56 protein-coding genes (2 of these 56 only partly in view) are annotated in these 56530 nt (G+C 66.1%); 34 read left to right on the top strand and 22 right to left on the bottom strand.

Annotation, left to right across the window (positions count from 1 at the left end; translation table 11 throughout):
* A protein-coding gene (locus G6N43_RS29960; protein WP_083152779.1) for a hypothetical protein crosses the window boundary here: on the bottom strand, positions 1 to 543 show its 5' portion. It extends 465 nt beyond the left edge of the window; only the first 543 of its 1008 coding nucleotides appear in the window; it begins with the start codon at positions 541 to 543; its stop codon lies off the left edge, out of view.
* Positions 544 to 642: 99 nt separating this feature from the next.
* Between G6N43_RS29960 and G6N43_RS29955 the strand changes: the two genes are divergently transcribed.
* Positions 643 to 1275 carry a TetR/AcrR family transcriptional regulator gene (locus G6N43_RS29955; protein ID WP_083152780.1) on the top strand — a complete coding sequence of 211 codons (633 nt, stop codon included), beginning with the start codon at positions 643 to 645 and terminating at the stop codon, positions 1273 to 1275.
* A 3-nt stretch (positions 1276 to 1278) separates the two neighbouring features.
* Here G6N43_RS29955 and G6N43_RS29950 read toward each other — a convergent pair whose 3' ends face one another.
* Positions 1279 to 1950, bottom strand: coding sequence for a GAP family protein (locus G6N43_RS29950; RefSeq protein ID WP_083152781.1), 672 nt, complete (start codon positions 1948 to 1950; stop codon positions 1279 to 1281).
* 69 nt (positions 1951 to 2019) lie between these two features.
* Between G6N43_RS29950 and G6N43_RS29945 the strand changes: the two genes are divergently transcribed.
* On the top strand, positions 2020 to 2511 hold the full coding sequence (locus tag G6N43_RS29945; protein ID WP_083152782.1) for a nuclear transport factor 2 family protein: 492 nt from the start codon (positions 2020 to 2022) through the stop codon (positions 2509 to 2511).
* A 111-nt stretch (positions 2512 to 2622) separates the two neighbouring features.
* Complete coding sequence (locus tag G6N43_RS29940) at positions 2623 to 5796, top strand: multicopper oxidase family protein (RefSeq protein ID WP_083152814.1); 3174 nt, start codon at positions 2623 to 2625, stop codon at positions 5794 to 5796.
* On the opposite strand, the gene G6N43_RS29935 is transcribed toward G6N43_RS29940, so the two are convergent.
* The 4 genes from G6N43_RS29935 to G6N43_RS29920 all read right to left on the bottom strand — a co-directional run bounded on the left by G6N43_RS29935 (position 5793) and on the right by G6N43_RS29920 (position 10812).
* Complete coding sequence (locus G6N43_RS29935; RefSeq protein WP_083152783.1) at positions 5793 to 6767, bottom strand: antibiotic biosynthesis monooxygenase; 975 nt, start codon at positions 6765 to 6767, stop codon at positions 5793 to 5795. The genes G6N43_RS29940 and G6N43_RS29935 overlap by 4 nt on opposite strands.
* A gap of 10 nt (positions 6768 to 6777) precedes the next feature.
* On the bottom strand, positions 6778 to 9495 hold the full coding sequence (locus G6N43_RS29930) for a molybdopterin-dependent oxidoreductase (RefSeq protein WP_083152784.1): 2718 nt from the start codon (positions 9493 to 9495) through the stop codon (positions 6778 to 6780).
* The gene (locus tag G6N43_RS29925) at positions 9492 to 10319 is read right to left on the bottom strand and encodes an FAD binding domain-containing protein (protein WP_083152785.1); all 828 of its coding nucleotides are present in this window, start codon (positions 10317 to 10319) and stop codon (positions 9492 to 9494) included. The genes G6N43_RS29930 and G6N43_RS29925 overlap by 4 nt, the downstream gene beginning before the upstream one ends.
* Before the next feature lie 91 nt (positions 10320 to 10410).
* Positions 10411 to 10812, bottom strand: coding sequence for an Rv0361 family membrane protein (locus tag G6N43_RS29920; RefSeq protein WP_083152786.1), 402 nt, complete (start codon positions 10810 to 10812; stop codon positions 10411 to 10413).
* A 171-nt stretch (positions 10813 to 10983) separates the two neighbouring features.
* On the opposite strand from G6N43_RS29920, the gene clpB reads away from it, so the two are divergent.
* The 8 genes from clpB to nhaA all read left to right on the top strand — a co-directional run bounded on the left by clpB (position 10984) and on the right by nhaA (position 21177).
* Positions 10984 to 13530, top strand: coding sequence for an ATP-dependent chaperone ClpB (gene clpB, locus G6N43_RS29915; protein ID WP_083152787.1), 2547 nt, complete (start codon positions 10984 to 10986; stop codon positions 13528 to 13530).
* A gap of 69 nt (positions 13531 to 13599) precedes the next feature.
* Positions 13600 to 14937 carry an alpha/beta hydrolase domain-containing protein gene (locus G6N43_RS29910; protein ID WP_083152788.1) on the top strand — a complete coding sequence of 446 codons (1338 nt, stop codon included), beginning with the start codon at positions 13600 to 13602 and terminating at the stop codon, positions 14935 to 14937.
* Between the two features lie 118 nt (positions 14938 to 15055).
* A complete protein-coding gene (gene ttfA, locus G6N43_RS29905; RefSeq protein WP_083152789.1) occupies positions 15056 to 15877 on the top strand; it encodes a trehalose monomycolate transport factor TtfA in 822 nt (273 codons plus the stop codon).
* 14 nt (positions 15878 to 15891) lie between these two features.
* Positions 15892 to 16668: an SDR family NAD(P)-dependent oxidoreductase gene (locus tag G6N43_RS29900; protein ID WP_083152790.1), complete on the top strand. Its 777-nt coding sequence runs from the start codon at positions 15892 to 15894 to the stop codon at positions 16666 to 16668.
* A gap of 12 nt (positions 16669 to 16680) precedes the next feature.
* Positions 16681 to 17580, top strand: coding sequence for a hypothetical protein (locus G6N43_RS29895; RefSeq protein ID WP_083152791.1), 900 nt, complete (start codon positions 16681 to 16683; stop codon positions 17578 to 17580).
* A complete protein-coding gene (locus G6N43_RS29890) occupies positions 17573 to 18214 on the top strand; it encodes a TrmH family RNA methyltransferase (RefSeq protein WP_083152792.1) in 642 nt (213 codons plus the stop codon). The genes G6N43_RS29895 and G6N43_RS29890 overlap by 8 nt, the downstream gene beginning before the upstream one ends.
* 15 nt (positions 18215 to 18229) lie before the next feature.
* Positions 18230 to 19330: a glycoside hydrolase family 76 protein gene (locus G6N43_RS29885; RefSeq protein WP_163658274.1), complete on the top strand. Its 1101-nt coding sequence runs from the start codon at positions 18230 to 18232 to the stop codon at positions 19328 to 19330.
* A 65-nt stretch (positions 19331 to 19395) separates the two neighbouring features.
* The gene (gene nhaA / locus G6N43_RS29880; protein WP_234810360.1) at positions 19396 to 21177 is read left to right on the top strand and encodes a Na+/H+ antiporter NhaA; all 1782 of its coding nucleotides are present in this window, start codon (positions 19396 to 19398) and stop codon (positions 21175 to 21177) included.
* Between the two features lie 73 nt (positions 21178 to 21250).
* Here nhaA and G6N43_RS29875 read toward each other — a convergent pair whose 3' ends face one another.
* A complete protein-coding gene (locus tag G6N43_RS29875) occupies positions 21251 to 21907 on the bottom strand; it encodes a VTT domain-containing protein (protein WP_083157881.1) in 657 nt (218 codons plus the stop codon).
* A gap of 142 nt (positions 21908 to 22049) precedes the next feature.
* Between G6N43_RS29875 and G6N43_RS29870 the strand changes: the two genes are divergently transcribed.
* Both G6N43_RS29870 and fbaA read left to right on the top strand, forming a co-directional pair.
* Positions 22050 to 23063 carry an alcohol dehydrogenase catalytic domain-containing protein gene (locus G6N43_RS29870; protein ID WP_163658272.1) on the top strand — a complete coding sequence of 338 codons (1014 nt, stop codon included), beginning with the start codon at positions 22050 to 22052 and terminating at the stop codon, positions 23061 to 23063.
* Between the two features lie 58 nt (positions 23064 to 23121).
* Positions 23122 to 24159 (top strand): class II fructose-bisphosphate aldolase, encoded by a 1038-nt coding sequence (gene fbaA, locus G6N43_RS29865; RefSeq protein WP_083156870.1) that lies wholly within the window; start codon positions 23122 to 23124, stop codon positions 24157 to 24159.
* Here fbaA and G6N43_RS29860 read toward each other — a convergent pair.
* A complete protein-coding gene (locus tag G6N43_RS29860; RefSeq protein ID WP_083156869.1) occupies positions 24156 to 24959 on the bottom strand; it encodes an Rv0361 family membrane protein in 804 nt (267 codons plus the stop codon). The two genes, fbaA and G6N43_RS29860, sit on opposite strands and share 4 nt — an antisense overlap.
* Before the next feature lie 92 nt (positions 24960 to 25051).
* Between G6N43_RS29860 and G6N43_RS29855 the strand changes: the two genes are divergently transcribed.
* Complete coding sequence (locus G6N43_RS29855) at positions 25052 to 25468, top strand: DUF3151 domain-containing protein (RefSeq protein ID WP_083156880.1); 417 nt, start codon at positions 25052 to 25054, stop codon at positions 25466 to 25468.
* Positions 25469 to 25547: 79 nt separating this feature from the next.
* Here G6N43_RS29855 and G6N43_RS29850 read toward each other — a convergent pair whose 3' ends face one another.
* Genes G6N43_RS29850 through G6N43_RS29840 form a run of 3 tightly spaced genes read right to left on the bottom strand, consistent with a single transcriptional unit; the run spans position 25548 to position 27842 of the window.
* Positions 25548 to 26441, bottom strand: coding sequence for a cation diffusion facilitator family transporter (locus tag G6N43_RS29850; protein WP_083156868.1), 894 nt, complete (start codon positions 26439 to 26441; stop codon positions 25548 to 25550).
* A gap of 45 nt (positions 26442 to 26486) precedes the next feature.
* Positions 26487 to 27272: a site-2 protease family protein gene (locus tag G6N43_RS29845; protein WP_083156867.1), complete on the bottom strand. Its 786-nt coding sequence runs from the start codon at positions 27270 to 27272 to the stop codon at positions 26487 to 26489.
* Positions 27273 to 27299: 27 nt separating this feature from the next.
* Complete coding sequence (locus G6N43_RS29840) at positions 27300 to 27842, bottom strand: peptidase M50 (protein ID WP_407664931.1); 543 nt, start codon at positions 27840 to 27842, stop codon at positions 27300 to 27302.
* Positions 27843 to 27968: 126 nt separating this feature from the next.
* On the opposite strand from G6N43_RS29840, the gene G6N43_RS29835 reads away from it, so the two are divergent.
* Genes G6N43_RS29835 through G6N43_RS29825 form a run of 3 tightly spaced genes read left to right on the top strand, consistent with a single transcriptional unit; the run spans position 27969 to position 30562 of the window.
* Entirely contained in the window at positions 27969 to 29267 is a 1299-nt protein-coding gene (locus G6N43_RS29835; protein WP_083156865.1) for an adenylosuccinate synthase, read from the top strand.
* On the top strand, positions 29264 to 29899 hold the full coding sequence (locus G6N43_RS29830; RefSeq protein ID WP_083156864.1) for a PaaI family thioesterase: 636 nt from the start codon (positions 29264 to 29266) through the stop codon (positions 29897 to 29899). The genes G6N43_RS29835 and G6N43_RS29830 overlap by 4 nt, the downstream gene beginning before the upstream one ends.
* A gap of 18 nt (positions 29900 to 29917) precedes the next feature.
* Positions 29918 to 30562, top strand: coding sequence for a hypothetical protein (locus tag G6N43_RS29825; protein WP_083156863.1), 645 nt, complete (start codon positions 29918 to 29920; stop codon positions 30560 to 30562).
* Here G6N43_RS29825 and G6N43_RS29820 read toward each other — a convergent pair.
* The 3 genes from G6N43_RS29820 to G6N43_RS29810 are packed head-to-tail and all read right to left on the bottom strand — an operon-like array spanning position 30559 to position 33975.
* Positions 30559 to 30750 carry a ferredoxin gene (locus G6N43_RS29820; protein ID WP_083156862.1) on the bottom strand — a complete coding sequence of 64 codons (192 nt, stop codon included), beginning with the start codon at positions 30748 to 30750 and terminating at the stop codon, positions 30559 to 30561. The two genes, G6N43_RS29825 and G6N43_RS29820, sit on opposite strands and share 4 nt — an antisense overlap.
* Positions 30751 to 31968, bottom strand: coding sequence for a cytochrome P450 (locus G6N43_RS29815; protein WP_083156861.1), 1218 nt, complete (start codon positions 31966 to 31968; stop codon positions 30751 to 30753).
* 9 nt (positions 31969 to 31977) lie between these two features.
* Positions 31978 to 33975: an MMPL family transporter gene (locus G6N43_RS29810; RefSeq protein ID WP_083156860.1), complete on the bottom strand. Its 1998-nt coding sequence runs from the start codon at positions 33973 to 33975 to the stop codon at positions 31978 to 31980.
* Between the two features lie 93 nt (positions 33976 to 34068).
* Between G6N43_RS29810 and G6N43_RS29805 the strand changes: the two genes are divergently transcribed.
* Complete coding sequence (locus G6N43_RS29805; RefSeq protein WP_083156879.1) at positions 34069 to 34518, top strand: MarR family winged helix-turn-helix transcriptional regulator; 450 nt, start codon at positions 34069 to 34071, stop codon at positions 34516 to 34518.
* Here the strand turns inward: G6N43_RS29805 and G6N43_RS29800 are convergent.
* Positions 34505 to 36091 carry a Na+/H+ antiporter gene (locus G6N43_RS29800; RefSeq protein ID WP_083156859.1) on the bottom strand — a complete coding sequence of 529 codons (1587 nt, stop codon included), beginning with the start codon at positions 36089 to 36091 and terminating at the stop codon, positions 34505 to 34507. The two genes, G6N43_RS29805 and G6N43_RS29800, sit on opposite strands and share 14 nt — an antisense overlap.
* A gap of 42 nt (positions 36092 to 36133) precedes the next feature.
* Here G6N43_RS29800 and G6N43_RS29795 point away from each other — a divergent pair, with 42 nt between their 5' ends.
* From G6N43_RS29795 to G6N43_RS29770, 6 genes are read left to right on the top strand one after another with little or no spacing between them, the layout of a single operon-like run.
* Positions 36134 to 36457 (top strand): UBP-type zinc finger domain-containing protein, encoded by a 324-nt coding sequence (locus G6N43_RS29795; protein WP_083156878.1) that lies wholly within the window; start codon positions 36134 to 36136, stop codon positions 36455 to 36457.
* A gap of 22 nt (positions 36458 to 36479) precedes the next feature.
* Complete coding sequence (gene purT, locus G6N43_RS29790) at positions 36480 to 37700, top strand: formate-dependent phosphoribosylglycinamide formyltransferase (RefSeq protein ID WP_083156877.1); 1221 nt, start codon at positions 36480 to 36482, stop codon at positions 37698 to 37700.
* Between the two features lie 3 nt (positions 37701 to 37703).
* Positions 37704 to 38147 (top strand): Rv0361 family membrane protein, encoded by a 444-nt coding sequence (locus tag G6N43_RS29785; RefSeq protein ID WP_083156858.1) that lies wholly within the window; start codon positions 37704 to 37706, stop codon positions 38145 to 38147.
* Between the two features lie 19 nt (positions 38148 to 38166).
* A complete protein-coding gene (locus G6N43_RS29780) occupies positions 38167 to 38580 on the top strand; it encodes a rhodanese-like domain-containing protein (protein WP_083156857.1) in 414 nt (137 codons plus the stop codon).
* On the top strand, positions 38577 to 39794 hold the full coding sequence (locus G6N43_RS29775) for an O-succinylhomoserine sulfhydrylase (RefSeq protein WP_083156856.1): 1218 nt from the start codon (positions 38577 to 38579) through the stop codon (positions 39792 to 39794). The genes G6N43_RS29780 and G6N43_RS29775 overlap by 4 nt, the downstream gene beginning before the upstream one ends.
* Positions 39795 to 40208 carry a hypothetical protein gene (locus G6N43_RS29770; RefSeq protein ID WP_083156855.1) on the top strand — a complete coding sequence of 138 codons (414 nt, stop codon included), beginning with the start codon at positions 39795 to 39797 and terminating at the stop codon, positions 40206 to 40208.
* Here the strand turns inward: G6N43_RS29770 and G6N43_RS29765 are convergent.
* On the bottom strand, positions 40205 to 41068 hold the full coding sequence (locus G6N43_RS29765) for an SDR family oxidoreductase (RefSeq protein ID WP_083156854.1): 864 nt from the start codon (positions 41066 to 41068) through the stop codon (positions 40205 to 40207). The two genes, G6N43_RS29770 and G6N43_RS29765, sit on opposite strands and share 4 nt — an antisense overlap.
* An 87-nt stretch (positions 41069 to 41155) precedes the next feature.
* Between G6N43_RS29765 and G6N43_RS29760 the strand changes: the two genes are divergently transcribed.
* On the top strand, positions 41156 to 42607 hold the full coding sequence (locus G6N43_RS29760) for an HNH endonuclease signature motif containing protein (protein WP_083156853.1): 1452 nt from the start codon (positions 41156 to 41158) through the stop codon (positions 42605 to 42607).
* Here G6N43_RS29760 and G6N43_RS29755 read toward each other — a convergent pair.
* The gene (locus G6N43_RS29755; RefSeq protein ID WP_083156852.1) at positions 42604 to 43452 is read right to left on the bottom strand and encodes an SDR family NAD(P)-dependent oxidoreductase; all 849 of its coding nucleotides are present in this window, start codon (positions 43450 to 43452) and stop codon (positions 42604 to 42606) included. The genes G6N43_RS29760 and G6N43_RS29755 overlap by 4 nt on opposite strands.
* A gap of 109 nt (positions 43453 to 43561) precedes the next feature.
* Here G6N43_RS29755 and G6N43_RS29750 point away from each other — a divergent pair, with 109 nt between their 5' ends.
* From G6N43_RS29750 to G6N43_RS29730, 5 genes are read left to right on the top strand one after another with little or no spacing between them, the layout of a single operon-like run.
* Positions 43562 to 44059 carry a GNAT family N-acetyltransferase gene (locus G6N43_RS29750; RefSeq protein ID WP_083156851.1) on the top strand — a complete coding sequence of 166 codons (498 nt, stop codon included), beginning with the start codon at positions 43562 to 43564 and terminating at the stop codon, positions 44057 to 44059.
* A complete protein-coding gene (locus G6N43_RS29745; protein ID WP_083156850.1) occupies positions 44056 to 45144 on the top strand; it encodes an LLM class flavin-dependent oxidoreductase in 1089 nt (362 codons plus the stop codon). Before G6N43_RS29750 ends, G6N43_RS29745 begins: the two co-directional genes overlap by 4 nt.
* Positions 45141 to 46256, top strand: a complete 1116-nt coding sequence (locus G6N43_RS29740) for an LLM class flavin-dependent oxidoreductase (RefSeq protein WP_083156849.1) — start codon at positions 45141 to 45143, stop codon at positions 46254 to 46256. The genes G6N43_RS29745 and G6N43_RS29740 overlap by 4 nt, the downstream gene beginning before the upstream one ends.
* Positions 46253 to 47599, top strand: a complete 1347-nt coding sequence (locus G6N43_RS29735) for an NtaA/DmoA family FMN-dependent monooxygenase (RefSeq protein ID WP_083156848.1) — start codon at positions 46253 to 46255, stop codon at positions 47597 to 47599. Before G6N43_RS29740 ends, G6N43_RS29735 begins: the two co-directional genes overlap by 4 nt.
* Before the next feature lie 22 nt (positions 47600 to 47621).
* Complete coding sequence (locus G6N43_RS29730; protein WP_110810528.1) at positions 47622 to 47918, top strand: hypothetical protein; 297 nt, start codon at positions 47622 to 47624, stop codon at positions 47916 to 47918.
* On the opposite strand, the gene G6N43_RS29725 is transcribed toward G6N43_RS29730, so the two are convergent.
* Positions 47900 to 48646: an MBL fold metallo-hydrolase gene (locus G6N43_RS29725; RefSeq protein ID WP_083156847.1), complete on the bottom strand. Its 747-nt coding sequence runs from the start codon at positions 48644 to 48646 to the stop codon at positions 47900 to 47902. The two genes, G6N43_RS29730 and G6N43_RS29725, sit on opposite strands and share 19 nt — an antisense overlap.
* 46 nt (positions 48647 to 48692) lie before the next feature.
* On the opposite strand from G6N43_RS29725, the gene fgd reads away from it, so the two are divergent.
* Positions 48693 to 49703 (top strand): glucose-6-phosphate dehydrogenase (coenzyme-F420), encoded by a 1011-nt coding sequence (gene fgd, locus G6N43_RS29720; RefSeq protein ID WP_083156846.1) that lies wholly within the window; start codon positions 48693 to 48695, stop codon positions 49701 to 49703.
* A 29-nt stretch (positions 49704 to 49732) separates the two neighbouring features.
* Here the strand turns inward: fgd and G6N43_RS29715 are convergent, their stop codons facing one another.
* Positions 49733 to 50698, bottom strand: a complete 966-nt coding sequence (locus G6N43_RS29715) for a glycoside hydrolase family 6 protein (RefSeq protein WP_163658270.1) — start codon at positions 50696 to 50698, stop codon at positions 49733 to 49735.
* Between the two features lie 62 nt (positions 50699 to 50760).
* A complete protein-coding gene (locus tag G6N43_RS29710; RefSeq protein ID WP_083156844.1) occupies positions 50761 to 52029 on the bottom strand; it encodes a hypothetical protein in 1269 nt (422 codons plus the stop codon).
* A 94-nt stretch (positions 52030 to 52123) separates the two neighbouring features.
* On the opposite strand from G6N43_RS29710, the gene G6N43_RS29705 reads away from it, so the two are divergent.
* The 3 genes from G6N43_RS29705 to G6N43_RS29695 are packed head-to-tail and all read left to right on the top strand — an operon-like array spanning position 52124 to position 55334.
* A complete protein-coding gene (locus G6N43_RS29705; RefSeq protein ID WP_163658268.1) occupies positions 52124 to 53587 on the top strand; it encodes a lipopolysaccharide biosynthesis protein in 1464 nt (487 codons plus the stop codon).
* 31 nt (positions 53588 to 53618) lie between these two features.
* A complete protein-coding gene (locus G6N43_RS29700) occupies positions 53619 to 54533 on the top strand; it encodes a glycosyltransferase family 2 protein (protein WP_083156842.1) in 915 nt (304 codons plus the stop codon).
* An 18-nt stretch (positions 54534 to 54551) separates the two neighbouring features.
* The gene (locus tag G6N43_RS29695; RefSeq protein WP_083156841.1) at positions 54552 to 55334 is read left to right on the top strand and encodes a class I SAM-dependent methyltransferase; all 783 of its coding nucleotides are present in this window, start codon (positions 54552 to 54554) and stop codon (positions 55332 to 55334) included.
* Between the two features lie 63 nt (positions 55335 to 55397).
* On the opposite strand, the gene G6N43_RS29690 is transcribed toward G6N43_RS29695, so the two are convergent.
* Positions 55398 to 56222 (bottom strand): glycosyltransferase family 2 protein, encoded by an 825-nt coding sequence (locus tag G6N43_RS29690; RefSeq protein WP_244960525.1) that lies wholly within the window; start codon positions 56220 to 56222, stop codon positions 55398 to 55400.
* 99 nt (positions 56223 to 56321) lie between these two features.
* On the bottom strand, positions 56322 to 56530 hold the final stretch of the coding sequence (locus tag G6N43_RS29685; protein ID WP_083156839.1) for a tyrosine-protein kinase domain-containing protein. It continues 1147 nt past the right edge of the window; only the last 209 of its 1356 coding nucleotides appear in the window; its start codon lies beyond the right edge, outside the window — the gene reads right to left on this strand; the stop codon is at positions 56322 to 56324.

Here is a 56530-nt window from a genome sequence, read left to right as displayed (position 1 = left end):
GGCGAACACCAGCACGATCGCGGGCAACAGTCCCGCCAGCGTGATCGGCAGCGCGGACGCGGCCAGCCCGGCACCGCGCGGGTCATGTGCGGTCGGTGGGGCGAGGTCCTCGATGTCGAGCGGCGTGCCTGTCCGCTGGGCGATACCGTTTCCGATCTGTGTGAGCATTTGGGCCACCATCGGGCTTGCGCCGGTGGCGATCAGCAGCCGGGGCCCATTGGGGCCAAATGCAATTCCGCCGTAGACCTCTCTGTTGCGAATCGCATCGCGCAGCGCGGGCTCGGCGGGGTAATAGGTGAATGCGAACGCGCCCGGTGCCTGCTTCTCCATGGTCTCGGCGACCTGACCGCTGGCCGACTGTGGACCCGCGGCACCGATCGGTACGGAGTGCGGTCCACTGCGCGTCGCGGGCAGCGCGAACGCGATCGCGACCAGGGCGAGCACGACGGTCAGGATGGCGACGATCCCGGTCGCCTTTAGCGCCGCGGGGGGTTCGTGCACGGGTGCTGAGTGCGTGTGCCGGGGCACGGTGTCCGTGACCATTTGTGGCCTCTTTTCATTCATCGTTGAATTAATCGGCAGTCCGAGCGTAACTCTGCGCTCACTGGTTTTCAACAGTCATTGAAATGCTACGGTCGATAGGTGCCGTCACCAGCGAAGACATCGAAGCGCCGGGGTCGCCGCCAGGGCGACCCGGTATCGCGGGACGCCGTCCTGGCCGCGGCGAAGGCCCGGTTCGCCACGGAGGGCTACGAGAGGACAACGCTGCGTGCGATCGCCGACGACGCGCATGTCGATCCGGCGATGGTGCTGTATCTCTTTGGGTCGAAGGCCAATCTGTTTCGTGAGGCACTGCGCCTGATCGTCGATCCGACCACCCTGGTCGCCGCCATCGCGGGCGGTCCCGACGATGAGCCCGATATCGGCAACCGCATGGTGCGGACGTACCTGCGGATCTGGGACTCGCCCGACACCGGGCACAGCATGGTGGCGATGCTGCAGTCGGCCACCTCCAACGCCGACGCCCACGAGGCCTTCCGCACCTTCATGCAGGACTACGTGTTGACCGCGGTGTCGGGCGTGCTGGGCGGCGGGGAACAGGCCAAGTTGCGGGCGATGCTCGCCGCAAGCCAGCTCGTCGGGGTTGCGATATTGCGCTTCGTGATGAAGATCCCGCCGCTGGCGGTCCTGTCCGACGACGAGCTGGTGCGGTTGATCGCGCCGACGGTGACGCGCTACCTGACCGCAGACGCCGGGGAACTCGGTCTGCCCTGACGGCTAGACGCCGTGAATTCCCTTGTACAACACCATAAGACCGATCACTATCAATATTGCGGCGACGAGCACGGCGTGCTGGCGATCCATCCAGTCCTTCAGCCGCGCCAGCGGTTCGTCGAGCCGGTCACCGGACACGGCGTAGGCCAGGATCGGCAGCGCGACCGTCGAACCGGCGGCCAGGACGTACCACAGCCCGGCGATCCAGATCTGGGAGGAACTGAGCCCGCCGGTGCCGATCGCCAAACCCGCTGCGGCACATATGAACAGCACTTTGGGATTGACGATGGTCAGCGCGAACCCCGCGACCCCGCCGCGCGCGGGACTGAGTTTCGACAGGCTCTGCATCCACTTGGGGGCATGTGTGGACTTGCTGCGGTTCAGCCACCGGTAGATGCCGAAGACGATGAGCGCGGCGCCGACGACGATGCGCAGCCACGATGCCCAGCCCGGCGGCTTGTCCCGCAGACCGCCGCCAAGACTCGACACCTGGACGAAGATCAGCGTCACCACCGCCAATCCGACGAACCAGCCGGCCAGGAATGCCAGCCCCGTTGGCCGTGGCCGCGGCGTGTGCAGTACGAGAACCGCGGGAATGATCGACAGTGGAGAGAGCGCGACCACCATTGCCAGCGGTATGAGCTCGATCAGCACCGATCCCCAATCAGCCGACAATTCTCCCCCTTTCGACACATCATTCGACAAGCAACCTAGCAATCATCGCCAACCGAGAGGACCGATCGTATGAACCGCTGGACACCCACGGCGGGCCTCGCGCTTGCGTTCGTCCTCTCGGCCGCCGCGATTGACGCGCCCGCACATGCGGTTGCAGACACGTGCGCCGACGCGGCGACGAGTGCTGCGCTGCCGCTCGACATCGGGCCGTGTGCGGACGTCCTCGCCCAGGAGAGGCGCTGGCTTGCGGCGATCACCGCCGGTGATGTCCCGATCGTCGAGGCGATCCTGGGGCCGACGTTCAAGCACGTCAACGCGGAGGGCCTGCTGCTCACCCGCGCCGACGAGATCGCGAGCATGGAGCCGTTGCCGTTCACGATGAACCCGTCCGATCAGATCGTCGACATCGCGGGCAACACCGCGGTGATCCACGGCGTCAACACGCTGATTCAGCCGGGACCCGACGGTGACAGCGTGTTGGGCGTCGAGCGCTTCACCGATGTGTTCGAGTTGCAGAACGGGCAATGGATCGCGTTGTCCGCTCAGGAGACGGCGACCTGATCGAGGGCGAAATTCCTTTGCTGTGAATGTCAGCGTCCGCGCTTCGCCTACTGTAAGCTCCCCATCACTTTATGCCGCTTTGTTGCCACTCTAGTGGAGATCGGAGAGGCCATGCGGCTTCCTCAGTCACGCGCATTCATCGTTCTGCTCGTCGTCTTGTCCATGACGGCCGCCTTGACGAGTGCCTGCGCGCGCGACAAGGAAGCGCCTGCACCGCAGGCGGGCGTCAACGCGGGTCCCGACGGGAAGCCCGCCCCGTTCAAAGAACCGGTGCGGCTCTCCAGCAAGGACGGGGTGCTCGAGGTGCGACTCTCGGCGCATCAGGGCGTCGTCAACCTCGACACCGTCAAGGAGCCGGTGACCAACTTCCTCGTCTACGGCTATGACCTCATCAAGGGGACGGCGTCGGACGGATCGACCAAGGGTGACAATCTCTATCCCGCACCGACGCTGCGCGTGGACCCCGGCGAGAAGCTGATCATCCACTACGACAACGATCTTCAGAATCTGACCATCACGGATTTCTACGATCCCGCCATGACGCCCAAGGGCGGTGAGGTACCGCTGTATCCACCGCAGCTGACCGAGGCGCCGCTGAACCTGCACACCCACGGCTTGCACGTCAGTCCGTCGGGAAACGCCGACAACGTGCTGCTGTCGATTCCCGCGGGGATGGGCAATACCTATTCCTACGACGTGCCCACGAACATGCCCAACGGCCTGTACTGGTATCACAGCCACCGCCACACGATGACGTCGCAGCAGACCTACGCCGGTTTGGCCGGCCTGCTGGAAATCGGTCGCCCCGACGGCAATCTGCCGTTGGTCACGCAGAACAACATCCCCATCCGCAACATGGCGATTCAGTACAACTACGTGTTCGACCGCAAGGGAAACGGCCATCAGCTCAACAACTACAGCTGGCCACAGTGGGTGAGCACCCTCAAGGCGCCCGAGGGTTCTGAGCTTGCTGACGGGACTTATCAGCCGAGCCTGGCGCCGGTGAACATCGCCGACACCACCGTGGGTTCGCAGTATCTGACGCCGTGGTGGTCGGGGCCGCTGTCGCCACTCAACAACCGCGGCCAGACGCAGTTCATCCCGTCGAACCTGATGAGCTTCGACAGCCCGACGACGAAGGTCGAAGAGGACCCGTCGCTGCCGGAGAACCAGCGCGATGTGCAGTTCACGGTGAACGGTCAGTTCCAGCCGGAGCTGAAGATCAAGCCCGGGCAGACGGAGATCTGGGTCGTGGCCAACATCAGCGACATCGCCTATATGACAGTCAGATTGACCGAGACCGCCACCGGTAACCACCCGAAGTTCGCGATCGTCGGCCAGGACGGCAACCCCTACACGCAGGTGGGTCGGCCCGTCTTCGGCGACGGAACCACGCTCAGTGTGCCGCCCGGGTCGCGCTACGCCATCGCGGTGACGATGCCGAAGGAAGGCGATCTCGTTCTGGAGTTCCCGCCGGATCCCAAGGCCAAGCCGATCGTGAATCCGGGTGTGCTGTATGCGAACAACGGCACCAAGAACACACCCGCCGTGCTCGGCACCCTCTCGGTGGATCCGAAGTACCTCAGCTTCGCCGACGGGTTCTTCGTGTTTCCCACCCAGACCCTGATCCGTGCCACGCCGGACACCAGTGGCGAGGGGCAGACCACAGCCTTCGAAGAGGGGCAGAACCTCGACGCATACACGTCGTTCGTCGACACGTCGGTGATGACACCCGATGTGACTCGGGAGATGACGATCACCGACACTATCGGCGGCGGCCTCGCGAGCAACAACGACCCCAAGGCCGTCATATACATGTTCGAACCCACTGGGTTCCCGAACACCACGCTGATCCAACCGCGGCTCAACTCCGTTGAGGAGTGGAAGATCATCAATCAGAACAACGATGCACATCCGATGCACATCCACGTCAACGACTTTCAGGTGATGGAGATCGACGACCCGCACCGCGGTGTGTCGGGTGTGGAACCGTGGGGGCTCGACAACGTCAACGTGCCCGCACCGATCTTCAACGACATGCACGTGGTCACCACCCCGGCGACGCTGACACTGCGCCAGGAGTTCCTGGAGTACACGGGCACCTACGTGATCCATTGCCACCGGCTCAACCATGAGGACAACGGCCTGATGGCGACCATCAACGTCATCCCGGAAGTGTCGACGTACGCGGTGGCGATACCGGGATCGGCCGGGAAGCCGGCGTCGGTTCAGGTTCGGGACGGCGACGGCGACGAGGTGCTGCAAACCGTCGTTCCGTTCCCGGATTTCGAGGGCAGCCCGTCCGTGGCGATGACCGACGTGAACGGAGACATGATCCTCGACCTGCTCGTCGGTACGGGCAAGGGGCCGACCGCCGAGGTCGTCGCATACGACGGGAACGACACCAATCTCGGGCTGTTCAAGTCGGAGATTATCAGATTCGAGCCGTTCGGCTCCGATTTCACCGGCGGGGTGACGGTCGCAGGCGCCGACATCGACGGAAACGCGATGGCCGACAACATCATTGTGGGTACCGGCCCGGGAACGGAGTCACAGGTCAAGGTGTTCTCCTCGACGCTGCCGTCGGAGGCGGGCAAGGCGCCCGATGTGTTCTCCACCTTCACGCCGTATCCCGGATCGCAAGCCGGCGTCACGCTGGCCACCGGAATGGTCGAATTCGAATCGGGACGCCAGAGCATCGTGACCGCCCCGGGTCCCGGCGAACCGCCACTGATCAAGACGTTCCGATGGGACCTCTACAAGCCGACCGCACGGGCACAGGCCAACGGCACGGCGACGCAGGAACATTCGGGTAAGCCGACCGATCCGACGATGACGTCACAGTTCATGGCTTACGACGAGAACTACAAGGACGGCGTCGCGGTGTCCGCCGGATGGGTAGCGGGCGGCGAGGGTGGTGCGATGAGCATCATCACCAGCCAGCGCGCCGACAAGGGCACCGTGCGAGTGTGGTCGTCCGGTTCGAAGCTCGACGGTCAACCGAAGATGTACCTCGCGAGTCCGAACCACCACACGGACAACGTCGAGTACGAGCAGATCGCGTCGTTCGCACCGTTCGGCGGGGCGACCCCGGGTGCGACGATTGCGACAACCAGCACCGTGTACGGGGCCGATCTGCTGGTGGCCGGGATGACGCCCGGTGGCCCGGAGGTGCGCAAGTACTCATTCGATCGCTCGGGGCCCGACGCGACGACCATGGCACCCAAACTGCTGACCACGCTTCCGCGGATGGCGTCGGGGCCGACGCCGCTGGCCGGACGCTAGGGGAGATGCCAGAAGACCCGCGTTACGAGATAGAAGAGCAGGGTCCACAGCGCCAGCGCCACGACGGAGATACCGATGCCGCGCCAATTCACTTTCGCTGCAGGAAGTCCCGGCGGCGGCTGCAACCACTGCTTGAGTAGCGGATTGACGTAGTACGGCATCGTCACGAAGCTCATCAAGAGGCTGGACAGCAGGTTTCCGATGAGCAGGCCCAGCCACAGCGGCATGTGCAGCGGTGACAGCGCCAGAGTCAGGATCACCACGGTCGGGTACAGGCCCACCCAGACCGCGATCGACGTCTTGAGTTCCGACGGCGGGGGAGTGTTGGGGTGCTGATCGTCGAAGGCGAACCAGCTGCCGAATGAGTTGTCGATCGTCCTGGCATGGTAGTCCGCGAATCTCTCCCCCTCGGCGAGAAGTTGTTTGCGTTCGTCTGAGACCAACCAGCGGTCGAGATCGTCGGCGGTCTGATAGCGATACAGCGCCGTCCACTCCTCCTGGATGCCCTCGACGGGACGGAACAGCTCGGAGCCACGGAATCCCGGAAAACTGCTCTCCGCCAGCCGAAGTCGTTCCTGCCAGGCGAGAAATTCGTCGATGTGCGCCTGATCGACGCGATGAGTCACCACCACGGTGACCAGCGGGTCCGACTGCCGGGCGCCGCCGCCGATGACCTGTTGGGTGCCCGGACCGTCGAAGTACTGCTGACCCTCGGTCAGCAGGTGCTGACGAGTGGCGCTGTTGAGCCACGCCTGAACATGCGCGATCGAGTCGAAGCGGTACACGATCACGAAGTCGCGCTGCAGTGCGGTGGGATGGTTGATCTCGGCGCCGATGAAGCCGGGATACTTGGCGGCCTCCCGGTTCATGCTCAACTGCCACGCCTCGAACGCCTGCTCCTGCCCTTCTCGAACACGCTGGCCGATGATGACCGTCGCTGCGGTATCGGTGGTGGCGGCTGTCGTATCCATATCCTGCCAATCAGGTTGCCGGAGTGAGGCTGTGCTCGTTGAGGCGGGCGTAGATGCGCTCGGGTGTGAACGGCAGTTCCCGGTACCGCACCCCGGTGGCGTCGTGCAGCGCGTTCGCAAGCGCCGGGGCAACCGGGTTGACGTTGGACTCGGCGATACCCTTGGACTTCATCGGGCCGACCGAGTCACGGGTCTCGACCAGAAGGACCTCCGTGCGCGGGATGTCCGCGTAGGTGGGAATGCGGTAGTTGCGCAGGTTGGGATTGACCACCGCACCGTTGGCATCGAGGCGGAAGTTCTCGGTGAGCGCGAAGCCGATCGCCTGCGCGACCCCGCCCTCGATCTGGCCTCGCACCTGCTGCGGATTGATCACGACACCCGGGTCGGTGGCGTGCACGCTGTACAGGATGCGGATCTCGCCGGTGATCCGGTGGACGGCGATCTGGAACCCGTGCGCGTTGGACGTCACGCTGCGCGGTGAGCCATAGGCCTTGCGCGCCACGGTGAACCGCGTGCCGCGTGCCCGGGCGGCGTCCAGTAGCTCAGCCAGCGTCAACCGGGTGTCGGCACATGTCACGCCGTCGTCATCCATTGCGCACGCGCCGACGTCGACGCCGGTGTGCCGTGCGGCGAAGTGCAGAATGCTGTCGCGCAGCGCGGTCGCGGCCTTCTGCACGGCGTTGCCGGAGACGAAGAGACCGGCGCTCGCGAACGCGCCGGTGTCGAATCCGGTGCGGTCGGTGTCCGACTGCACGAGATGAACCCGTGCCGGCGTGGTCCCGAGCACGCTCGCCGCGATCTGGACGTGTGCCGTCGATGTGCCCTCGCCGAATTCCACTGTTCCCACGGCGATCTCGTAGGTACCGTCATCGCGCAGGGTGGCCCATGATTCCGAGACGTGGTCGGTGGGCGGGGCGGTCTCGTGGATGGAGCTCGCGGTACCCGTGCCGACCTGCCACTCGGGTCCCAGGTCCTGTTCGGCGGGCCTGTTGCGAAGCGCCGCGTCGACCAGGTCGATGCATGCCGTCAGGCCGTCCTCGGTGAACGACACGTCTTCGGGGTGTTCGCCGATGGCCACGAGCGCGTCGCCGGGCGCAATGACGTTGAGGCGGCGCAACTCCATCGGGTCGAGGTCGAGCGAAAGCGCGAGTTCGGTCATCGCCGACTCCACCGCGAACGACGGCTGCGTCATGCCGTAGCCCCGGATCGCGCCGCTGGGCACCGTGTTGGTGTACACCGAGTAGCCGTCGAACTTCTTATTGGGACAACGGTATTGCATGATGGCCGCACCTCCGGCGAACAGCGTCTCACCGCCATGGTTGCCGTATGCACCGGTGTTGGCCACGTTGCGGAACTGGAACGCTGTCAGTCTGCCGTCGGACTTTGCGCCGAGTTTCACCGTGATCGTCATCGGGTGCCGCGGTGAGGCCGTCGTGAACTCCTCCTCTCTGGTGTACTCCCAGCAGACAGGCCGACCGATGTCCAGCGCCGCCAGCGCCACCAGGTCTTCGGCGATCACCTCCTGCTTGCCGCCGAACCCGCCGCCAACGCGCTTGCAGAACACCCGCAGCTGGTCGGGCCGAAGGTCGAACAGATGGGAGAGTTTGAGTTTCGCGACCGAGGGTGACTGCGAACTGGTCCGCACGTGCAACCGGCCATCCTCCATCCACGCGATCGATCCGTGTGTCTCGAGGTGGGCGTGCTGGACCCGCGGTGTGTGGTAGGTGCCCTCGTGAATCACGTCGGCTTCGGCGAATCCCGCTGCGACGTCACCCACCTCGCCGTGCAGCTCGAGCAGGATGTTGCGTTCCTTGTCGTGCGCGAACGGGTCGTCGTAGTGGTGCAGCTGGGGCGCCCCGTCGGCCATCGCCTCCTCGGGGTCGAAGACCGCGGGCAGGGCCTCGTATTCCACGGCGACCCTGCGGCAACCCTCCTCGGCGGCTGCCACCGAGTCGGCCACCACGGCCACCACCCGCTGACCGGCGAACCGCATGACGTTGTCCAACATGTAGGTGTCGTCCGGGTCCACCAGATGGTCGGTGTGAATCGCTGTGCTGTAACGCTTCCGGGGCACGTCCTCCCATGTGTACACGCGGTGCACACCCGGCACCGCCAGGGCGGCGGACTTGTCGATGGAGACGACGCGTGCGTGCGCGTGCGGCGAGTGCAGCACCTTGAGATGCAACATCCCCGGCATGTCGGTGTCCATGGTGAACTCGACCGTGCCGGTCACGACTCCGGCGGCGGCAGGTGCGCCGACGCTTGCGCCGATGGCCTCACCGGGGGCGGCCTCCTCGACGGCCCGGACACCGTTCACCGCGTCCTCGATGGCGCGATATCCCGTGCAGCGGCAAAGGTTTCCCTTCAGTGCCCGCGGCAGGTCCTGCTTCTGCTCATCGGTCAGTGCCGCCGACGTCATGATCATTCCCGCGGTGCAGAAGCCGCACTGAAAGCCCGGGGCCTCGAGGAACTTCTTCTGCATCGGATGCAGATTCTCCGGGGTGCCCAGCCCCTCGACGGTGGTGACCTCGCGGCCCTCGGCGCGGAAGGCCGGCGTGATACAGCTGTGCACCGGAGCTCCGTCGAGCCACACCGTACAGGCACCGCAATCGCCTGCGTCACAACCCTTTTTGACGCCATGGCAGCCCAACGACCGGACGAAGGTGCGCAGGCACTGACCGGGTGTCGGCTCCTCGTCGAAGGTCTCGCCGTTCACGGTGTAGGTCATGCCGGCACCCCCGACGCCAATTCGGCCCGAATCTCTTCTGCGTAGTACAGCGCCAGGTGGCGTCGATGATCGGGACTGCCATTGGGATCGTCGAACCACAGTTCGTCGGGCAGGTCACCGATGCGGTCTGCCAGCCCATCGGCGTCGGGCAGCGAATCGAAGGCCAGGCGGACGGGACGGGTCGTGCCTGCGGTGATAGTCAGCAGGAGGTCGTCATCGTCCTGGGTCTGCGTCGCGATGATGAAGATGGTCGACCGGCCGAGCTTGGTCAGGGTGAAGCGCCTGTGGGTGTGCCGCTTCCGAAGTGCGCCTGCAGGGATGTCGATCTTTCTCAGTACCTCGCCCGGCGTGAGGATGTTGGCGTTATTGCCGATGACGAAATCGGCCGCGTCCACGACGCGTTCGGATCCGTCGGGTGAGCGCAGTGTGTAGGTGGCTTCCAGTGCCACGGTCATGGTGATCATCGGACCCGCAGGCAGGGACATGCAGATGTTGCCCCCGACCGTCGCGGTGTTCCACACCTTGAACGAGGCGAGGAACGCTTCGCAGCTGGTGGTGAACAGCGCGGCGGCGGTCCAGTCGGCGGGCGCGGGGAACGCGTACAGATCGCGGATCGTGCACATCGCGCCGATCTCGAGCCCGGAATCGCTGGGCGTCAGGGTGTCCCAGCCGAGCGGCATCAGGTCGATCAGCCGCCGCAGATGTGGTTGCTGGTCCGAGAACAGCCACGTGCCGCCGGCGAGAAAGGCGTCACCGTCGCGCCATTGCGCTCCCGGCGGATCAGCGGGCTCCCTGACCACCTCGGTGACGGTGCTGAGGTCCATCTCGTCCCCCTCTGGGGATCAGGGTTTTCGCGCGTCGCGAGCACCTGGGCCACCTGAGCGTAGGTCAACTAGGCAATTGTTGCCGTGCTAGCTAGATATTTCGGGCCTGGCTGTAGCGGCAGGCTTTCCACTCGGAGCTCTCGCGGACGAAGTCGACTTCGACGACCGCAGGGGCGGCTTGATTGGCGGCGGCGAATCGGACGTTGGCAACCGCTCGGGACGGCGGGTCGCCCGCGACGTCCACTGACAGCACGGTGATCCGGGTCGGCCCGTCGGCCTTCCTGCTGCGGTACCAGCCCGCTTCGAAACCAGGGGCCTGGCGCATGTCGGCACACAGGTGGGAGGCGAAGCCGTCGAAATCCGCGCCGTTGTACGACGTGTTCATGCCGGCGAGCACGGCACGCACCTGGTCTTCGGAAGTGGACGCCTGCGCAGGGGCGGCCGACAGGATCAGCAGCGCCGCCCCCACGGACGGCAGCACCAGATGCCGCATTCGTCCAGCGTGACCGATCACAAATGCGCCGTCGGGAACCCCTGTACGGCGTGTTGCCAAAATAAGTTAAAGTTGAGCGGAACAGACTCAACCTTGACGGCGTTGAACAACCCGACAAGCATTTCAAGGGTCGTTTGTGCGGCCCTCTGTACACACGGAAGGGGAGGTGTCGTGGACTCGTTCAATCCGACGACCAAGACCCAGGCGGCCCTGACTTCGGCGCTGCAGGCGGCCACTGCCGCAGGTAACCCGCAGATCACGCCCGCCCATTTATTGATGGCACTGCTCACTCAGAACGATGGCATTGCCGCACCTCTGCTGGAGGCCGTCGGTGTCGAACCCGCGACAGTCCGCGCCGAGACACAGCGGCTGCTTGACCGGTTACCCAGCGTGACCGGGTCGAACGCGCAACCGCAGCTGGCCCCCCAGTCGATCGCCGCGATCACCGCGGCCACCAACCTGGCCACCGAGATGGACGACGAGTACGTCTCGACCGAGCACCTGCTCGTCGGCCTCGCCACCGGCGACTCGGACACCGCCAAGCTGCTCACCGGCCACGGTGCGTCACCGCAGGCGCTGCGCGAGGCATTCGTCAAGGTGCGCGGCAGCGCCCGCGTCACCAGTCCGGATCCGGAGGGCACGTACCAGGCGCTGGAGAAGTACTCCACCGACCTGACCGCGCGCGCCCGTGAAGGCAAGCTCGACCCGGTCATCGGCCGGGACAACGAGATTCGGCGCGTCGTGCAGGTACTGTCCCGTCGCACCAAGAACAACCCGGTGCTCATCGGTGAGCCCGGTGTCGGTAAGACGGCGATCGTCGAGGGCCTGGCCCAGCGCATCGTCGCCGGCGACGTCCCGGAGAGCCTGCGCGACAAGACCGTCATCTCGCTGGATCTCGGTTCGATGGTCGCAGGGTCGAAGTACCGCGGCGAGTTCGAGGAACGGCTGAAGGCCGTACTCGACGACATCAAGAACTCGGCGGGACAGATCATCACGTTCATCGACGAGCTGCACACCATCGTGGGTGCTGGCGCCACCGGCGAAGGATCGATGGACGCGGGCAACATGATCAAGCCGATGCTGGCGCGCGGCGAGCTGCGCCTCGTCGGTGCCACCACTCTCGACGAGTACCGCAAGTACATCGAGAAGGACGCCGCGTTGGAGCGCCGTTTCCAGCAGGTGTTCGTCGGTGAGCCGTCGGTCGAGGACACGGTCGGCATCCTGCGCGGTCTGAAGGACCGCTACGAGGTGCACCACGGTGTGCGCATCACCGACTCGGCGCTGGTTGCGGCCGCGACGTTGTCCGACCGCTACATCACCAGCCGCTTCCTGCCGGACAAGGCCATCGACCTGGTCGACGAAGCCGCGTCGCGGCTCCGGATGGAGATCGACTCCCGGCCCGTCGAGATCGACGAGGTCGAGCGCCTGGTGCGTCGCCTCGAGATCGAGGAGATGGCGCTGGCCAAAGAAGAGGACGAGGCGTCCAAGGAGCGGTTGGAGAAGCTGCGCGCCGAACTGGCCGACAAGAAGGAGCAGTTGGCCGAGCTGACCACCCGCTGGCAGAACGAGAAGAACGCCATCGACGTCGTCCGCGAGCTGAAGGAGCAGCTCGAGGAGTTGCGCGGCGAGGCCGACCGCGCCGAGCGCGACGGCAACCTGGAGAAGGCCGCCGAGCTGCGCTATGGCCGGATCCCCGAGGTCGAGAAGAAGCTCGAGGCGGCGATCCCGCAGGCCGAGGCCCGCGAGAACGTCATGCTCAAGGAGGAGGTCGGACCCGACGACATCGCCGACGTGGTGTCGGCGTGGACCGGTATCCCGGCGGGCCGGATGCTCGAGGGCGAGACGGCCAAGCTGCTGCGCATGGAGGACGAGCTCGGCAAGCGCGTCGTCGGGCAGAAGAAGGCCGTGCAGGCCGTCTCCGATGCGGTGCGGCGCAGCCGCGCCGGTGTCGCCGACCCGAACCGGCCGACGGGGTCGTTCATGTTCCTCGGCCCGACCGGTGTCGGTAAGACGGAGCTCGCAAAGGCGTTGGCGGAGTTCCTGTTCGACGACGAACGGGCGATGGTCCGCATCGATATGAGCGAGTACGGCGAGAAGCACTCGGTGGCCCGTCTCGTCGGTGCGCCTCCCGGCTACATCGGCTACGACCAGGGTGGTCAACTGACCGAGGCGGTGCGACGACGGCCGTACACGGTGATCCTGTTCGACGAGATCGAGAAGGCGCACCCGGACGTCTTCGACGTGCTGCTGCAGGTGCTCGACGAGGGCCGGTTGACCGACGGCCAGGGCCGTACGGTCGACTTCCGCAACACGATCCTGATCCTGACGTCCAACCTGGGCGCGGGCGGGAGCGAGGAACAGGTGATGGCCGCGGTGCGTGCCGCGTTCAAGCCCGAGTTCATCAACCGGCTCGACGACGTGATCATCTTCGACGGGCTGGAGCCCGGCGAGCTGGTCCAGATCGTCGACATCCAGTTGGAGCAGCTGCAGAAGCGCCTGGCACAGCGCCGCCTCACCCTCGAGGTGTCGCTGCCTGCCAAGCAGTGGCTGGCCCAGCGTGGTTTCGATCCGCTGTATGGGGCGCGCCCGCTTCGGCGGCTGATCCAGCAGGCGATCGGCGACCAGTTGGCCAAGTTGCTGCTGGCCGGAACCGTGCACGACGGCGACGTGGTGCCGGTCAATGTCAGCGCGGACGGCGACTCGCTCGTCCTGGGCTAAATACAGCGATTTCGGCGTGCTCGGTCACGTTTAGCGTGACTGAGCACGCCGAAGCCGCAAGATGGGGGCGTGATCACACCCGTTTCCGGTACTCCCAACCTGCTCCTCGGCGCCTACGACCCGGCCACGCTGGGTTACGGCGCCGAGGAGTTTTTCGTCTCAGGCAGCGCCGAGTCGTATGCGTCCGATGACACGGCGGACTACACCACCCGCATCGTGGTGCTGCAGCCGCTCGATCGCACGGCGTTCAACGGCACCGTCATCGTCGAATGGCTCAACGTCAGCGGCGGGCTCGATGCGCCTGCGGTGTGGTCGATGGCGCATCGCGAGATCGCCCGCTCCGGTTATGCGTACGTCGGGGTGTCGGCCCAGCAGGTCGGTATCGAGGGCGGCACCAGCCTGGTCGGCATGGACATGTCGCTGAAAACCCAGAACCCCGAACGCTATTCGCAGTTGCACCATCCTGGCGACGAATACTCCTACGACATCTACACGCAGGTCGGACGCCTGATCCGCGGGGGAGCTATCGACGGGCTCGGCCCGGAAACCGTTCTCGCGGTTGGCGAGTCGCAATCTGCGGTGTTCCTTACGACCTACATCAACGTCGTCGACCCGGAGGCGGCCACGTACGACGGGTTCCTCGTGCACTCCCGCTTCGGCAACACCGCGCCGCTGGACGGTGTGAACGTGTTCGAGGAGCACGAATCGACCATGGCACCCGTCCCGTTCCGGTCCGACCCTCGCGTTCCGGTCCTCGCGTTCATCACCGAGACCGACCTGCTCGGCGGCTTCAGGGTGGGGTATCACGCTGTGCGGCAACCGGATAGCGACCTGCTACGCACGTGGGAGCTAGCCGGCGCGGCCCACGCGGACAACTACACCATCATCGGGAGCTTCATGGACAGCGGGTCCGCACCGCTGGCTGACCTCGCGGCGACATACGCGCCGACCAACGAGCTCATGGGCGAGAAGCTCTCGTACCACATCAACTTCGGGCCGCAACATCATTACGTGCTGCAGGCCGCCGTCGCGCACCTCAACAACTGGGTGCGCACGGGGAAACCCGCGCCCGCGGCGGCGCCGATCACACTCACCGGATCCGACCCCGTGTCGCCCGAACTCGACGACAACGGTCTCGCCAAGGGCGGTGTCCGCACGCCCTGGGTGGACGTGCCGACCGCGCGGCTGTCCGGCCTCGCCCCGAACGAGAGCCTGATGTCGTTCATCTTCGGTTCTGGCGAGGTGTTCGACGCCGACACCCTGGCCAGGCTCTATCCCGGCGGTAAGGCCGACTACCTCGAACGCTTCGCCGTGGCGCTGGACCAGACGATCGAGGCGGGCTTCATCCTGGCCGCCGACCGGGCCGAGATCCTCGAATTGGCCGCGGCGACCTTCCCAGGCGGCTGACCTCGCGCATCGAAACTGCGGAGATTCGGCGGCATGCGGACCTGCAAGGACGCTGTGACGCGGCTGTGATCCCCTCGAGTTCGGATTTGAGGGCTACCTGCAAGTAGGCTAGGACGCAATGGTCCCGCTTTGGTTCACGCTGTCCGCGCTCTGTTTCGTGGGTGCGGCGGTCCTTCTATATGTCGACATCGACCGTCGACGTGGGCTGGGACGTCGCCGCAAGTCATGGGCGAAGTCCCACGGCTTCGACTACGAGCACGAATCGCGTGAGATCGTGTCGCGCTGGAAGCGCGGCGTCATGTCGACGGTCGGCGACGTCACCGCCAAGAACGTGGTGCTCGGGCAGATCCGCGGCGAGGCCGTGTTCATCTTCGACCTCGAGGACGTGGCGACCGTCATCGCCCTGCACCGCAAGGTCGGCACCAACGTCGTGGTCGACCTGCGGCTCAAGGGAATCAAAGAGCCGCGCGAGAACGACATCTGGCTGCTCGGCGCCATCGGCCCGCGCATGGTGTACTCCACCAACCTCGACGCCGCCCGCCGCGCCTGCGACCGCCGGATGGTGACGTTCGCCCATACCGCGCCCGACTGCGCGGAGATCATGTGGAACGAGCAGCACTGGACGCTGGTGTCGATGCCCGTCACCAGCACACGGGCGCAATGGGACGAGGGCCTGCGCACCGTCCGCCAGTTCAACGACCTGTTGCGGGTGCTGCCACCGACACCGCAGGCGTCCTCCGAACAGTCCATCGCTCGCCGCAGCGGATCGCCCAGCCGCCCGATACAGCCGGGACCCCCGCGTGCCGAGGCGCCCGCGAGTCGAGCGGGCGGCACCAACGTCCAGGCACCGCCTCGCCCCGAACCGCATGGCCGTCCCGCCGCGCCGCCCCCGCCGCCGCAGGCGCGCAATGGACGGCAGTCACCGCACTATCAGCGGTAAGTAGCCTCTAGGGCATGTCACGCCCTGTCGCACTGATCACCGGACCGACGTCTGGGCTGGGCGCAGGATTCGCCCGCAGGTACGCCGTCGACGGCTATGACCTCGTGCTGGTCGCGCGCGATGAACAGCGACTCGAACGGCTCGCCGCCGAACTGCACGACGAGGCGGGCGCGAACGTCGAGGTGCTGGTCGCTGATCTCGCCGAGGCCGCCGATCGCGCGAAGGTGGCCGACCGCCTCGCCGCCGGCGTGCGGGTGCTGGTCAACAACGCCGGCTTCGCAACGTCCGGCGAGTTCTGGACATCGGATTTCGCGGTGCTGCAGTCACAACTGGACGTCAACGTCACGGCGGTGATGCAGCTGACGCACGCGGCCCTGCCGCCGATGATCGCCGCGGGTGAAGGGACCATCGTCAACGTCGCGAGCGTCGCCGGACTGCTGCCGGGCCGTGGCTCGACGTATTCGGCTTCCAAGGCGTGGGTCGTCTCCTTCTCCGAGGGCCTGGCCAACGGTCTCGACGGCACCGGGGTCGGTGTGCACGCGCTGTGCCCCGGCTTCGTGCACACCGAATTCCACGAGCGGGCGGGCATCGACATGGCGGGCACGCCGTCGATCCTCTGGCTGGAGGTGGACGATGTGGTTCGCGAGACGATGGCGGACGTCGCACGGGGCAAGGTCGTGATCGTGCCCGGCCTGCAGTACAAGGCGCTAACCGCCGGCGGACGCATGGTGCCGCGAAACCTGGTGCGCGCCGTCAACAAAGTCGTCGGCCGCGGCCGCGGCAGAACCTGAGTCGCACCTGACGTGTCCGTCCGTTCGGTCCTTGCGGCCCTCACCGCGGTCGTCCTGTTGGCTTCGGCCTGCTCCAGCGACGACGACACCGGCGATGTCTATGCCGCGCAGACCGCCGCGCTCGGCGAATCCCTGGCGATTCTCGGTTGGAACATGTCGGTGTCGAATCTGCGGTTCGACGGCGACAACGTGCTGGTCGACGTCGACGCGTCGCCGTCGGGAGACGGTGCGCACGCCGATCCGAAGGACCTGCGCTTCGGGCTGTACGGCGCATTGGCGCACCCGCTCGAGGCCCCCGCGATCGGCGGGTGCCGTGACGTCACCGACCTGGATGTGCAGCCGCTGTCGTCGTCGACACCCGACCGGCTGGCAGGCACGGTGTGTCTGGGGCCGCAGCGCGATCAGGCCCAGGTGCGCGGGGTGTACGTGTATTCGACCGCAGATCGGATCCCCAGCACGACGACCGCCTACCCGGTGGCGTTTCCCGTCGGGCTGCCGTCGACCACCAACGACGAAGCCGGGCTCACCCTCAAGACTACGAGCGTGGACGCTTTCCGCGAGGACGGCACGATGCTCGATCCCGCCGACCTCGGCGACGTGGACGCGTTCACCGGCGGCGGCTACATGCTGCTGGGTCTCGAGATCAGTGCTCCCGCAACGCAATATCGCGATGCGGCGCAGCGTCGCGGCGGACCGACGATGGTGCTGATGTCTCCGACGTTGCCGGCACCGGGGCTGAGCCACCAGTGCGACGTCTACGGTGCCTCGGTGCTGGTGCTGCCCGAACGCAGCCGCGCCGGCGTGCAGGTGCGCGTATCCCTGTGCACGCAGGGTGAGATCAACGAGGCGCTGCTCTATCCGACGCTGTCGCTGGTCGGCACCCACGCGGCGTTGTGGACGACCGATGAGTGACGCGGGCCCGACCGAATGGGGCGAAAGCCCGGGCGTCGGTCCGTGGCGGGGACCGCTGCCCGACGATCCACGCTACGACCCAGCGCTGCTGCGCGAGGGCGACACCCGCAATGTCGTTGATGCATACCGGTATTGGACGCGCGAGGCCATCGTCGCCGACATCGACAAGCGCAGGCACCCGCTGCACATCGCGATCGAGAACTTCGGCAATGACGCCAACATCGGCGCCGTCGTACGCACGGCCAATGCCTTCGCCGTCGACACCGTGCACATCGTCGGGCGGCGCCGCTGGAACCGTCGGGGCGCGATGGTGACCGACCGCTACCAGCGGCTGCGCCATCACGACACCACCGCCGAACTGCTGGAGTTCGCCGCCGACGCGGGGCTGACGGTCGTCGCCGTCGACAACGTTCCCGGCGCCGTCCGCCTGGAGTCGACGCCCCTGCCCCGGGAATGCCTGCTGATCTTCGGCCAGGAGGGCCCCGGCATCACCGACGAGGCGAGGGCCGGCGCCGCCATGACGGTGTCGATCGCGCAATTCGGCTCCACCCGCAGCATCAATGCCGGCGTGGCCGCGGGCATCGCGATGCACGCCTGGATCGTTCGACATGGGGACATTTCGGCGGCCTGGTAGGGCAGGATCGAACCCATGGATCAGCTATGGGCCAATCGCGCCGGCAGTGCAGAGGCCGCGATCACCAAGCGGCATCTGAAGACACTCTGGGGTATACCGGGGACCCAGCTCGGCGTCGTCGCCTGGCCGTCTGACCGCAAGCACCGGAAGTTCGGCACCTGGCACTACTGGTGGCAGGCGCATCTGCTGGACTGCCTCGTCGACGCCCAGGTGCGCGACCCGCAGCCCGCCCGGAAGGTCAGGATCGCTCGGCAGATTCGGGGTCACCGGCTGCGCAACAACCTCCGCTGGACCAACGACTACTACGACGACATGGCGTGGCTGGCGCTCGCCCTCGAGCGTGCCGGACGCCTCGCCGGTGTCGAACGTTCGAAGGCGCTCGACACACTGGCCGAGCAATTCCTGACCGCCTGGGTGCCCGAGGACGGCGGCGGCATCCCGTGGCGGAAGCAGGACCAGTTCTTCAACGCCCCCGCGAACGGCCCCGCGGCGATCTTCCTGGCGCGCTATGACCGGCTGCGGCGGGCTCAGCAGATGTCGGACTGGCTCGACGAAACCCTGATCGATCCCGAGACGCATCTGGTGTTTGACGGGATCAAGGGCGGCTCGATGGTACGGGCGCAATACACCTATTGTCAGGGAGTGGTGCTTGGCCTGGAAACCGAACTCGCACAGCGCACCGAGGATCCCGACCACGCCAAGCGCGTGCATCGCCTCGTCGCCGCCGTGCGTGACCACATGGCTCCCGACGGCATCATCAAGGGTGCTGGCGGCGGCGACGGTGGGCTCTTCAACGGCATCCTGGCGCGGTACCTCGCGCTGGTGGCCACCTCGCTGCCGCAGAACGATTCCGACGACGAGGCCGCCCGAGACACCGCACGCAAGCTGGTGCTGACCTCCGCGGAGGCGGCGTGGGAGAACCGGCAGACCGTCGAGGACCTGCCGCTGTTCCCCGCCTTCTGGGACCGCACCGCCGAGATCCCCACTGTCGCAGGGAAAAAGGCCGAGTTTGTGGAGGGGGCCGTCAACGCATCCGAAATTCCCGAACGAGACCTGTCCGTGCAGTTGTCGGGCTGGATGCTGTTGGAAGCAGCCCACGCGGTAGCCGACACGTGACAACCGAGCCGACACCGCGAATCGTTCGCTTCTCACCCCTGCGGTTACACCGCGACCTCAAGGCGATGAAGCCTGGCGAAAACGCGGCGGCGGCGTTGCTGCTGGCGTTCACGCTCATCGCCATCCTGTGGGCGAATTCGCCGTGGTCGCAAAGCTATTGGACGCTGCTGGACACCCATGTCGGTGTCGCGTTCGGCGAACATCACTTCGACATGACCGTCAAGCATCTGATCAACGACGGCTTGATGACGCTCTTCTTCTTCATCGTCGGGCTCGAGGTGACGCGTGAGTTCAAGATCGGCGAGCTGACCGATCGGTCCAGAGCGGCGGTACCCGTCGTCGCGGCGCTCGCGGGCCTGGCCGTCCCCGCCACCATCTTCCTGCTCCTCAACTCGTCCGGGGAGAACGTGCAGGCCTGGGGTGTGGTGATCTCCACCGACACCGCCTTCCTGGTCGGTGCGCTCGCCATCATCAAGCCGAAATTCCCTGGCCGCCTGCGTATCTTCCTGCTGACGCTCGCAGTGGTCGATGACGTGGGTGCGCTGATCGTGATCGCGGTCTTCTACTCCGACGCGCTGCAGGTGGTGCCGCTGGTCGTGTCGGCGGTATTGCTTGTCGCGATCGCGCTGGTGCGCTTCCTGCCCGCGGCGCGTGGGCCCGCATATGCGGTCCTCGGCTTCGCGCTGTGGATCGCGCTGTATCTGGCGGGAATCCATCCGACGCTCGCCGGCGTCGCGCTTGCGCTCCTCATTCCGGTGTTCGCCCCCGAACGCAGGCAGGTCGAAGACGCCGTCGACGTGATCCGAGCGTTCCGTCAGTCACCGAACTCGCAGTATGCGCGCACGGCCACTCGCCGTCTGCGCCAGTCGATTTCCATCAACGAGCGCTTGCAGACCGATGTCGGGCCTTACGTGTCGTTCCTCGTGCTGCCCTTGTTCGCGTTGGTCAATGCCGGGGTCAGGCTCGATTCGGCGAGCCTGAGCGCCGCGGCACGCTCACCATTGACATGGGGCATCGTCGCCGGCCTGGTTATCGGCAAGTTCATCGGGATCACCGGCGCGACATGGTTCATGAGCCGAACGGGACTCGGGCAACTGGCGCCGGGGCTTCGGTTGCGCCGCGTCGCGGGTGGCGCCGCACTGTCCGGAATCGGGTTCACCATCTCACTTTTCATCGTCGACATCGCAATCAGCGAACCGGCCAGGCAGGACCAGGCGCGCATCGGCGTCATCGCCGCGTCGCTCATCGCCTTCGTCGCCGGCTGGGCGATCTTCCACATCACCGATCTCATCAGCCCGCCCGAACCCATCGGGATGAAGCTCATCCGACCCATCGATCCCGAGCGCGACCACATCAAGGGCAACCCCAACGCTCCGCTCACGCTGGTCGAATACGGCGACTACGAATGCCCCTTCTGCGGCCGTGCCACAGGCGGAATCGACGAGGTGCGAGCGCGTTTCGGCGAGGACGAGCTCTGCTACGTGTGGCGGCATCTGCCGCTGGAACGGGTGCATCCCCGCGCGTTCGACGCCGCGCGCGCCGCCGAGGCCGCCGGCCTCCAGGGCAAGTACTTCGAAATGGGCGCACAGTTGTTCGCACACCAGGACGATCTCGAGTGGTCAGATATCTACCGCTACGCCAACGCGATCGGGCTCGACCTCGAGCAGTTCGATCAGGACGTCCGCGTGCATCCGTCGAAGGTGTTGCACCGCGTGCAGGACGACGTGCAGGACGCCGAGGCGATGGATCTCAACTCGACACCGACGTTCTTTGTCAACGGCAAGCGGCACAAGGGCCCGTGGGATTCGGCGAGTCTGATTCGAGCATTAGAGGAAGGGCGTGAATGAGCGGTCGGGCACTGGTCACCGGAGAACAAGCTGATGCGCACCATGATGCGGTTCGCGCCGTCGCCGGTAGGTATCAGGCGGTTTCGCCGGCCCCGCGTTTGGCGGCCTTACGCCGCCGGTACCACTCGATGATCATCGGGAGCACCGAGACCACCACGATTGCGATCACGATCGGCTCGAGCAGGTCCTGAACGATCTCGAACCGCCCGAGCCAATACCCGAGCAATGTCAGGCCGACGCCCCACACGAGGGCGCCGAGGACATTGAAGAACGTGAACACCGGGTAGCTCATCCGCGCGGCGCCCGCGGTGAGCGGTGCCAGCGTCCGCACGATGGGGACGAATCGCGCGACGACGATGGCGAACGGTCCGCGCTCCTCGAAGAACGCGTGTGCCTCGTCGAGGTAGCGCTGCTTGAGCACCTTGGCGTCCGGTTTGAACATCGCCGTGCCGATGGTGCGGCCGATCCAGTAACCGACCTGGCCGCCGAGTATCGCGGCGATCGGGATGAACACCAACAGCTGCCAGAGCTGAAAGTTGATCGGGTCGCCGCCCTTGTCGGCCAGCGCCTGGGTGCCCGCGGCCAGCATGCCCGCCATGAACAGCAGCGAATCACCCGGGAGGACCGGGAACAACACGCCCGATTCGACGAAGATCACGACCAGCAGGCCCACCAGCGCCCAGGCGCCGAAGTACCCGAGCAGGGTCATCGGGTCCATGAAGTCCGGCATGAGTGCCAGTTGACTGGCAGCCGCCAGGGCTGAGGTCGTCACAAGGCCCCAAGATACCGGTCGGTCGGCCCGACACCCGAAACGTCGATGCCAGGTGGCCTTTTTGTCCAGCGGCGGGGGGCTGGCCTCGTTAGTGTCGGGTATGCCCACTCACAAGGCCGTTCAGGTCGTGTCCGCAGGTGCAACATTGACCCTCACGGACGTCGAAACCAGCTCACCACCGCGGGACCACGTCCGTATCGCCGTCGCGGCCTGCGGCGTGTGCGGCACCGATCAGGGCGTCGTCGCCGGCGGCTTTCCCGGTATGACGTGGCCGGTGACACCCGGGCACGAAGTGGCGGGGACCGTTGCCGAACTCGGCGAGGGTGTCGACAACTTCGCGGTCGGCGACCGGGTCGCGGTGGGATGGTTCGGCGGCAACTGCAACAAGTGCGTTCCGTGCCGCAAGGGCAAGTTCATGCAGTGCGTCAACTTCGAGGTGCCCAGCCTGGCGTACCCCGGCGGCTACGCGGAGTCGTTCGTCGCGCCCGCCACCGCGCTCGCGCGCATCCCGGACGCCCTGTCCTTCGTTGAGGCAGCCCCCATGGGTTGTGCGGGGGTGACGACGTTCAACGCGCTTCGGCAGACGGCCGCCGTGGCCGGCGACCTCGTCGCGGTGCTCGGAATCGGGGGGCTCGGCCACCTCGGCGTCCAGTGGGCTAGGGCGATGGGATTCGAGACCGTCGCGATCGCCCGCGGCGAGAGCAAGGCCGAGGACGCGAAACAGCTTGGCGCACACCATTACATCGATTCGACGGCAGTAGACGTCGCCGACGCCCTGCAAGACCTGGGCGGTGCGGCGGTCGTCCTCGCCACCGCGGCGAACTCGGCGGCCATCGGCCAGACCGTCGGTGGTCTCGGGCCAGAAGGCGAACTGGTTGTCGTCGGGGTGTCGGCCGACCCGCTGCCGATCAGCCCGATGGACCTCATCCTGGCGGGACGCCGGGTGAGTGGCCATCCGTCGGGCACGTCGCGTGACGTCGAGGAGACCATGCACTTCGCCGTGCAATCGGGCGTGCGCGCGTGGGTCGAGGAACGCCCGCTCGTCGACGCCGCCGAGGTATACGCCGCCATGGAGCAGGGTCGGGCGCGCTATCGCGGCGTCTTGACCGTGTGAGGTCGCCGCGTTCCTGAGACAATCGCAGGACGCGTATCGATCGCCGAGAGGAATCCTCATGCCCATCGCAACACCCGAGGTTTACGCGGAAATGCTGAGCCGGGCGAAGGAGCACTCTTTCGCGTTTCCCGCCATCAACTGTGTCGGGTCGGAATCCGTCAACGCCGCCATCAAGGGCTTCGCCGACGCGGGTAGTGACGGCATCATCCAGTTCTCGACCGGTGGCGCCGAGTTCGCCTCCGGACTCGGCGTCAAGGACATGGTGACGGGGGCGGTCGCGCTCGCCGAGTTCACCCACGTCATCGCCGAGAAGTATCCGATCACGGTGGCCCTGCACACCGATCACTGTCCGAAGGACAAGCTGGACACCTACGTCAGGCCGCTGCTCGCGATCTCCCAGCAGCGGGTCGCCGACGGGGGCAATCCGCTGTTCCAGTCGCACATGTGGGACGGCTCGGCGGTGCCGATCGACGAGAACCTCGACATCGCGCGCGAGCTTCTCAAGGAGGCCGCGGCGGCGAAGATCATCCTCGAGATCGAGATCGGTGTGGTCGGCGGCGAGGAAGACGGCGTCGCCCACGAGATCAACGACAAGCTCTACACGACGCCCGAGGATTTCGAGAAGACGATCGAGGCGCTGGGGGCGGGTGAGCACGGCAAGTATCTGCTCGCCGCGACGTTCGGCAACGTGCACGGCGTCTACAAGCCGGGCAACGTCAAGCTGCGTCCCGAGGTGCTGGCGGAAGGGCAGAAGGTGGCGGCCACCAAGCTCGGATTACCCAGCGACGCAAAGCCTTTCGACTTCGTCTTCCATGGCGGCTCGGGCTCGCTGAAGTCCGAGATCGAGGATTCGCTGCGATACGGCGTGGTGAAGATGAACGTCGACACCGACACGCAGTACGCGTTCACGCGTCCCGTCGCCGGGCACATGTTCACCAACTACGACGGCGTGCTCAAGATCGACGGCGAGGTCGGCAACAAGAAGGCCTACGACCCGCGCAGCTATCTGAAGAAGGCCGAGGCGTCGATGACCGAACGTGTCATCGAGGCGTGCCGGGACCTGCACAGTGCGGGCCGGTCGGTGACCGCCGGCTAACTGGTGGGTGCCTGACAGATCTTCCACTGGTCGTCGCGGAATTCGAGGTCAAGGCTGCGCGTCGACCGTGTCTGTGGTGCGTAGGCCATGAAGGTCGTGACGTTGGCCTCGGCATGGTCCCCGTTGACGACGATCTGGTCGACGCTGGCGATCACGGGATACCGTTTGGCCGCCGCGATCCGGGCGTGGGTGTCGCTCCACACGCGGTCGTTGTAGCTGACGTAGTTGTCCCGGACGCTGCCGCAGGTGATGGTGCGGAGCGTGGCCAGATCGCCCTTGGCGATCGCGGCGTCGTAGCTCTCGATGGTCTGGCGGACCAGGTCCTCCTGGGACACCTTCGGTTCGGTGTCTCGGGTCAGCAGGATGGTGCCGAGGATCGCGACGGCCACCAGCGCTGCGATCACCAGCAGTATCGCGATCACCCAACCCCAGCTGCGACTCTTCGGCTTAGGGGGCTTCGGCGTGTCGCCGCGCGGTGGAATTACCTGCGGTGCAACGGGTTTCACGGCAGAGGCGGGCGCCGTATCCATCACCTCGGTCACCGGGTCGAACGGGGTGTCGATCCTTGTCGTCGTGCCCGCGTCGAACGCGGAGGGCGCTGTGTACCGCCGCTCGGGCTCTTCCGGCGCCTCGGTGGAGATCACCTCGGTCACGGGGTCGGCGTCGTGTGCAGCTGCGGCGGTAGTCTCCGCCTCGTCGGCGTTAGCCGGTGCGGATTCGGCAGCAGGCTGGCCGTCGGCGGCGTCGGTCGCCTCGTCGGTGACCTCGTCCGACTGGTCAGGTCCTTGCGGGTTCGACATGGCAGCTGCAGTCCTCCGTTACAACGCTTCGGCCGCAAAGCTTAACCATCCGGGGGACGGGTGGCCGGAAGCCGCACGGCACAATGGTGGCCATGACGCGGATGGGTGATCTTCTCGGACCGGATCCGGTCCTGCTTCCAGGTGACCCGGCGGCCGAGGCCGAACTGGCCGCCGACGAAAACCCGGCCATTGTCGCCGCCGCGCATCCGTCGGCGTCGATCGCGTGGGCCGCGCTCGCCGAGGATGCGCTCGCCGACGACATGGCCATCACGGCCTATGCGTACGCCAGGACGGGCTATCACCGCGGCCTCGATCAGTTGCGTCGCAACGGGTGGAAGGGCTTCGGTCCGGTGCCCTACAGCCACGAGCCCAACCGGGGGTTCCTGCGGTGCGTGGCTGCGCTGGCGCGCGCCGCGGATCAGATCGGTGAGACCGACGAGTATCAGCGCTGCCTGGATCTACTCGACGACTGCGATCCCGAGGCCCGTTCGGCGCTCGGACTGAGCTGATCGGCCGCTACATCTGCGTTGACTCTGCGCTGAGGGTGCGTACCAGTCGCACTTTTATGCCCTGGACGCAGAGTCAAAGTTACGACTCGGCCTCGCACTTACAGTCGGCGGCGCCCGCGGGCGGTTCGACCTGAACCGTGGCGTGGTCCAGGCCGCGTGCCGTGAGCACCGCGCGCGCGTCGTCGAGCACCAGCGCGGCGTCCCGCTCGCTGGTCAGGTGTGCGGTCACCATGTCCTTGCCGGGGACCAGCGTCCACACATGCAGGTCGTGGACTTCGGTGACGCCGTCGACCGCGCACAGCGCGCTGCGCAGCTCGTCGACGTCGATGTGTGCGGGTGAGGTCTCGGACAGGATCCGCAGCGCCGCGCGGGCCAGCGCGATGGCCCGTGGCAGCACCCACAGCGCGACGAACACCGCGACCACGACGTCGGCGTAGGGCCATCCTGTCGTCACCGTCACGATGCCGGCGATCAACACCCCGATGCTGCCGACCGTGTCGGCCACGACCTCCATGTAGGCGCCCTTGACGGCCAGGCTGCTCTCCGAGTGCGACCGCAACAGCAGCACGACGATCGCGTTGGCGATCAGACCCGCTATCGCCACCACGATCATCGGCACGCCCGGGATCTCGGGTGCGCTGCCGAGTCGTTCGTAGGCCTCGTACAGGATGAACGCCGCGACGCCGATGAGCAGCACCGCGTTGGCGACGGCTGTGAACACCTCGGCGCGATGCCAACCGTAGGTACGCGACGGCGACGAGCTGCCGTGCCGGGCGAGCAGCACCGCGGTCAGACCCATGAACATCGCGACGAGGTCCGTCAGCATGTGGCCGGCGTCGGCCAGCAGCGCGATGGAGTTGATCAACAGTGCCGTCGTCAGTTCGACGATGAAGAACGCCGTGAGGATCGCCGCGGCGATGACCATCCGGCTCACCCGGGCATCGCGCGAGCCGTGGTCGTGGCCAGCACCCATAGGGGCAATCTATGCGTAAACACGCATATGTCGCAAGAGGCTCGCTCAGAACCAGGCCGACCAGAACCGCGTCAGGTTGAATCCGACACCGATCAACCCGCTGTTCACCCCGGACAGATCGAAGAACCAGCCGACGATGGCGAAGAAGTACTGATTCAGCGGCGTCGCGATCAACAGCAGTAGGAAGACGAAGAACGCCCAAGGCTTGGCCGGCTCGAGCGCGCGCTGGGTCTCCGGGCTCAGGTGCGGTTCCAGCGCGCCGTAGCCGTCCAGGCCCGGGATCGGCAGCAGGTTGAGCACCGCACCGGTGATCTGCAGGAACCCGAGGAACGCCACTGCACCCCAGAACACCAGGTGCGCCGGGTCGTAGAAGATCCTCGCGACAACCAGCAGAACCACCGCGAGCACAATGTTCATCGCCGGTCCGGCGAGGCTCACGATCGACTTCTGCCGCACCGTCATGAACGAGGTCCGCACCCAGACCGCGCCGCCGGGCAGCCCGATACCGCCAAGCAGGGTGATCAGCACGGGGAAGCCGAGCGACAGCAGGGGGTTGGCGTACTTGAACGGGTTGAGCGTGAGATAGCCGCGCACCGCGATGTCGTGGTCGCCGTAGCGCCACGCCGTGAATGCGTGCCCGAATTCGTGCAGACTCAGCGACACGATCCAGCCGGCGATGACGAAGATGAAGACGCCCGCGTAGGCCAGCGGCGTGCGCTCGGCGGCCGCCACCCAGGCCAACGCGCCGCCGACTGCCGTCAGCGCGATGATCGCCAGGAAGATCGGGCTGGGTCGCACCGATGCCCGAGGGTGCAGCGGACGGACGTTCACCTCACGAAAGTACCCCGCACCACCTGGTCACACCCGTAGCCAACCTTGCGTGTGCCGGTAGAACGCCGACCGGCGGACCGGCCGCGGCGCGGGCACTCCGTCCCGGACCACGAGCGCCGACGTGGTGCCCAGCTGGGCGGCCCGGCCCGCAACCCAGCGCTTCGGGCGCATGCGCGGTGACAACACCGTGGCCCGCAGGCCGGGCATGCTCGGGGTCGGCTCGATCAGCACCCCGGTCGCCTCGCCGTGAAACAGCACGGTGTCGTCGACGACGGCCTCACCGCGGATGGTTCTCGCCTCTTCGTTCGGCGGCAGCCAGTGCGCAGCCTTCGTGATCACGGCCCCGGTTTCGTCTCTGATCAGCGGAATCCGCTGGGCGAAGCCGGTGCGGGCACGTCGCGCCTGCCACCACCACCGCACGTGGGCGACCTCCACGTCCAGCCGGTCGGCCCGCAGCAGTGTCGTCAGTACAGCGGCCAGATCGGCGGTCGAACCCACCACGATGACGCGACGGCATTCGGTGACCGCATCCGCGCTGATCGTGGGCAGGTCGCGCAGCGCCCGCGGCATCCTTCGGCCGCCGACCAGCAACACCGCGACGTCAGCTGCGGTCAAGGCGGCTCCTCGGGGTCGGCTGGGATAGGGTGGGTCACCGGCTGGGCTCAACTTTGGCCAGATCAAGCGGGAGAATATGCCATGCCGGCAATCGTGCTCATCGGAGCTCAATGGGGTGACGAGGGCAAAGGAAAGGCCACCGATCTACTCGGCGGCCGCGTGCAGTGGGTTGTGCGCTATCAGGGCGGCAATAACGCCGGCCACACCGTCGTCCTTCCATCGGGCGAGAACTTCGCTCTTCACCTCATCCCGTCCGGCATCCTCACGCCCGGCGTCACGAACGTCATCGGCAACGGCGTCGTCGTCGATCCGGGCGTGCTGCTCACCGAGCTCAAGGGGCTCGAGGAACGCGGGGTGGACACCGAGCGGCTGCTGATCTCGGCCGACGCGCATCTGCTGATGCCGTATCACGTCGCGATCGACAAGGTCGTCGAGCGATACGCGGGCAGCAAGAAGATCGGCACCACCGGCCGCGGGATCGGCCCCTGCTACCAGGACAAGATCGCGCGCATCGGCATCCGGGTGGCCGACGTGCTCGACGAGGACCAGTTGGCCGAAAAGATCAAGGGCGCACTGGAATTCAAGAACCAGGTGCTGGTCAAGATCTACAACCGCAAGGCGCTCGACCCCGACGAGGTGGTCGAGAACCTGCTGACGCAGGCCGAGGGCTTCAAGCACCGTATCGCCGACGCGCGCTACCTGCTCAACACCGCGCTCGAGAAGGGTGAGACGGTGCTGCTGGAAGGCAGCCAGGGCACCCTGCTCGACGTCGATCACGGCACGTATCCCTTTGTGACGTCATCGAATCCGACGGCGGGCGGTGCCGCGGTGGGGTCGGGTATCGGACCGACCCGCATCACGACGGTGCTCGGCATCCTCAAGGCCTACACCACCCGTGTCGGTTCGGGTCCGTTCCCCACGGAGCTGTTCGACGAGCACGGCGAGTACCTGTCGAAGACGGGTGGCGAGTTCGGCGTGACGACGGGGCGGCGTCGCCGCTGCGGATGGTTCGACGCCGTCATCGCGCGCTATGCCACCCGGGTCAACGGCATCACCGACTACTTCCTCACCAAACTCGACGTGCTGTCCAGCCTGGAGACCGTGCCGGTGTGCGTCGGCTACACCGTCGACGGGAAACGCGTCGACGACATGCCGATGACCCAAGCCGACCTGCACCGCGCCGAACCGATCTACGAGGAATTGCCGGGCTGGTGGGAGGACATCTCCGACGCGCGTGAGTTCGACGATCTGCCCGCCAAGGCTCGTGATTATGTGTTGCGGCTGGAAGAGCTTGCCGGAGCCCATGTTTCATGCATCGGTGTGGGGCCCGGCCGGGAGCAGACCATCGTGCGCCGCGATATCCTGGCGGCCAGTACGTGACCGACGACCCGCATCTCCTCGACCCGGACTACGACAAGCACGGCGGGTTCCCGGATTTCGAGCCCGCCGACCCGGGGCCCGGATTCGGTCGCTTTCTGACGGCGATGCGGCGCGCACAGGATCTGGCGGTGTCCGCCGACCCGGACAGCGACACCTGGGAACTGGCCGCCGACCGTGCCGAGGAACTGGTCAAGCTGCTGGACCCGTTCGAAGCCCCGGAGGGCGTCGGCCCGGCGAACCGCGTGCCGTCGCTGCCCGGGGCGGGCAGCCTGCTGATGCCGCCGTACCGGGACGTGCAGATGGACCCGCACGGGGTCGAGCTCAAGGTGCAGTTCAGCCGCTTCCACGTCGGTGGCAACTACGCCGTCCACGGCGGGGTGTTGCCACTGCTTTTCGATTCGATATTCGGCATGGTGATCCATGCCGTCGGCCGGCCGATCAGCCGCACCGCGTTCCTGCACGTCGACTACCGCAGCGTGACGCCGATCGACACCCCGCTGGAGGCGCGCGGATGGCTGCGGGAAGCCGAGGGGCGCAAGGCCTTCGTCAACGCCGAACTGCGTCATAACGACGGCACGCTGTTGGCCGAGGCGCACGGGCTGATGATCCGATTGCTCCCCGGCCAGCCGTAGAAATGCCACCATGGCCGGGTGACCTCGGATCCGGCCAATCGCCACTTTCACACGTTGTCGACACCTCGGGCGGCTGCGGCGGCGGGGGTGTTGTTCGCGCTGTTGTTCGGTACGTCGCTCGTCCTGATCCGCATCTCCCTCCCCGAGGACGCCGCTGCCGGCTCGCAGTGGACCCAAACCGACCACAGCATCAGAATCGCGTCGCTGCTGATGCCGTTCGCGGGCATCGCTTTCCTGTGGTTCATCGGCGTGGTGCGCGACGGCTTCGGCGGATACGAGGACAAGTTCTTCTCGTCGGTCTTCATCGGCAGCGGATTGCTGTTCCTGGCAATGGTCTTCGTCTCCTCGGCCGTCGGGACGGCGCTGACCCACAGCGGTGCTGAGGCTGCCGACTTCGGGCGCTGGCTGCTGTTGGCGCTGAGCAAGACCTATGCGCTGCGGATGGCCGCGGTGTTCATGATCTCGCTTGCCACGATATGGCTGAAGACGGGGCTGATGCCGAAGTGGTTGGTCGGGGTCACCTATGCCGTGGCGGTCGTACTCATACTCGCCAGCGAGATCACGATGTGGCTGACGCTGGCCTTTCCGATCTGGGTGCTGGTCGTCAGCCTGCTGCTGTTGTCGCGCGCAGGCGTCATCGACCTCGAACGCGACGGCCGTTAGTCGGTCAACCGCAAAGCCTGTGAGGGACAGAGCTTTACGGCCTCGCGGGCGTGCTCCAGCTGGTCGTCGGGAATCTCGTCGACGAGAACCACCACGACGCCGTCGTCGTCCTGATCGAACACCGCGTCGGCGGCCATGACGCAGTTACCCGCCTGAATGCACACGTCGCGATCGGCTTGCGCTCTCATTTACCAACTCACCGCCAATGACCTCAGGCCGTAGATGAAGTGGAAGGACCGGAACTGGACGTCGTCGAAATCCTCGGCGAGGGCCAGGGTGGGGAAGCGGCGCAGCAGCGCGGGGAACGCGATCCGCATCTCCATGCGCGCCAGCGGAGCGCCGAGGCAATGGTGCACACCGTGACCGAACCCCAGGTGCCCAACTGCGCCGCGCTCGATGTCGAGTATCTCCGGTGAGTCGATGAATTCCGGATCTCGATTGCCTGCGGGCAGGGACACGAACACCAGCTCACCCGCCGGGATCCGTACACCCGCGACGTCGACCGCGGTCGTCGTGATCCGCGGGATGGCGCTGTGCACAATCGACAGCCAGCGCATCAGCTCCTCGACGGCCGGCCCCACGGCGTCGGGATCGTCGCGGACCGCCGCGAGTTGATCGGGGTGCCGCAGGAGCGCGAGGGTGCCGAGGCCGAGCATGTTGGACGTGGTCTCGTGCCCTGCGAGCAGCAGCAGTCCGGCGATGCCGACGAGCTCGTCGTCGGTGCATTCGGTCCCGTGCTCGCGGACCAGCATCCCGAGAATGTCGTCACCGGGTTGCCTGCGCGCACGTTCGACCAGCGACTGCATGTACGCCCGGCCCTGCCGCTGCAGCTCCAGCCGTTCGGTGATCGGGGCGGACAGGTCCAGCTGACGTGCGCTGCGCCGCTGGAAGTCGTCGCGGTCGTCGTAGGGCACCCCCAGGAGCTCGCAGATGACCAGCGACGGAATCGGCAGAGCGAAGCTCTCCACCAGATCGACTGGCGGCCCTGCACTTTCCATCGCATCGAGGTGCTGATCGACGATCTCGACGATGCGGGGTTCCAACCGCTTCATCCGCCGGATGGTGAATTCGGGTGTCAGCATCCGGCGCAACCGCTGATGCTCTGGCGGGTCGAGTCCGAGCAGATTGCCCGCTCGCGCGCTCGCCTGCTCCTCCTCGGACAGCGTGGGCGCCCCCGGCAGGACGAACCCCGGTGGGCGGCCGTTGGAGAAGCGCTCGTGGTCGGACAGCACGGCTTTGACGTCCTCGTATCGGGTGACGAGATAGACGGTCATCCCTAACGAGTTGGTGGCCGTGCGTACCCCGTCGGTCTCCCGGATCTCCCGCAGCTCCGGAGTCGGGTCGAACGCGTTGCGCCGCATGTGCAGCGGCAACCGCGGGGTTTGGGTTCCGGAGACGCTGGTCATCTTTCGAAGCTACTCGCGATCCGCGCCCTTGAGGGCGGGCCACCAGATCACCGGTCCGATGAGCGTGAACAGCGCCGGGATGATCACCGTGCGCACGACGAAGGTGTCCAGCAGGATGCCGAGGCCCACGATGATGCCCACCTGGGTGAGCACGATCAGCGGCAGTACGCCGAGCACGCAGAACACCGCGGCCAGCACGATGCCCGCGCTGGTGATGACGGCGCCGGTCGCCGACACCGCGCGGACGATGCCGTCGCGGGTGCCGTGTTCCGGGGTCTCTTCGCGGGCGCGGGTGACCAGGAAGATCGTGTAGTCCACGCCGAGCGCCACCAGGAACAGGAACGCGAACAGCGGTGCGGTGTTGTCCAGCGCCGGGAAGCCGAACAGATGGACGCTGGCCCAGCCGCCGAGGCCCAGCGCCGCCAGCGCGCTCAGCACCGTCACCGCCACCAGGATCAGCGGTGCGAGCGCGGAGCGGAGCAGGACGTAGAGCACGGCCAGCACCACGACGAGGATCGCGGGGATGACGACGAGTCGGTCGTGTTCGGCCGCCGCGCCGGCGTCGCGTGCCGATGCGTCGGACCCGCCGACCAAAGCGCCCGGATCGACCGAATGCACCGAAACCCGCAGCGCGTCAATGATTTCGAACGCCTTGTCGGACGCGGGCTCGGCGTCGAGGACGACAGACCATTGCGACAGCCCGTCGGGGCTCTGGCCGGCAGGTGTTGCGGACAGCACGCCGGGGGTGTCGGTGATCGCCCGCTGGATCTCCGCGGCCTCGTCCGTCGGCGCGATGACGCGGGTGGGGTCGGTGAGACCGCCGGGGAAATGCGCGGCCAGGGTTCCGTAGCCGCTGACGGATTCGGCCTGTACCCGGAACTGTTCGGTCTGCGAGAGGCCGATCGGTGTCGTCAGCAGTCCGGTGCACAACAGCGCAAGGCCCGCGATCGACACGACGGCGACGCGGCCAGGCCGCTTCGCCACCGCAGCGGCGATGCGATGCCAGACTCCGCTGTCGGTAAGCGGTTTCGCGCCGACCTGGGGGATGAACGGCCAGAACAAGCGCTTACCGAAGAGCGCCAACAGCGGTGGCAGCACGAGCAGGACGAACACCGCGGCGACAACCAAACCCGCCGCGGCCTGTACGCCCAGGCTGCGCACGCTCGGCGACGAGGCGAACAGCAGCGTCAGCAGCGCGAGCACCACCGTCGCGTTGCTCGCCAAGATCGCCGGGCCTGCCCGTCGCACGGCGAGGTTGAGTGCTTCACGCGGATCTTCGCCAATCCCGTTGCGGCCCAACTCCTCCCGATACCGTGAGATCAGCAGCAGCGCGTAGTTGGTTCCGGCGCCGAACACCAGCACGCTGGTGATGCCTGATGTCGACCCGTCGGGGTTGAGCCCGAGCCCGCTGGCGACCGCGGTGCCGAGCACGGCGGCGACCCGATCGGCGAAGCCGATGACGGCCAGCGGAACCAGCCACAGCACCGGGGACCGGTACGTGGCGATCAGCAGTAGCGCCACCACCGCCGCGGTGACCGCGAGCAGCGTGATGTTGGCTCCCGAGAACGAGTTCGCGATGTCGGCGCCGAACGCCGGGCCTCCGGTGACCTCCGTGCGCAGATCGCCGGGCAACCCCTCGGCCGCCGATTTCCGCACCTCCATCACCGCGTCAGTGAGTGCGAACCCAGACAGATCCGCGTCCAGGGGCACCACCGTCAGCGCGGCCTTACCGTCTTCGGATACCTGCGCGCGCCATTTCTGGTCGATGGCGGCCAGGTCGGCGGCGTCGAGCGGCGCGCCGTCGTCGCGCGTGATCACGATGATCGCCGGAACCTCGTCGCCGCCAGGGAACTGGGCGCGAAGGGCGTCGGCGCGTGCGGATTCGGCGGTGTCGGGTACGGGCACGGGGGAGCGTTGGCTCGACTCGTCGCCACCCAGCAGGCCCATGAGTGCGCCCGACACGGCGACGACCACCAGTGCCAGAACCCAGGAGAGGCGTTTCGACATGACTCCAATATTTCAGATTCTTAAATTTTAACCAAATGAAACTTTGCGCCTTATGCTCTACCCGTGCCCGAAGACCGCGAAACCCTTGAAGACATGATCGCGGCCGACATGCGGGCGATGAACGCCGAATCCGATCAGATCGGCAGGCACTTCGCGGGCCGACACGATGTCGCGGCCAACGACTTTCGCGCCCTCCTGCACATCATGGTCGCCGAAACCGCCGGAACACCGTTGACCGCGGGCGAATTGCGGAGACAGATGGGGATGTCCGGCGCGGCGATCACGTATCTCGTCGAACGGATGATCGCGTCCGGCCATGTGCGGCGCGAGTCCGATCCCGCCGACCGGCGCAAGGTCATCCTCCGTGTCGCCGATCACGGAATGGGCGTCGCGCGTGGATTTTTCACACCGCTGGCCGAACAGACACGCTTGGCCCTCGCCGGGCTGTCCGATGACGAACTGCGTGCCGCGCACCGCACCTTCACCGCGCTCATCGAGGCGATGGCACGGTTTCGCAGCCAGCTCGACGCTACTTCCGGTTGAGCGTCGCCTCCTCGAGATCCAGCCCGCGCAGCATCGAGCGCAGCGCCTCGTCGTCGATGTGTCCCGCGTCGCGTTCCTCGATCAGCGTCTTGCGTTCGGTGGCAAGCATTTCCAGCCGCAGCCGGCGAAACGCGGCGGTGGGACTCTCCCCGATCTCCTCGTCCGCTCGCCCGAGCTGTTCCCACGCGCTGTTGAGCCGCCGGGTGTTCCACGCGCGCAGTATCTCGGCCGCCCGTTCCGGAACGTCGTTGGTCGCACGGGATTCGGCCAGTACCTCGTCGAGGCGGTCGGAGGCGGCGCGCACGGCGCGGTCCTGCGCCTGGACCATCGCGAGCTGGTCCTGATACGGATCGTCGCCTTGGACGTGCAGCACCCGGATCACCCACGGCAACGTCAGTCCGTGCAGCAGCAGCGTGCCGACAACCACGACGAACGTGAGGAATATGAGGTGCGGCCGCCCGGGGAACGGATCGCCCGTCAGGGTCACCAGGGGGACACCCGCGGCGGCGGCCAGCGACACCACCCCACGCATTCCGGCCCAGGCCACGACGAACACCTGGGCAGGCGACGGCGGCGCTTCGCCTTCCCGCCTGGACAACAGCGGAGGTAGGAAGGCGAACAGGAACACCCACGCGATCCGGACGGCGATCACCGTGGCGAACACCGCGAGCGACGACCAGATCAGCACCGAGGCGGGGATTCCCTCGAGCTCACTGATGACGTCGGGAAGCTGCAGCCCGATCAGCATGAACGCGAACGATTCGAGGACCAGCACGACGGCCTGCCACAGCGCGAAGTCCTGCAGCCGGGTCGCGTACCCCGCATGTGCCGAGTGCTGGCCGAGGATCAGGGCGGCGACCACCACCGCGATCACGCCGGACCCGTGGACCAGCTCCGCGACGAAGAAGATGACAAACGGTGCGACCAGACCGATCGCGCTCTCCACCACGGGATCGTTGAGTCGGGACCGGATGTAGGCGATCAGGGCGCCGAACCCGACGCCGGCCACGACGCCGCCGACCGCGGCGAGCGCGAAGGTGCCGACGGCGCGGTCCCATGTCGCCGCCGTCCCGATCGCCGCGGCGAGCGCCACCTTGTAGGCGGTCAGCGCCGTCGCGTCGTTGAGCAGGCTCTCGCCGCCGAGCAGGGTCATGATCCGTCGCGGTAGGCCCAGCCGCCTGCCGATCGCGGTGGCCGACACCGCGTCGGGCGGCGCGACGATCGCGCCGAGCGTCAGCGCCGCGGCGAGAGTGAGCTCCGGGACCGTCTTGTATGCGACGAACCCGACCGCGAACGTCGTCGCGAGCGGAAGCCCCACCGCCAGCAGGGCGATCGGACGGACGTTCTTCCGCAGTGCGAGGGAGCTGCTTTCGTTGCCCGCCGACCACAGCAGCGGGGGCAGAATCACGTACAGGACCAGCTCCGGATCGAGCTCGACGTCGTGCAGCACCGGCAGGCTGCTGGCGGCCAGACCTGCGATGACCAGAGCCAGCGGGGCGGAGACGTCGAAGTGTCGGGCGAGGGCGGCCAGCAGGATCGACAGCACCAGAACCACCAGCAGTGATGCACCCACGTCGCAAAGCCTCCTAGTTCGCGATCCGTATCCTTGATCAGCATGCTGAGGAGATCACGTGAGCGCACTGCGAGATCGCCGAGATCGTCCGTGGTCCCCGATACGTGTGAACACCTCGCGGCCACGGTCGATGCCGTTGACCCCGCTCCGCACACGCCCGGACATTGCGAGGACTGCCTGGCCGACGGCGCGGACACCTGGGCACACCTGCGTATGTGCCTCACCTGCGGACACGTCGGATGCTGCGATTCCAGTCCGCATCAGCACGCCAGTGAGCACTTCGCCAAGACCGGTCATCCGGTGATGAGGTCGGTCGAGCCGGGTGAGAACTGGCGGTGGTGCTACATCGATGCCCGGCTCGGCTGACTTCTGGCAGTCTGGACGGGCCATGAGTGAAACGACGGACGACGCGACGATCGGTTCCGACGAGGCCGATACGACGGTCATGCTGCTCGGCTCGGGTGAGTTGAGCCGCGAGTTGGCACTGGCGTTCCAGCGGCTCGGCGCGACCGTCATCGCGGTGGACCGCTACGCGGATGCGCCCGCACATGGGGTGGCCGACCGGACCGCCGTCGTCAAGATGAACGACGCCGACGCGCTGACCGCTCTGATCGAGAAGGAACACCCGCGGTACGTGGTGGCCCAGGCGAACCTGATCGCCGCCGACGCGCTCATCGCGGTCGCCGAGCGGGGTGACATCGAGGTGTTCCCGACCCCGCGCAGCACCCGGCTGTCGCTCGATCGCGAAGGGCTGCGGCGGCTCGCAGCCGACGAGCTCGGCCTGCCCACCGCGCCGTTCTGGTTCGCGAGCTCTGTCGACGAGCTGACCGCCGTCGCCAACCACGCCGGCTTCCCGCTGGTGGTGAAGCCGATCGCCGCGGCACCGGGTGACGGTGAGTCGGTGCTGGTGCGGGCCGAGGATGTGGAGCCGGCCTGGCATCGCGCCGTCGCCGCAGGCCGGATTCCGCACAACCGGGTGATGGCCGAGGCGGTCGTCGAGGTCGACTTCGAAGTGACGCTGCTGACCATCCGCACCGTCGGACCGACCGGGCCCGTGGTGCACTTCTGCGAACCCATCGGCCACCGGCAGCTGGGTGGTGACTCGCTGGAGTCCTGGCAGCCTCAACAGCTCACGGCCGCCGCGCTGGACGCCGCGAAGTCCATCGGAGCGCGGATCGTCAATTCGCTGGGTGGGCGCGGCGTCTTCGGCGTCGAGGTGCTGGTCCGCGGCGACGAGGTCTACTTCGACAACGTGCGCCCGCGCCCGTACGACAGCGGCCTTGTGACCCTGCGCTCGCAACGCCTGTCGCAGTTCGAACTGCACGCGCGCGCGATCCTCGGCCTCTCGGTGGACACCATCATGATCTCGCCGGGTGCCGCGGAGGTCAGCTACGCAGGGGCGGACGCGACCGACAGCCGTGGCGCCGACGTACGCGCCGTGGTCGCCGAGGCGCTCGCCGTCGCGGAAAGCGATGTCCGCCTGTTTAACCGGCCGGACGAGACCGAGGGGCGGCGCCGGCTCGGTGTGGCACTGGCGACCGCCCCCGACCCGATCGTCGCCCGGGACCGGGCGCGCCGCGTTTCGGCGGCGCTGCGCAAGCTCTGGTGACCTGTGTCGTTGCCTGAGCCCGGCGCCGACCGGCCCACCGCGCTGCCGTTTCTGGCGGCCTTGGCAATCATTGTGATCGTCGTGATTGCAATCGGATTGGTGAATCTGTTCACCGATGGTGAGTTGACACCCAAGCAGCAGATCGCGCGGGCGGCGGTGGCGCAGAACGATGCGCTGCAGAAGGAGAACTACGCGGATTTCCGCAGCACCACCTGCCGGGAGCAGCAGGGGACCGAGGCTGAAGTGATTGCAGGTCAACGTGATTCGAAGGAGAATCAAGGCGCGCGGCGCGTCGACGACGTAACCGATGTGGTGATAGACGGCGAGCGCGCCACGGCCAAGGTGACCTACACGTTCGACAATGAGCCGGACGCCAAAACGGAGGTCGAAACGACGTTCGTACGGGAGGACGGGGCTTGGAAGGTCTGTACACCTGTCCCCAGCTAGCTGTGGGAGACTCACGTCCGTGAGCTATGCCGGAGACATCACGCCTGAGGAGGCATGGAAGCTGCTGACCGATGACCCCGAGGCCGTGTTGGTCGACTGTCGCACCGACGCCGAATGGCGGTTCGTCGGTGTCCCTGACCTGTCGAGCCTCGATCGCGAGGTCGTGTATGTCGAGTGGAACAGCGCGGACGGCAAGCACAACAACAATTTCGTCGAGGATCTCAAGGCGGCAGGTGTGACCCCAGGGGAGAGGCCTGTCGTGTTCCTCTGCCGTTCTGGCAACCGCTCGATCGGCGCCGCCGAGGCCGCGACCGAGGCGGGTATCGGGCCGTCGTACAACGTGCTCGACGGGTTCGAAGGCCATCTCGACGAGCACAAACATCGTGGCGGCAGCGGTTGGAAAGCCGTCGGCCTGCCGTGGAAGCAGTCATGAGCGACTCTGAGGTGCCGTCGGTCCGTCGACCCGCGCAGTTGCCTGACGGGGTGAGCCAGGCGACCATCGGCGTGCGCGGGGGCCTGCTGCGATCGGGTTTCGAGGAGACCGCTGAGGCGTTGTACCTGACGTCGGGGTACGTGTACGGCTCGGCGGCCGAAGCGGAGAAGGCGTTTACGGGCGACATCGATCGTTACGTGTACTCCCGCTACGGCAACCCGACGATCTCGATGTTCGAGGAGCGGCTGCGGCTGATCGAAGGCGCACCCGCATGCTTCGCCACCGCGACGGGGATGGCGGCGGTGTTCACTGCGCTGGGTGCGCTGCTCGCCGCCGGAGATCGGCTCGTGGCGGCGCGCAGCCTCTTCGGGTCCTGCTTCGTCGTGTGCAACGAGATCCTGCCGCGCTGGGGCGTGGAGACGGTGTTCGTCGACGGCGACGATCTGTCGCAGTGGGAGGAGGCGCTGTCGGTCCCCACGAAGGCGGTCTTCTTCGAGACGCCGTCGAATCCCATGCAGCAGCTGGTCGACATCGCCGCGGTGTGCGACCTCGCTCACGCCGCGGGCGCAAAAGTCGTACTGGACAACGTGTTTGCCACCCCGATCCTGCAGCAGGGCATGCCGTTGGGCGCCGACGTCGTCGTGTACTCGGGTACCAAACACATCGACGGGCAGGGTCGCGTGCTCGGTGGCGCGATCCTCGGTGACAAGCAGTACATCGACGAGCCGGTGCAGAAGCTGATGCGCCACACGGGTCCGGCGCTGAGCCCGTTCAATGCGTGGACGCTGTTGAAGGGTCTGGAGACGCTGGCGATTCGGGTGGAGCACCAGAACGCGTCGGCGCACCGCATCGCCGAGTTCCTGGAAAACCATCCCGCCGTGAGCTGGGTGCGTTACCCGTACCTCGAGTCGCATCCGCAGTACGACCTCGCGAAGCGCCAGATGTCCGGGGGCGGAACGGTTGTCACGTTCGAGCTCAAGGGCGGCACCAAGGAGCGAGCGTTCGAAGTGCTCGACAAGCTGCGCATCGTCGACATCTCCAACAACCTCGGCGATTCCAAGTCGTTGATCACGCATCCGGCGACCACCACCCACCGGGCGATGGGTCCGGAGGGGCGCGCGGCGATCGGGCTCGGTGACGGCGTGGTGCGAATCTCGGTGGGGCTGGAGGGAACCGAGGACCTCATCGGCGATCTCGACCAGGCGCTGTCTTAAGTGTCACGCCGGACCCAGGCGAAAAAGGCCCGCCGCAAGAAGCGGCAGGCGACCCAGAATGCGCGCTGGATTCCCGACACGGTGCTGGACGCCATGTCGCACGACATCGAGTTGGCCGCCCTCCTCGAACGTTTCGACGAGCGAATCACCGAGCGCGGCTGGGTATTCGACGAAGAGCTCTCCGATGACGAGTCAGCGCTCTGGTACTACATTCCGTCGACGGCCGAGGTGCCCGACGATGGGGACGTCGTGCCGGTCACCACGATCGTGATGACCCCGGACGACGCCGACGTCGTCCACGTCGTGTTCGTCGGCACCTCCGACGACTACCAGTTCGGGCTCGACGAGCTCTTCGAGCATCTCGACGCCATCGAGGGCTACCGAATCGGAAACCTGCTACCGCAGTTCGGCTAGCTCTTCTCCGGGCCCTCGACGACGCCCTGCGCGGCCCGTGCGCGCTGCTCGTAGTTCTGCCGTGCGGTGCTGTCGAAGTCGAGGAAGACGCGGTCCAGCCCGAGCTTCTTGTTCAGCCAACGGCGGCCACGCGGGCCGAGCAGCTGCGCCGCCTGAGCGGTGAACCGCAGCGGAGTAGGAACGGACACGTGGGTTTTCGGCTTGTCGAGGGTCTTGATGACCGCCTTGGCGATGTCCTCCGGTTCGACCGGCTTGATGGCTCCGCTGCCTTTGGTGCCCGCGATCAGCTCGGTATTGGTGAACGGCGGCATGACCACCGAGACCTCGACGCCGTACGGCGCGAGCTCGTCGGCGAGTGCGGCGGACAGCCCGACGACGCCGAACTTCGATGCGTTGTAGACGACCTGACCCGGCACTGGGATCAGGCCCGACAGCGAGGAGATGTTGATGATGTGTCCGCTGCCCCGCGCGACCATGTCCTGGGCCACCAGCTGGCAGCCGGTGATCACACCGTAGAGGTTCACCTCGATCGTCGAGCGGATTGACTGCCCGGTCTCGTCTAGGAACGGGCCGATCGGCATCACGCCGGCATTGTTGATCAGGACGTCGATGTGGCCGCCGCCATCGGTGCGAGCCTTGTCAAGGAAGGTCGAGAACGATTCGCGATCGGTGACGTCGAGCGGGTAGCCCGAGACCTGGCCGAGCTTGGTCAGCTTGACGACGGCCGACTCCTGCAGGGCGACGTCGCGGTCACCGATGACCACCCGTGCGCCCCGTTGCAGCAATGCCGTGGCGGTGGCGAATCCGATGCCGCGGGCCGCGCCGGTGATCGCGATGGTCTTGCCCCGGATGTTGTCCATGCGGCCGAACTTTACACGTGTCAAGTTTTGGTGTGAAGCGCGTGGACCGGCGCTGACTTGTCGGTACTGGAGTCTAGTGTCGAACATATGTTCGGGTCTGAGTTCGCGGAGGCTGACGATGCCGGGCTGGTCGCCGCGATCGAGGACTGTTCGCGGCAGGAGGCCGTGGTTGGGGCGCGTCGGTTGGCGGCAATCGCTGAGTTGATGCGTCGCCGCGTGCTCGATGAGGGTGAGCGGTCGCGGTGGGCCTGTGACGGGTGGGACTGTGCGGCCGCGGAAGTGGCGGCGGCGACGAACGTCAGCCATCGCAAGGCGTCGGGTCAGATGTATATGGCGGAAGCGTTGCGTGACCATCTGCCGTCTGTGGCCGCACTTTACTTTCAAGGCCGGCTCAGTACGCGCGTGGTGGGTGCGATCACGTGGCGTACGCAGTTGATCACCGATGATGCGGTGTGGGCGGCCATCGATACCGAGTTGGCGAAACGGGCACGTAAGTGGGGCCCGCTGTCGGAGGACAGGCTCGAGTCCGCTGTCGATGCGTTGGTGTTGAAGTTCGACAAGGACGCATTGCTGAAAAGCCGCAGGACGCTGCGCACGCGGGACTTCGTCATCGGCGATCTCGATGACGAAACCGGTGTGGTGACGGTGCGGGGCAGGTTGTCGGCGGCCGACGGCGCGGTGATGAAGAAGAAGGTCACTGCGATGGTGGCCACGGTGTGTGAGGACGATCCTCGCTCGATGGCCGAGCGCCGCGCCGATGCGGTGGGCGCGTTGAGCAACGGCAACGAGCACCTGCCGTGTCTGTGTGAATCACCGGCCTGCCCGGCACGGCAGAAGCAGCCGGCACCGAAGTCCTCGGTGGTCGTCAACGTCTATACCGACCAAGCGACGGTGGACACGCTGCAGTCCGCGGCGCCCCAGAGGCGGGCGCCCGCGCCGCCCGCAAATGCGGGTACGGCGATGCTGTCGGGTACTGAGGTGATGCCCACACCGTTGCTGGCCGAGTTGTTGCGCAACGGGGCCAAGCTGCGGCCGCTGTGCACCCAAGAGGTCGAGGGTGAACCCGAATCCGGGTATCGGCCGTCGGCGAAGCTGGCACGTTTTGTTCGGGGTCGGGATTTGACGTGTCGTTTTCCGGGGTGCACCGCGCCTGCGGAGTTCTGCGATATCGATCATGTGATCCCGTATCCGATCGGGCCCACGCATCCCTCGAATCTGGCCTGTCTGTGTCGAAAACATCACCACCTCAAGACGTTTTGGGCTGGTGACTGGGAACTGAAACTGCTGCCCGACGGTGCGGCGGTGTGGACGTCGCCGACCGCCCGAACGTATAAGACGTATCCGGGATGTCGAAGTTACTTTCCCGAGTGGGACACCGACACCGGGGAACTGACACCCGCGTCCGAGTCGCAAACATCGACCACCGACGGCGGCGTGATGATGCCCCGCCGCAAACGCACCCGTGCCCAGGAGCGCGCGGCGCGCATCAAAGCCGAACGCGAACAGAACCTGAACGACCCTGACCCACCGCCGTTTTAGGCGGCGGGCGCGGACTCCATTTCGCGAAGCTGCCTGAGCATCACGCTCGCGAGTCGTAGCGACAACGCGGGTGAGAGTCGCTCCAGGTACCACCATGCCTTCCACCACCGGGGCACGATGATGATGGCGTCGTTGCGTAATACAGCGCGCAGCACACGCTTGGCGAACTTGTCGGGGGCCATGGGCCGCAACCGGTCCCATGATTTCTGGACCTCTTCGGCGGTGACGCCCGGAACATTGATACGTCCGTACTCGCCGCCGGTGAGGATCGGGGTACGGATCACACCCGGACAGATTGCCGAGACCCGCACGTTGTGACGCTCGGCCTCGATGCGCAATGTCCTCGAGATCGCCACGACAGCGTGTTTGGTGGCGGTGTAGCTCGCCTGGCTCACCGTGGTGACCAGCCCCGCCATCGATGCGGTGTTCACGATGTGACCCGAACCCTGGCGGATCATGACCGGGTAGACCGCCTGAATTCCGTGCACCACGCCGCGCAGGTTCACGTCGAAGACGTCGTTCCAATCGTCGAGCGTGTACGTGTCGACCTCACCCGACACCCCGATACCCGCGTTGTTGAAGAGGAAGTCGATCCGCCCCGATTGCCGCACCGCATCGCCGACGACCCGCTCGAACGCCGACGGGTCGCGCACATCGAGCTCGACGGCATGCGCCTTGGTGCCGCCGCTGTTCAAGCGCTGCGCCAACTCCTGCGCCCTGCCGATCTGGCGATCCGCGATCCACACCTGTGCGCCGCCGTGCACCAGCTCGGTGCTGAGCGCGGCACCTATGCCCGACGCGCCTCCGGTGACGAATGCGACCTTTCCTGCGACGCCCGACGCCATTGCGAAAGGATAGGCGTCTGATGCAATGACGTGCGGGCAGTTCGGATCAGCGTGAGCTAATCCCCGGCTCCGGAATGCATGCAAGCTTGGTGCGTTAGACAGTTAAGTGATGACCATGCCGGCACTCGACAAGCTCCACTTCGTGGCGGTGACCCAGCACGACCCGCTGGCCGCACCGCTGCTGGCCGAACTTGCCTTCGAGTACGCCACCCGGTACGACAGCACCGAGGAGCGGGTCATGAAATGGCTGCTGGAGGAGTACCCCGCCGAGGACTTCACACCGCCGGACGGCGCCCTGCTGGTCGGGCTTCTCGACGGCGTTCCCGTGACCGGCGGTGCGTTCCGGCGATTCGACGACACCAGGGCCGAGCTCAAGCGCGTGTGGACCGACAGCCGGTATCGGCAGCGCGGCTACGCCAAGGCCATCCTGGCTGAGCTCGAACGCGAGATCGCGGCGCGGGGTTATCGCCGCGTCTACCTGACGACAGGGGATCGTCAGCCCGAAGCCGAGGCGCTCTACCTGTCGGCGGGATACACGCGGCTCGACGGCCCTCTGCCCGCCGCGGTGGACGGCTATCCGATCGCCTTCGAGAAGAAACTGTCATGACCGAACAACTGCACCTTGGCGTCGCGCTGGACGGCTACGGCTGGCATCCGGAGGCCTGGCGCCACACCCCCGACGGTGAGCCGATCACCAGCGGCCGTTACTGGTCGGATCTGGCCACGACCGCCGAGCGCGGCCTACTGGACTTCGTCACCTTCGACGACGCGCTCAGCCCGCAACGGCGCCGGCGCCCCGAGATCGAACCACGGTGGCAGGCAGGACGACTCGACGCCGTCCTCACCGCGTCCCGGGTGGCGCCGGTAACCCGCCACATCGGGCTCCTACCGGTCGCCACCGTGACCCACACCGAACCGTTCCACGTGTCCAAAGCGATTGCCACCCTTGACTTCGTCTCGCACGGACGAGCGGGCTGGCAGGTCAGGGTCAGCGGCTCTCAGCACGAATCCGAGCTGTTCGGGCGACGCGATGTCGGCACGATCGACCTGTTCGACGAGGCATCCGATGTCGTGGAGGTCGCCCGGCGGCTGTGGGACAGCTGGGAGGACGACGCCGTCATCCGCGACGTCGCCACCGGGCGGTTCATCGACCGCGACAAGCTGCACTACATCGACTTCGTCGGCAAATACTTCTCGGTCAAGGGTCCGTCGATCACCCCGCGCCCGCCGCAGGGCCAACCCGTCGTCGCCGCACTTGCACACGTGCGACCCGCCTACGAATTCGCTGCGCGCAGCGCCGATCTGGTGTTCATCACACCTAAAGACGACGACTCGCTGCGCACGATCCTCGATGAGGTGAAGCAGGTGGGCGGCACCGAACTCAAGGTGTACGCCGACGTGTTCGTCTCGTTCTCCGGAGTCACCGACCCGCGCTCGGATGCGCTGGTCTTTGACGGCACCCCCGACGAACTCGTGAAACTGATCACCGGGTGGCGGCACTTCGGCATCGACGGCATCCGGTTGCGCCCCTCGGTCAACGCCATCGACCTGCCCGTCATCGTCGACGAGGTGGTGCCGATCCTGCAGCGCGAGGCGCAGTTCCGTACGGCCTACCGCGACGGCGAAACGCTGCGCGAGCGCCTCGGTCTCCCGATCGCCGAGAACCGCTACACGAAGGTGGGGCAGTCATGAGCGTCCCGCTGTCGATACTCGACCTGGCGCCGATCAGCGAAGGCAGCGATGCCGCAACGGCGTTGCGCAACACCGTCGACCTCGCTCAGCACGCCGAACAATGGGGCTACAAGCGGTACTGGGTCGCCGAGCACCACTTCGTGGCGGTCGCATCCGCACAACCCGCGGTTCTCATCGGCCAGATCGCCGCTGCCACCAACACCATTCGAGTGGGCGCCGCCGCGGTCCAACTCGGCCAGACCACCGCCATCGCCGTTGCCGAGAGCTTCGGCATCCTCGACGCGTTCCACCCGGGTCGCATCGACCTCGGCGTCGGGCGATCGGGACAGCGGCGCAGGGAGGCCCTCAAGGCGGCGAAATCGAAGCCGAAGCCCGAACCGCCACAGGAATGGCATGATGTCGGCGGTGTCGTGGTACCCCCGCCGTTTGACATCAGCGCGCTCATGCGCAATCCGCGGCTGCGCGCGAGGATGTCGGTCCTGCAACAGCCCGAGGCCGTCGCACCGGACTTCGCCGAACAGGTCGGCGACATCCTGGCGATGATCGACGGCAGCTACCGCGTCGGAGACGTCGACGCACACGCCACCCCCGGCGAAGGGGCGAAGCTGACGCCGTGGGTCTTCGGCAGCAGCAAGGGACAGAGCGCGCAGGTCGCAGGCGCCCGCGGACTCCCGTTCGTCGCGAGTTACCACATCACGCCGGCCACGGCGCTGGACGCCGTCGACGCGTACCGCGCGGCATTTCAGCCGTCGGACGCTCTGTCGGAGCCCTACGTGGTGGTGTCCGCCGACGTCGTCGTCGCCGACGACACCGAGACCGCGCGCCATCTGGCATCCAGCTACGGGCACTGGGTGTACTCGATCCGCGCGGGCGACGGCGCCATCCCGTATCCGGACCCCGACGCCGTCGAACCACTCTCCGACGACCAACTCGAGGTCGTGAAGGACCGCACCGCAACACAATTCGTGGGTGATCCCGACGAGGTCGCCGCGAAACTCGAGACCCTGCAACGCGTCACCGAGGCCGACGAGCTCGTAATCACCTCAGTGACGCACGACCATTCCGACCGGCTGCGCTCCCACGAGCTGCTGGCCAAGAGGTGGGGACTATGACATCAGCCGTGAAGCGTAGAGAGGGCAAGGAGCGCAAGCAGATCCACCTGGCCGCGCACTTTCCCGGCGTCAACAACACCACGGTCTGGTCGAGCCCCGAATCGGGCAGCCAGATCGAATTCGACTCGTTCGTACACCTGGCCCAGACCGCCGAGCGAGGGTTGTTCGACTTCTTCTTCCTCGCCGAGGGGCTGCGGCTGCGGGAACATCGCGGGCTGATCCACGACCTCGACGTCGTCGGACGGCCCGACACCTTCACGGTGCTCGCCGCGCTCGCGGCGGTCACCGAGCGACTGGGCCTGACCGGGACCATCAACACCACCTTCAACGAACCATTCGAGGTGGCAAGGCAATTCGCGTCACTGGATCACCTGTCCGACGGCCGGGCCGGCTGGAACATGGTCACGTCGTCGGACGCGTTCACCGGTGAGAACTTCCGCAGGGGTGGGTTCCTCGACCACTCGGACCGGTACAAGCGCGCCGAGGAGTTCGTCACCGTCGCGCGTGAGTTCTGGGACAGCTGGTCATCCGACGCCGTCATCGCGGATCGGGCGAGCGGAATCTACGTCGACCCCAACCGTATTCGCGTCGTCGAGCATCGCGGCCCACAGTTCGACGTGCGCGGCGCCGGCACCCTGCCGCCCGCACCGCAGGGACATCCCGTCCTGCTGCAGGCCGGTGACTCCGACGACGGCCGGGCATTCTTGGCCAAGTACGCCGACGCGGCGTTCACGATGCACTCGACGTTGGAGGCCGGTCAGGCCTACTACGCCGATGTCAAGGGCCGCGCCGCGTCGTACGGGCGAGACCCCGACCGGCTCAAGGTGTTTCCGGCGGCGACGTTCGTCCTCGGCGACACCGCCGAGGAGGCGGCGGAGAAGGCCCGCGAGATCCGGCGCCAGCAGGTGAGTCCCCAAACGGCGATCCTGATGCTCGAACAGGTGTGGCAGCGTGACCTGTCCGCATACGACCCCGATGGACCGCTGCCAGAGGTCGAACCCGCCGACGATCCGACCATCAGCCAGGGCCGGGTGCGCCACGGTGATCCCAAGGCCGTGGCCGCGGCGTGGCGTGCGCGCGCCGAGGCAGACAACCTGTCCATCCGCGAATTGGTCATCGCCGTCACGAGCCGGCAGCAGTTCGTCGGTACGCCCGCGCAGGTCGCCGAGGAGATCGATCTGCACGTGCAGTCGGATGCCTGTGACGGATTCATCTTGGTGCCGCACCTGACTCCGCGCGGCCTGGACGAGTTCGTCGAGACCGTGGTGCCGTTGCTCCAGGAGCGTGGCACGTTCCGCACCGAATACTCAGGGCATACGCTGCGCGATCATCTCGGCCTATAGGCTGGCCCCCGCGGGGGTGGAGATGTCCTTGTCTCAGACGGCGGTCGGGTGGTTGCTCCTGGCTTCCGCTGCGCTGATCGCGATCATCGGCATGGCGTCGCGCGTGTTCTTCGGCCGCAGGCGCGACACCAAGCCGGTGCGCGTGATGGTGCACGCGTTCCGCAGGACAGGTATCGCGAAGGTGCTGTTCGGCCGGTTCGAGGGCGATGTGCTCGACGACGACGAACTCGACAGCATGATCCTGATGCCCACCGTCGTGGTGGCCTGCGGCCTGTGCCTGACCGCATTGTTCCTGCTCGGCTACAACACCCTTGCTTGAGCCTGAGCCTGCTCAGCCGCCTCTCGAATCGACCCCCGCCACACCCGGCCGTGCCCCGGCAGCAGCACTTCGGTGTCCAGCAGCCCCAGCGCGGCCAGACTGCGGACACAGCCGGCCTCGTCGTGGTTGAACAACTTCGGCAGCAGCTGCGGCCCGCTGCGGGGCGCCAACGGGTGGCCGGTGACCAGGGCGTCGCCCGCGACCAGCACACCGTCCACCACGAACGAGCAGTGGCCACCGGTATGCCCGGGAGTGGGGATCGCCTTCGGCGCGCCGGGCAGGCGGGCGGCGACGTCCTCGGTCAGTGCCTGCGTGGTCGGGATGCCCTCGCGGGTCAACGCGCCCTTCCGGCTGATCGCCACGGACCATGTGAGGTAGCGCGGCTGCCAGATGTGTTTGGCGATGTCGACCGGCGAGGCCTGCTCCAGGTACTCCCGCTTGGAGTGGCCGACCTCCGCCGCATGGCAATACACCGGTGTGCCATGGGTTTTCGCGAACCAGATCGCCGAGCCGAAATGGTCGATGTGGGCATGGGTCAACAGGATCGCGCGGAGGTCGTCGATACCGAAGCCCAGCTGCGTCAGCGACGTGAGCACGTCGTCGCGGTTGCCGGGGAATCCCGTGTCGATCAGCATGACCCCGCCGCCGTCGGTGACCAGGGTCCAGTTGACGAGGTCGGTGTACGCGAAGTGGACGCTGTCGGTGACCGCCTCTAGGGCTACTGCCATATCGCCGAGTGTAAGCATCGGGGTAGATCAGGGTAGAAATGAAAACGTGCCTGAACTCAAACTCGGATATAAGGCGTCGGCCGAGCAATTCGACCCGCGCGAACTCGTCGAACTCGGTGTCGCCGCCGAAGCGCACGGCATGGACAGCGCAACCGTCAGCGACCACTTCCAGCCGTGGCGCCACGAGGGGGGTCACGCGCCGTTCTCGCTCGCCTGGATGACCGCGGTCGGTGAGCGCACCGAGCGCCTGTTCCTCGGCACGTCGGTGTTGACGCCGACGTTCCGCTACAACCCTGCGGTCATTGCCCAGGCCTTCGCCACCATGGGCTGCCTGTACCCCAACCGCATCTTCCTCGGGGTCGGGACCGGTGAGGCGCTCAACGAGATCGCGACCGGACACGAGGGCGACTGGCCCGAGTTCAAGGAGCGCTACGCGCGCCTGCGCGAATCCATCAGGCTGATGCGCGAATTGTGGCTCGGTGACCGCGTCGACTTCGAGGGGGAGTACTACAACACCAAGGGCGCCTCCATCTACGACGTTCCCGAGGGCGGCATCCCGATCTACATCGCCGCCGGCGGTCCACAGGTCGCGAAGTACGCGGGTCGTGCGGGCGACGGGTTCATCTGTACGTCCGGCAAGGGCGAGGAGCTGTACAAGGACAAGCTGATCCCTGCGGTCATCGAGGGGGCGCAGGCGGCCGACCGCGATCCGGACAGCATCGACCGGATGATCGAGATCAAGATCTCCTACGATCCCGACCCGAAACTGGCGCTGGAGAACACGCGCTTCTGGGCCCCGCTCTCGCTGACCGCCGAGCAGAAGCACAGCATCAACGACCCCATCGAAATGGAGAAGGCCGCCGATGCACTGCCCATCGAGCAGGTCGCCAAGCGCTGGATCGTCTCATCGGATCCCGACGAAGCGGTCGAGATGGTCGGGCAGTACGTCAAGTGGGGTCTCAATCACCTGGTGTTCCATGACCCCCGCCACGATCAGCGCCGTTTCCTCGAACTGTTCGCCAAGGATTTGGAGCCTCGGCTGCGGAAGCTGGGCTAACCGACCGCGGGCATTGAAACAGGGTGGCGTTAGCGCTCTCCGAGTCCGAGCAGGTCGAGCGCGGTAGGGGGCCAGAACCCGCGAGCCGGGCCACCTCGGCATGCTCCGTCGGTCTCTCCCGGATTGATGATCCACAGAAGACCATCGAGCTCGCCACCTTCATATAGCCGCGGCGCTGGTCCCAGCCGAGCCCCCGGCGGGTTGCAGTTGTTCGGTTGCGGCCCCGCGCCGTTTCGCCCGACGTCGATTATGAAGTGCGAGTCGTTGATGCCGAGCTTGCTGAGTTCAAACCGTATTCGCTGCGCATACCGGACCTCGCCCTCGGTTGTGTAGTGGGCAGCGACGTTGAGGCTGAAACCAGCAACCTTTTCGACACCCACCATGTGCAAGCGGTCCGCGATTTCCGCTGGGGCCAGCCAGGTTTCGTTGCCCGCATCGATGTACACCCGCGCACCCGTGGTTGCAAGGGCGTCGACCGCGTATCGCAGCATGCTCAGACGGTCACCCTGCTCACACCTGCCAAGCTGCGGAAGTGCATCGGGTTCCAGGATGACGATTGCGTCGTCATGTCCTCGCAAACCCGCGGCGATGCCGTCCACCCAATCCTTGTACTCCTGCTCATCGCGCGCACCCCCGGCGGACCATCCGCCACAATCGCGCTGCGGGATCCGGTAGAGCACCAACGTCGGGACCGCATTCGCGGCTGCGGCGCCGTCGACATACTCCTGCACATCATCCCGGGCTGTCTCGGTGGTCGACCAATCGGTGAACCATTTCGCTTGCGGCGTCTCGGCGATCGGAGCGAAACGCGGGTCCTCCCGTGCTGCTGCGATCGCCAGCTGGTGGGGATCGATATACAACGGGGTATCGACGGGTGTGCTGCCCGCCAACGTCTCGGACTCGGCGGTATGCGGCGCTCGCCGCGCAGCGGCGATCGCTACGACCGAAGCAAGCACAATGCCGACGACCGCCGCTATTGCGACCGCGACGATCACTCGTCTCTTCCGTCGCTTCGACCGCGGTTGCCGCGGCGGAACTGGACCTACTGCCTCGCCGCTCACCGCGCGCCGCTTTCTTGGTGTGTGTCGCGAGGTTGTGCGAAGAACATCACCATGAGGGGAACGATCGTGACGGTCCAGAACGTCGACCGGTCGACGAAACCCAGCGGTACCTCAAGGGAACCGCTGACGCCGATACCTGTGACCAACATCGCAGCAATCGCCAGGCAGCGGCTCGTGGGCATCGTAGTGGCGTACGTCTGTACGAGAAGCGATCCAAGAGCAAACAACGCGAGCATCACCCCACCAGTGGCAAGGAATTGCACAAACTGATTATGACCTTGGTAGGCGGCGGCACTCAAAGGGGATGTGTCGCTCCCCGCGATTCGCTCGTACCAGTCATGGCCAAGACCGAACATAAACGCCCGTGACGACCACTCTGTCAGGGAGCCCCTCCAAATGAGAGCGCGATCGGTGAACGCCTCGTCCTCCCATCCCATTAACGGCAGCGCACACATCGTGACGATTGCCGCAGTGGTTGCTATACGTGCCACAGCGGACGCCGAATGGCGCCAGCCCAGATCCACGAGGCTCCAAACCACAATCCCTACTGCCAGCATGCACCCGATCGCGAGCAATGAACTGCGACTCGAGGACCAAACAATCGCGAACACGACGATCCCCAGGCCTGGCAGCCGCACCCACCACCGCGGCAGCGTAGCCACCGCTGCAGCCCCGATCGCGAGATACAGGCCCAGTCTGTTCTCCGATGTGAACATTCCCTGTAGCAGGCCCAGCGACGGGAATACCGCCTTGTCGGAGCGCTGGCTCACCGTCCCATCTGCTTCATGCACGATACCGGCGTCGGGCATCAAGACACCAAACGCAATCGCGATGATCGCCGTCAGCACCACCAGCGCACCCAGTGCTTTGAGCACACGATGGCTTGGCTGCAACGCGGCCAGCGCCAACACGACCAACACGTAGAGGGCGCTGTCGGGGGTTGGTGCGCCGGAATACAGGTCACGCGTCAGGATCCATAGCCACGGCGCCAGCACCACAGCGATGCGCCACAGGCCCGGGCGAGTGACGTCGTTGATTCGAAACAGGATGATTCCGAGGCAGGTGGCCACCGCCAGTAGGAAGAACAGCTTGGAGGTCACGTTAGCGGCGGGGGTCCAGATCGAATCGTTGCCGATCGGGACGAACACCTTCTTCGCTGTCAGTGACAACACGATCTGCGATCCGACAGACCGACACCACATCAGGACGATCAGCAACCCGGCTGCGGCATCGCGGGTGATGAACAGCCGACTTCGCTGTTCCATCGGCCCCCTCTCGGTCGCGCTGCCCTGTCCTGCCGCCGAAAACGCAACACGCAGGTAGGTTGTGGATGTTACCGGCCGGAGGAGTGGGGAACGGGTGCCAACCGGAGACGGGCGCTCCGCCAGCGGCAACGCGCTCCTTGCCCTGAGCGGTCAATGGGGTCGTTATGCGCTTCAGCTGCTCGCACTCGTTGTGTTCTCGCGGCTGCTCAGCCCGGCCGACTTCGGACTTGTCGCGATGGTCACTGGTGTGGTGGGCATCGCGTGGGTGATCGGCGACTTCGGGCTCTCGCTGGCTGCACTCCAGGCCGCGGACCTCGACGCACACCAGCGCACCAACCTGTTCTGGTTCAACAGCGGGATAGGCCTCATCGTGGCCGGTCTGGTATGTGGAGCGGCCGGACCGCTGGCTGTGTTCTACCACGATCCGCGCGTGCTGCCCGTCACCGTCGCCTTGGCCTCAGTGTTCCTGGTCAACGGGTTCGCGGTGCAATTTCGTACCGAACTCAACCGTGAGCTGCGTTTCGGCGTGCTGGCTGCTGCAGAGCTTCTCGGGCAGACGGCCGGATTCGCCGTGGCGCTGGTCGGGGCGCTCGTCGGGTGGTCGTACTGGGCGCTGGTGGCTATGCAGGTGATCGCGGCGGTCGTTACGAATACGGTCATCGTCGCGCGGGCACGCTGGTGGCCGGGGTGGTACCACCGCGGTACAGCCATGCGATCGTTGTTGGTCTTCGGCACGAACACCTTTCTCACGCAGGTGGTCAACTACGTGTCGAGCAATATCGACCAAGTCGTCATCGGCCGAATCTGGGGCGCCACCACACTTGGGTTCTACAACCGGGCGTTTCAGATTGCCCGTATACCGGCCCAACAGGTGGCGGCCCCGCTCACCCGCGTCGTCCTTCCCTATCTCGCGAGACGCCGCGGCGACCCAGCGTCATATCTCGACGCGTTGAGGAAGACTCAGTTGGCTGTGACCACGCTGCTGCTGTCGCTGCTGGCATTCGCGGCGGGCACCGCTGACTGGCTGGTCCCGGTGGTTCTCGGCGATGGCTGGCAGCCGACAGTCCCGCTGCTTCGCGTCCTCTGCCTGGCGGGAGCCCTACACGCGGTTGGAAACATCACGTATTGGGTGCTGCTCTCGCAGGGCAAGACGCGCCTGCTTTTAGTCACCGAGCTTGGAGCTCGGGTCGTCATGATCGCACTGATCATCGCCGCCGCCGCCAAGGGGCCACTGTGGGTGGCGCTGGCTGCCACGGCCGGCCAAGCCCTGCTCTTCATCTCCGCCGTGTGCTTCGCGCTTCCGCGAGCTGATGTTCCAGTGGGCCGGGTTCTGCTGCCGGGGTTGCGACCTGCTGTCTTGTTCACAGCCGCAGCTGCTGCAGCGTGGGGTGCGGGCCACCTCGCGAACACGTTGCCGGACTTCGCTGCGCTGCTGATCGGTGCGGTCGCGTTTTGCGTTGTCTGCGTGGCCGCGATGGCACTTCGGGGTTACCGCCGCGACGTCGGCGTTCTGTTGGCGCTTCTCCGCAGTGTGCGGCGCGGAACGATAAGTGGATGAGGGGAGTACGGCTGTAGGAGATCATGTCGAGATGGCCGATCGTTATCTGATCGCGGTTGCGACGTACCGACGCCCAACCGGTTTGCAGCGATTGCTCGACAGCATGGAAGCGGCGGTCTCCTCGACGAGCGTCGACATCCTGGTCGTCGACAACGATGCTGAAGGATCTGCGCGCTCGGTCGCCGTCAACCATTCGCTTCGCCCCACGTACGTGATCGAGCCCGAGACTGGTGTCGCGGCTGCTCGTAACCGCGCACTTGCTCACTTCAGCGATCAGTACCGGGGGATCATCTTCGTCGATGACGACGAGCGGGTATCCCCGGATTGGCTGACAGCCCTGACGGCCTATGCGGCACAGACGCAGGCTGACGTCGTAGTAGGTGCGGTCATCAGCGTGTTCCCCGAACCTGCACCGGAGTGGGTTGTGCGTGGTGGGTTCTATCAGCGCCGAATCCATCCAAGCGGTCATCGTCTCCACACGGCACCCACGAACAACACCTTGCTGCTTCGTGATACGTGGCTTCGTGCCGGCGCGCCCCTATTCGATTCTTCGTTTTCGGCGCTGGGAGGTGAGGACTCTGACTTTTTCCGTGGAATCCGAAAGTCGGGCGCTGCCGTACTGTTCTGCGCAGAAGCCGTGGTCTACGAAGACGTTCCGGCGGAACGGCTGTCATTGCGTTGGGTGCGCCGCCGTGCGATCCGTACCGGTGTCATTGACACGCTGGTGCGAAGGAAGCACCATGACTCGTTGTTGGCAGGACTGGGAAGGGGGGTCCGAAGTGCTGGATATGGGATCATCTTCCTCGGCATCGGGCTGGTAACACGCCGCGGCCTCCAGGCGAGGCCTTTCTTCAATTTGTTTTATGCATACGGGCAATTTGCGGCGCTCTTCAACCTCCGGATTGAGGAATATCCACGCGCGAGCGGTCCGGACGGCAGTCGCTAGCTCGAAGGGACCGCGACGGTGATAGATCTGAGTTCGTACGACACCGATAAATCTGAGGAGTACTTGGCCCGTTACACGCGTGAGTTCGGCCATCTGTTCACCAAAGAGATTGCGTTACTTGAACTTGGCGTGCAGCGAGGTGGTTCCATGTACCTCTGGCGCGACCTGTTCCCGAGTGGACAGATCGTCGGCTTGGACTTGAACCCCATAGAGATTCAGGATGATTCGGGTCGAATCCATATCTATCAGGGCTTCCAACAGGACCCGACGGTCCTTGATCGTCTCGCGGCTGACGTTGCCCCTGATGGCTTCGACATCGTCATCGATGACGCTTCACATCTAGGAGAATACACCCGAGACTCGTTCTGGCACCTGTTTCGTCATCATCTCAAACCCGGCGGAATATATGTCATTGACGACTGGGGCTGCGCATACCGGAGCGACTGGGAAGATGGCCACAGTTACAGAGGGTCTCGCGACGCGATTGGCGATTTTCGCGACGATGAGCCGCGTGGTCGGAAGACCGAAATAGGTCTACGCGAGCGCATGAGGCGTTCGATTCGCAGGGCAGCGCGCCCGATCTCGGCAGCGGTTCCCGAAAAGCTGCGGCCAAAGCTCGAAAGTCTTTACATGCGACTAGGTGGCATGACGATCAAGACTCGGTTCCCGAGCCACGACTATGGCATGGCGGGGGTCATCAAGCAGCTCATCGACGCTGTCGCACTATCGACAACCGAGAACGGAATCGAGAGTTTACACGTGTACAGGTCTCAGGTATTCGTGCACAAAAGTCTTGATTGAGCGCGTCAGTCCTGCGAAAGTGGTTCCACCCCAACTATTTTTGCCGACGACGGTACCCACTGCTCAAATCTTGTAAGCCTCGCGCCAGAAGCGTGCCGGGTTGCGGATCGCCCGTGCGAGCTTCGCGCGCTGCATGCGAGCGTGGGCCTTCTTCAGCTCCGGTGCGTGAGGGCCGCGACCCGCGGAGAGGTAGCCCCACAGCATTGCGAACGAACCGATCACGTACGGGCGCCGAACGAGGTAGCGCGCGCAGTGTAGGAGGAAGTAGGGGAACCAGTAGCCGGTCCACCGGCACCCGCGCCCGTTGCGGTATCGCCCGTGGATGATGCCTTCGCTCGCACCGGTAAGGCGTGCCAACTCGAAATGAGCGTCGGTGTCCACGCGCGTTTCAAGCCCCGCGACGCTCGCCGCGACCTCGTCCAGCACATCGAATCCAATTGCCGTCGGTATCGACTCGGTCAGTTGGTACGCCTCCGTCGTATACAGCTTGACGGCGCCGAGGACGTGGAATTTCTGCTCGGTCATGCCCTTTGACACCGTGATGCCGCCTGCGATGCCGACGCCGTCGCGCGCAAGTCGCACAACCCGTTCGAGGTAGTCGGGAGCCAGGCGCACGTCGGCGTCCAGCTTCATCACATGCGAATAGGGCTTCCGCGGAAGCGTATGCGTAACGCCGAAACGCCATGAGCTGAAGGCCGACCCGCCGATCAGTCCGCCATCGTTGGTCTTCGAAAGGACGGTGACCTGGTTCTCTGTGTCGAGCTCGGCGAGACGCGCGACGGTTCCATCGGTGCTGCCGTCGTCGACCACCACCCAATCGAAGTCGCGGAAGTGTTGCGCGCGAAGCGAAGCTATGAGACCCGGCACGTTGTCGGCCTCATTGTGCATCGGCGTGACGATAAGGACGGTCATATGTCTTTCATCTGCCTTCCCGAACGGCCGCCGGACCACATCACGACGAAGCGTTAGATACGCGTCAGCGACTGGTTATCGATCGGATGTCTCCTCGCCGTTCTCGTCGGCCGGCGCCGGCTCCTCGTCCGCGCGAGCTTCTGACAACACCACGCCCAGGACATTGGCTCGCGCGCGTCGCAATGAGCCGGTGACCCGTAGCAACTCCGCGCGTGGGGTACTTCCCGCCGCTGCGACGATGACGACGTTGGAGATGTGTTTAGTGAAGCGCGCGGCGTCGCCGA

Source organism: Mycolicibacterium moriokaense (genome assembly GCF_010726085.1).
GTDB lineage: Bacteria > Actinomycetota > Actinomycetes > Mycobacteriales > Mycobacteriaceae > Mycobacterium > Mycobacterium moriokaense.
This window is presented reverse-complemented; position numbering and strand designations above follow the sequence as displayed.

Coding starts and splice junctions, on each gene's coding strand:
- G6N43_RS29945 (WP_083152782.1), top strand. CDS start 2,020: ATGAACCGCTGGACACCCACGGCGGGCCTCGCGCTTGCGTTCGTCCTC.
- G6N43_RS29940 (WP_083152814.1), top strand. CDS start 2,623: ATGCGGCTTCCTCAGTCACGCGCATTCATCGTTCTGCTCGTCGTCTTG.
- G6N43_RS29935 (WP_083152783.1), bottom strand. CDS start 6,767: ATGGATACGACAGCCGCCACCACCGATACCGCAGCGACGGTCATCATC.
- G6N43_RS29930 (WP_083152784.1), bottom strand. CDS start 9,495: ATGACCTACACCGTGAACGGCGAGACCTTCGACGAGGAGCCGACACCC.
- G6N43_RS29925 (WP_083152785.1), bottom strand. CDS start 10,319: ATGGACCTCAGCACCGTCACCGAGGTGGTCAGGGAGCCCGCTGATCCG.
- G6N43_RS29920 (WP_083152786.1), bottom strand. CDS start 10,812: ATGCGGCATCTGGTGCTGCCGTCCGTGGGGGCGGCGCTGCTGATCCTG.
- ttfA (WP_083152789.1), top strand. CDS start 15,056: ATGGTCCCGCTTTGGTTCACGCTGTCCGCGCTCTGTTTCGTGGGTGCG.
- G6N43_RS29900 (WP_083152790.1), top strand. CDS start 15,892: ATGTCACGCCCTGTCGCACTGATCACCGGACCGACGTCTGGGCTGGGC.
- G6N43_RS29890 (WP_083152792.1), top strand. CDS start 17,573: ATGAGTGACGCGGGCCCGACCGAATGGGGCGAAAGCCCGGGCGTCGGT.
- G6N43_RS29885 (WP_163658274.1), top strand. CDS start 18,230: ATGGATCAGCTATGGGCCAATCGCGCCGGCAGTGCAGAGGCCGCGATC.
- nhaA (WP_234810360.1), top strand. CDS start 19,396: ATGAAGCCTGGCGAAAACGCGGCGGCGGCGTTGCTGCTGGCGTTCACG.
- G6N43_RS29875 (WP_083157881.1), bottom strand. CDS start 21,907: ATGCCGGACTTCATGGACCCGATGACCCTGCTCGGGTACTTCGGCGCC.
- G6N43_RS29870 (WP_163658272.1), top strand. CDS start 22,050: ATGCCCACTCACAAGGCCGTTCAGGTCGTGTCCGCAGGTGCAACATTG.
- fbaA (WP_083156870.1), top strand. CDS start 23,122: ATGCCCATCGCAACACCCGAGGTTTACGCGGAAATGCTGAGCCGGGCG.
- G6N43_RS29860 (WP_083156869.1), bottom strand. CDS start 24,959: ATGTCGAACCCGCAAGGACCTGACCAGTCGGACGAGGTCACCGACGAG.
- G6N43_RS29855 (WP_083156880.1), top strand. CDS start 25,052: ATGACGCGGATGGGTGATCTTCTCGGACCGGATCCGGTCCTGCTTCCA.
- G6N43_RS29850 (WP_083156868.1), bottom strand. CDS start 26,441: ATGGGTGCTGGCCACGACCACGGCTCGCGCGATGCCCGGGTGAGCCGG.
- G6N43_RS29840 (WP_407664931.1), bottom strand. CDS start 27,842: ATGCCGCGGGCGCTGCGCGACCTGCCCACGATCAGCGCGGATGCGGTC.
- G6N43_RS29835 (WP_083156865.1), top strand. CDS start 27,969: ATGCCGGCAATCGTGCTCATCGGAGCTCAATGGGGTGACGAGGGCAAA.
- G6N43_RS29820 (WP_083156862.1), bottom strand. CDS start 30,750: ATGAGAGCGCAAGCCGATCGCGACGTGTGCATTCAGGCGGGTAACTGC.
- G6N43_RS29815 (WP_083156861.1), bottom strand. CDS start 31,968: ATGACCAGCGTCTCCGGAACCCAAACCCCGCGGTTGCCGCTGCACATG.
- G6N43_RS29810 (WP_083156860.1), bottom strand. CDS start 33,975: ATGTCGAAACGCCTCTCCTGGGTTCTGGCACTGGTGGTCGTCGCCGTG.
- G6N43_RS29805 (WP_083156879.1), top strand. CDS start 34,069: ATGATCGCGGCCGACATGCGGGCGATGAACGCCGAATCCGATCAGATC.
- G6N43_RS29795 (WP_083156878.1), top strand. CDS start 36,134: ATGCTGAGGAGATCACGTGAGCGCACTGCGAGATCGCCGAGATCGTCC.
- purT (WP_083156877.1), top strand. CDS start 36,480: ATGAGTGAAACGACGGACGACGCGACGATCGGTTCCGACGAGGCCGAT.
- G6N43_RS29775 (WP_083156856.1), top strand. CDS start 38,577: ATGAGCGACTCTGAGGTGCCGTCGGTCCGTCGACCCGCGCAGTTGCCT.
- G6N43_RS29765 (WP_083156854.1), bottom strand. CDS start 41,068: ATGGACAACATCCGGGGCAAGACCATCGCGATCACCGGCGCGGCCCGC.
- G6N43_RS29760 (WP_083156853.1), top strand. CDS start 41,156: ATGTTCGGGTCTGAGTTCGCGGAGGCTGACGATGCCGGGCTGGTCGCC.
- G6N43_RS29755 (WP_083156852.1), bottom strand. CDS start 43,452: ATGGCGTCGGGCGTCGCAGGAAAGGTCGCATTCGTCACCGGAGGCGCG.
- G6N43_RS29750 (WP_083156851.1), top strand. CDS start 43,562: ATGACCATGCCGGCACTCGACAAGCTCCACTTCGTGGCGGTGACCCAG.
- G6N43_RS29745 (WP_083156850.1), top strand. CDS start 44,056: ATGACCGAACAACTGCACCTTGGCGTCGCGCTGGACGGCTACGGCTGG.
- G6N43_RS29740 (WP_083156849.1), top strand. CDS start 45,141: ATGAGCGTCCCGCTGTCGATACTCGACCTGGCGCCGATCAGCGAAGGC.
- G6N43_RS29735 (WP_083156848.1), top strand. CDS start 46,253: ATGACATCAGCCGTGAAGCGTAGAGAGGGCAAGGAGCGCAAGCAGATC.
- G6N43_RS29730 (WP_110810528.1), top strand. CDS start 47,622: ATGTCCTTGTCTCAGACGGCGGTCGGGTGGTTGCTCCTGGCTTCCGCT.
- G6N43_RS29725 (WP_083156847.1), bottom strand. CDS start 48,646: ATGGCAGTAGCCCTAGAGGCGGTCACCGACAGCGTCCACTTCGCGTAC.
- G6N43_RS29710 (WP_083156844.1), bottom strand. CDS start 52,029: ATGGAACAGCGAAGTCGGCTGTTCATCACCCGCGATGCCGCAGCCGGG.
- G6N43_RS29700 (WP_083156842.1), top strand. CDS start 53,619: ATGGCCGATCGTTATCTGATCGCGGTTGCGACGTACCGACGCCCAACC.
- G6N43_RS29690 (WP_244960525.1), bottom strand. CDS start 56,222: ATGCACAATGAGGCCGACAACGTGCCGGGTCTCATAGCTTCGCTTCGC.